The 52,896-nt window shown below is 71.9% G+C and carries 65 protein-coding genes and 1 tRNA gene (2 of these 66 only partly in view); 39 read left to right on the top strand and 27 right to left on the bottom strand.

What is annotated here, in order from left to right; translation table 11 throughout:
* Positions 1-138 carry the end of a PINc/VapC family ATPase gene (locus ACQUQ1_RS12215; RefSeq protein WP_435064578.1) on the top strand. 1,737 nt of this gene lie to the left of the window's left edge, so 138 of the gene's 1,875 nt are visible here — the last part of the coding sequence; its start codon lies beyond the left edge, outside the window; the stop codon is at positions 136-138.
* Between the two features lie 261 nt (positions 139-399).
* Here the strand turns inward: ACQUQ1_RS12215 and ACQUQ1_RS12210 are convergent, their stop codons facing one another.
* A complete protein-coding gene (locus ACQUQ1_RS12210) occupies positions 400-678 on the bottom strand; it encodes a MarR family transcriptional regulator (RefSeq protein ID WP_435064577.1) in 279 nt (92 codons plus the stop codon).
* Positions 679-789: 111 nt separating this feature from the next.
* Here ACQUQ1_RS12210 and ACQUQ1_RS12205 point away from each other — a divergent pair, with 111 nt between their 5' ends.
* The gene (locus ACQUQ1_RS12205) at positions 790-1,101 is read left to right on the top strand and encodes a hypothetical protein (protein ID WP_435064576.1); all 312 of its coding nucleotides are present in this window, start codon (positions 790-792) and stop codon (positions 1,099-1,101) included.
* A 1-nt stretch (position 1,102) separates the two neighbouring features.
* Entirely contained in the window at positions 1,103-2,932 is a 1,830-nt protein-coding gene (locus ACQUQ1_RS12200) for a ribosome biogenesis/translation initiation ATPase RLI (protein ID WP_435064575.1), read from the top strand.
* A 144-nt stretch (positions 2,933-3,076) separates the two neighbouring features.
* Here the strand turns inward: ACQUQ1_RS12200 and ACQUQ1_RS12195 are convergent, their stop codons facing one another.
* On the bottom strand, positions 3,077-3,598 hold the full coding sequence (locus ACQUQ1_RS12195; RefSeq protein WP_435064574.1) for an archaemetzincin family Zn-dependent metalloprotease: 522 nt from the start codon (positions 3,596-3,598) through the stop codon (positions 3,077-3,079).
* A 40-nt stretch (positions 3,599-3,638) separates the two neighbouring features.
* On the opposite strand from ACQUQ1_RS12195, the gene ACQUQ1_RS12190 reads away from it, so the two are divergent.
* From ACQUQ1_RS12190 to npdG, 5 genes are all read left to right on the top strand, one after another.
* The gene (locus ACQUQ1_RS12190; RefSeq protein ID WP_435064573.1) at positions 3,639-4,064 is read left to right on the top strand and encodes a UPF0146 family protein; all 426 of its coding nucleotides are present in this window, start codon (positions 3,639-3,641) and stop codon (positions 4,062-4,064) included.
* Positions 4,065-4,190: 126 nt separating this feature from the next.
* Positions 4,191-5,057, top strand: a complete 867-nt coding sequence (locus tag ACQUQ1_RS12185) for a TIGR01548 family HAD-type hydrolase (protein WP_435064572.1) — start codon at positions 4,191-4,193, stop codon at positions 5,055-5,057.
* A 7-nt stretch (positions 5,058-5,064) separates the two neighbouring features.
* Entirely contained in the window at positions 5,065-5,295 is a 231-nt protein-coding gene (locus ACQUQ1_RS12180; protein ID WP_435064571.1) for a DUF7534 family protein, read from the top strand.
* 55 nt (positions 5,296-5,350) lie between these two features.
* On the top strand, positions 5,351-5,734 hold the full coding sequence (locus ACQUQ1_RS12175; RefSeq protein WP_435064570.1) for a hypothetical protein: 384 nt from the start codon (positions 5,351-5,353) through the stop codon (positions 5,732-5,734).
* A gap of 87 nt (positions 5,735-5,821) precedes the next feature.
* Positions 5,822-6,490: an NADPH-dependent F420 reductase gene (gene npdG / locus ACQUQ1_RS12170; RefSeq protein ID WP_435064569.1), complete on the top strand. Its 669-nt coding sequence runs from the start codon at positions 5,822-5,824 to the stop codon at positions 6,488-6,490.
* A gap of 28 nt (positions 6,491-6,518) precedes the next feature.
* Here npdG and ACQUQ1_RS12165 read toward each other — a convergent pair whose 3' ends face one another.
* Both ACQUQ1_RS12165 and ACQUQ1_RS12160 read right to left on the bottom strand, forming a co-directional pair.
* On the bottom strand, positions 6,519-7,529 hold the full coding sequence (locus ACQUQ1_RS12165) for an NADP-dependent oxidoreductase (RefSeq protein ID WP_435064568.1): 1,011 nt from the start codon (positions 7,527-7,529) through the stop codon (positions 6,519-6,521).
* Positions 7,530-7,660: 131 nt separating this feature from the next.
* Positions 7,661-8,818, bottom strand: a complete 1,158-nt coding sequence (locus ACQUQ1_RS12160; protein WP_435064567.1) for a sensor histidine kinase — start codon at positions 8,816-8,818, stop codon at positions 7,661-7,663.
* A gap of 120 nt (positions 8,819-8,938) precedes the next feature.
* Between ACQUQ1_RS12160 and ubaA the strand changes: the two genes are divergently transcribed.
* The 5 genes from ubaA to ACQUQ1_RS12135 all read left to right on the top strand — a co-directional run bounded on the left by ubaA (position 8,939) and on the right by ACQUQ1_RS12135 (position 12,305).
* Positions 8,939-9,754 carry an SAMP-activating enzyme E1 gene (gene ubaA, locus ACQUQ1_RS12155; protein WP_435064566.1) on the top strand — a complete coding sequence of 272 codons (816 nt, stop codon included), beginning with the start codon at positions 8,939-8,941 and terminating at the stop codon, positions 9,752-9,754.
* Positions 9,755-9,879: 125 nt separating this feature from the next.
* Entirely contained in the window at positions 9,880-10,017 is a 138-nt protein-coding gene (locus ACQUQ1_RS12150) for a hypothetical protein (protein ID WP_435064565.1), read from the top strand.
* Positions 10,014-10,454, top strand: a complete 441-nt coding sequence (locus ACQUQ1_RS12145) for a PaaI family thioesterase (protein ID WP_435064564.1) — start codon at positions 10,014-10,016, stop codon at positions 10,452-10,454. Before ACQUQ1_RS12150 ends, ACQUQ1_RS12145 begins: the two co-directional genes overlap by 4 nt.
* 106 nt (positions 10,455-10,560) lie before the next feature.
* Positions 10,561-11,697, top strand: coding sequence for a citrate synthase (gene citZ / locus ACQUQ1_RS12140; RefSeq protein WP_435064563.1), 1,137 nt, complete (start codon positions 10,561-10,563; stop codon positions 11,695-11,697).
* Between the two features lie 347 nt (positions 11,698-12,044).
* The gene (locus tag ACQUQ1_RS12135; RefSeq protein ID WP_435064562.1) at positions 12,045-12,305 is read left to right on the top strand and encodes a hypothetical protein; all 261 of its coding nucleotides are present in this window, start codon (positions 12,045-12,047) and stop codon (positions 12,303-12,305) included.
* 75 nt (positions 12,306-12,380) lie between these two features.
* On the opposite strand, the gene ACQUQ1_RS12130 is transcribed toward ACQUQ1_RS12135, so the two are convergent.
* Positions 12,381-13,871, bottom strand: coding sequence for an MATE family efflux transporter (locus ACQUQ1_RS12130; RefSeq protein WP_435064561.1), 1,491 nt, complete (start codon positions 13,869-13,871; stop codon positions 12,381-12,383).
* A 119-nt stretch (positions 13,872-13,990) separates the two neighbouring features.
* Positions 13,991-15,376: an MATE family efflux transporter gene (locus ACQUQ1_RS12125; RefSeq protein WP_435064560.1), complete on the bottom strand. Its 1,386-nt coding sequence runs from the start codon at positions 15,374-15,376 to the stop codon at positions 13,991-13,993.
* A gap of 157 nt (positions 15,377-15,533) precedes the next feature.
* On the opposite strand from ACQUQ1_RS12125, the gene ACQUQ1_RS12120 reads away from it, so the two are divergent.
* From ACQUQ1_RS12120 to ACQUQ1_RS12110, 3 genes are all read left to right on the top strand, one after another.
* A complete protein-coding gene (locus tag ACQUQ1_RS12120) occupies positions 15,534-16,049 on the top strand; it encodes a gamma-glutamylcyclotransferase family protein (RefSeq protein WP_435064559.1) in 516 nt (171 codons plus the stop codon).
* Positions 16,050-16,307: 258 nt separating this feature from the next.
* A complete protein-coding gene (gene ilvA / locus ACQUQ1_RS12115; RefSeq protein WP_435064558.1) occupies positions 16,308-17,519 on the top strand; it encodes a threonine ammonia-lyase in 1,212 nt (403 codons plus the stop codon).
* Positions 17,520-17,589: 70 nt separating this feature from the next.
* Entirely contained in the window at positions 17,590-18,171 is a 582-nt protein-coding gene (locus ACQUQ1_RS12110) for a hypothetical protein (protein ID WP_435064557.1), read from the top strand.
* 7 nt (positions 18,172-18,178) lie between these two features.
* Here the strand turns inward: ACQUQ1_RS12110 and ACQUQ1_RS12105 are convergent, their stop codons facing one another.
* Positions 18,179-18,607, bottom strand: a complete 429-nt coding sequence (locus ACQUQ1_RS12105) for a hypothetical protein (protein ID WP_435064556.1) — start codon at positions 18,605-18,607, stop codon at positions 18,179-18,181.
* 87 nt (positions 18,608-18,694) lie between these two features.
* Here ACQUQ1_RS12105 and ACQUQ1_RS12100 point away from each other — a divergent pair, with 87 nt between their 5' ends.
* The 3 genes from ACQUQ1_RS12100 (at position 18,695) to ACQUQ1_RS12090 (ending at position 19,388) form a co-directional block, all read left to right on the top strand.
* A complete protein-coding gene (locus ACQUQ1_RS12100; RefSeq protein WP_435064555.1) occupies positions 18,695-19,075 on the top strand; it encodes a Rid family detoxifying hydrolase in 381 nt (126 codons plus the stop codon).
* Positions 19,076-19,279, top strand: a complete 204-nt coding sequence (locus tag ACQUQ1_RS12095) for a hypothetical protein (RefSeq protein ID WP_435064554.1) — start codon at positions 19,076-19,078, stop codon at positions 19,277-19,279.
* Positions 19,280-19,307: 28 nt separating this feature from the next.
* Positions 19,308-19,388 (top strand) — tRNA-Ser (locus ACQUQ1_RS12090).
* A 594-nt stretch (positions 19,389-19,982) separates the two neighbouring features.
* Here ACQUQ1_RS12090 and ACQUQ1_RS12085 read toward each other — a convergent pair.
* Positions 19,983-20,681 (bottom strand): riboflavin synthase, encoded by a 699-nt coding sequence (locus ACQUQ1_RS12085; protein ID WP_435064553.1) that lies wholly within the window; start codon positions 20,679-20,681, stop codon positions 19,983-19,985.
* Between the two features lie 83 nt (positions 20,682-20,764).
* On the opposite strand from ACQUQ1_RS12085, the gene ACQUQ1_RS12080 reads away from it, so the two are divergent.
* On the top strand, positions 20,765-21,424 hold the full coding sequence (locus ACQUQ1_RS12080) for a DUF502 domain-containing protein (RefSeq protein WP_435064552.1): 660 nt from the start codon (positions 20,765-20,767) through the stop codon (positions 21,422-21,424).
* 131 nt (positions 21,425-21,555) lie between these two features.
* Positions 21,556-21,813 (top strand): DUF7533 family protein, encoded by a 258-nt coding sequence (locus tag ACQUQ1_RS12075; RefSeq protein WP_435064551.1) that lies wholly within the window; start codon positions 21,556-21,558, stop codon positions 21,811-21,813.
* A gap of 51 nt (positions 21,814-21,864) precedes the next feature.
* On the opposite strand, the gene ACQUQ1_RS12070 is transcribed toward ACQUQ1_RS12075, so the two are convergent.
* From ACQUQ1_RS12070 to ACQUQ1_RS12045, 6 genes are all read right to left on the bottom strand, one after another.
* Positions 21,865-23,172 carry a M24 family metallopeptidase gene (locus ACQUQ1_RS12070; RefSeq protein ID WP_435064550.1) on the bottom strand — a complete coding sequence of 436 codons (1,308 nt, stop codon included), beginning with the start codon at positions 23,170-23,172 and terminating at the stop codon, positions 21,865-21,867.
* A complete protein-coding gene (locus tag ACQUQ1_RS12065; protein WP_435064683.1) occupies positions 23,173-25,038 on the bottom strand; it encodes a UvrD-helicase domain-containing protein in 1,866 nt (621 codons plus the stop codon). It lies immediately after the preceding gene.
* Between the two features lie 166 nt (positions 25,039-25,204).
* The gene (locus ACQUQ1_RS12060; RefSeq protein WP_435064549.1) at positions 25,205-25,393 is read right to left on the bottom strand and encodes an HVO_0416 family zinc finger protein; all 189 of its coding nucleotides are present in this window, start codon (positions 25,391-25,393) and stop codon (positions 25,205-25,207) included.
* A gap of 192 nt (positions 25,394-25,585) precedes the next feature.
* Positions 25,586-27,115, bottom strand: a complete 1,530-nt coding sequence (locus ACQUQ1_RS12055) for a carboxypeptidase M32 (protein WP_435064548.1) — start codon at positions 27,113-27,115, stop codon at positions 25,586-25,588.
* 177 nt (positions 27,116-27,292) lie between these two features.
* Positions 27,293-27,907: a hypothetical protein gene (locus tag ACQUQ1_RS12050; RefSeq protein ID WP_435064547.1), complete on the bottom strand. Its 615-nt coding sequence runs from the start codon at positions 27,905-27,907 to the stop codon at positions 27,293-27,295.
* 57 nt (positions 27,908-27,964) lie between these two features.
* Positions 27,965-28,819: a deoxyribonuclease IV gene (locus ACQUQ1_RS12045; RefSeq protein ID WP_435064546.1), complete on the bottom strand. Its 855-nt coding sequence runs from the start codon at positions 28,817-28,819 to the stop codon at positions 27,965-27,967.
* A gap of 156 nt (positions 28,820-28,975) precedes the next feature.
* On the opposite strand from ACQUQ1_RS12045, the gene ACQUQ1_RS12040 reads away from it, so the two are divergent.
* On the top strand, positions 28,976-29,680 hold the full coding sequence (locus ACQUQ1_RS12040) for a DUF4396 domain-containing protein (protein ID WP_435064545.1): 705 nt from the start codon (positions 28,976-28,978) through the stop codon (positions 29,678-29,680).
* Between the two features lie 5 nt (positions 29,681-29,685).
* Here the strand turns inward: ACQUQ1_RS12040 and ACQUQ1_RS12035 are convergent, their stop codons facing one another.
* The gene (locus ACQUQ1_RS12035; protein WP_435064544.1) at positions 29,686-30,546 is read right to left on the bottom strand and encodes a lipoate--protein ligase family protein; all 861 of its coding nucleotides are present in this window, start codon (positions 30,544-30,546) and stop codon (positions 29,686-29,688) included.
* Between the two features lie 140 nt (positions 30,547-30,686).
* Here ACQUQ1_RS12035 and ACQUQ1_RS12030 point away from each other — a divergent pair, with 140 nt between their 5' ends.
* The 4 genes from ACQUQ1_RS12030 to ACQUQ1_RS12015 all read left to right on the top strand — a co-directional run bounded on the left by ACQUQ1_RS12030 (position 30,687) and on the right by ACQUQ1_RS12015 (position 33,635).
* A complete protein-coding gene (locus ACQUQ1_RS12030) occupies positions 30,687-31,595 on the top strand; it encodes a serine/threonine-protein kinase RIO2 (RefSeq protein ID WP_435064543.1) in 909 nt (302 codons plus the stop codon).
* 73 nt (positions 31,596-31,668) lie between these two features.
* A complete protein-coding gene (locus tag ACQUQ1_RS12025) occupies positions 31,669-31,968 on the top strand; it encodes a hypothetical protein (RefSeq protein ID WP_435064542.1) in 300 nt (99 codons plus the stop codon).
* Between the two features lie 133 nt (positions 31,969-32,101).
* On the top strand, positions 32,102-32,692 hold the full coding sequence (locus ACQUQ1_RS12020) for a 50S ribosomal protein L15e (RefSeq protein ID WP_435064541.1): 591 nt from the start codon (positions 32,102-32,104) through the stop codon (positions 32,690-32,692).
* Positions 32,693-32,858: 166 nt separating this feature from the next.
* Positions 32,859-33,635 carry a rhomboid family intramembrane serine protease gene (locus tag ACQUQ1_RS12015; protein ID WP_435064540.1) on the top strand — a complete coding sequence of 259 codons (777 nt, stop codon included), beginning with the start codon at positions 32,859-32,861 and terminating at the stop codon, positions 33,633-33,635.
* On the opposite strand, the gene ACQUQ1_RS12010 is transcribed toward ACQUQ1_RS12015, so the two are convergent.
* Genes ACQUQ1_RS12010 through ACQUQ1_RS12000 form a run of 3 tightly spaced genes read right to left on the bottom strand, consistent with a single transcriptional unit; the run spans position 33,629 to position 35,269 of the window.
* Positions 33,629-34,243 carry a uracil-DNA glycosylase gene (locus ACQUQ1_RS12010; protein WP_435064539.1) on the bottom strand — a complete coding sequence of 205 codons (615 nt, stop codon included), beginning with the start codon at positions 34,241-34,243 and terminating at the stop codon, positions 33,629-33,631. The genes ACQUQ1_RS12015 and ACQUQ1_RS12010 overlap by 7 nt on opposite strands.
* Positions 34,244-34,273: 30 nt before the next feature.
* Positions 34,274-35,071 carry a DUF99 family protein gene (locus ACQUQ1_RS12005; protein WP_435064538.1) on the bottom strand — a complete coding sequence of 266 codons (798 nt, stop codon included), beginning with the start codon at positions 35,069-35,071 and terminating at the stop codon, positions 34,274-34,276.
* 27 nt (positions 35,072-35,098) lie between these two features.
* A complete protein-coding gene (locus tag ACQUQ1_RS12000; protein ID WP_435064537.1) occupies positions 35,099-35,269 on the bottom strand; it encodes a DUF5786 family protein in 171 nt (56 codons plus the stop codon).
* Positions 35,270-35,380: 111 nt separating this feature from the next.
* Here ACQUQ1_RS12000 and ACQUQ1_RS11995 point away from each other — a divergent pair, with 111 nt between their 5' ends.
* Positions 35,381-36,007, top strand: a complete 627-nt coding sequence (locus ACQUQ1_RS11995; RefSeq protein ID WP_435064536.1) for an MBL fold metallo-hydrolase — start codon at positions 35,381-35,383, stop codon at positions 36,005-36,007.
* A gap of 116 nt (positions 36,008-36,123) precedes the next feature.
* Here ACQUQ1_RS11995 and ACQUQ1_RS11990 read toward each other — a convergent pair whose 3' ends face one another.
* Positions 36,124-36,273 carry a 50S ribosomal protein L40e gene (locus tag ACQUQ1_RS11990; protein WP_435064535.1) on the bottom strand — a complete coding sequence of 50 codons (150 nt, stop codon included), beginning with the start codon at positions 36,271-36,273 and terminating at the stop codon, positions 36,124-36,126.
* A gap of 74 nt (positions 36,274-36,347) precedes the next feature.
* The gene (locus tag ACQUQ1_RS11985; RefSeq protein WP_435064534.1) at positions 36,348-36,614 is read right to left on the bottom strand and encodes a thioredoxin family protein; all 267 of its coding nucleotides are present in this window, start codon (positions 36,612-36,614) and stop codon (positions 36,348-36,350) included.
* Between the two features lie 123 nt (positions 36,615-36,737).
* On the opposite strand from ACQUQ1_RS11985, the gene ACQUQ1_RS11980 reads away from it, so the two are divergent.
* The 5 genes from ACQUQ1_RS11980 (at position 36,738) to ACQUQ1_RS11960 (ending at position 39,604) form a co-directional block, all read left to right on the top strand.
* Positions 36,738-36,899 carry a preprotein translocase subunit Sec61beta gene (locus ACQUQ1_RS11980; protein ID WP_073306607.1) on the top strand — a complete coding sequence of 54 codons (162 nt, stop codon included), beginning with the start codon at positions 36,738-36,740 and terminating at the stop codon, positions 36,897-36,899.
* Positions 36,900-37,040: 141 nt separating this feature from the next.
* Positions 37,041-37,664, top strand: coding sequence for a pyridoxal 5'-phosphate synthase glutaminase subunit PdxT (pdxT, locus tag ACQUQ1_RS11975; RefSeq protein ID WP_435064533.1), 624 nt, complete (start codon positions 37,041-37,043; stop codon positions 37,662-37,664).
* 56 nt (positions 37,665-37,720) lie between these two features.
* Entirely contained in the window at positions 37,721-38,011 is a 291-nt protein-coding gene (gene hisE, locus ACQUQ1_RS11970) for a phosphoribosyl-ATP diphosphatase (protein WP_435064682.1), read from the top strand.
* Positions 38,012-38,122: 111 nt separating this feature from the next.
* Entirely contained in the window at positions 38,123-38,944 is an 822-nt protein-coding gene (pheA, locus tag ACQUQ1_RS11965; RefSeq protein WP_435064532.1) for a prephenate dehydratase, read from the top strand.
* Positions 38,945-39,166: 222 nt separating this feature from the next.
* Positions 39,167-39,604, top strand: a complete 438-nt coding sequence (locus ACQUQ1_RS11960) for an Hsp20/alpha crystallin family protein (protein WP_435064531.1) — start codon at positions 39,167-39,169, stop codon at positions 39,602-39,604.
* Positions 39,605-39,665: 61 nt separating this feature from the next.
* Here the strand turns inward: ACQUQ1_RS11960 and hisH are convergent, their stop codons facing one another.
* Positions 39,666-40,310: an imidazole glycerol phosphate synthase subunit HisH gene (hisH, locus tag ACQUQ1_RS11955; protein WP_435064530.1), complete on the bottom strand. Its 645-nt coding sequence runs from the start codon at positions 40,308-40,310 to the stop codon at positions 39,666-39,668.
* Between the two features lie 172 nt (positions 40,311-40,482).
* Between hisH and hsp14 the strand changes: the two genes are divergently transcribed.
* On the top strand, positions 40,483-40,914 hold the full coding sequence (gene hsp14 / locus ACQUQ1_RS11950) for an archaeal heat shock protein Hsp14 (protein WP_435064529.1): 432 nt from the start codon (positions 40,483-40,485) through the stop codon (positions 40,912-40,914).
* Between the two features lie 95 nt (positions 40,915-41,009).
* On the opposite strand, the gene ACQUQ1_RS11945 is transcribed toward hsp14, so the two are convergent.
* Entirely contained in the window at positions 41,010-41,489 is a 480-nt protein-coding gene (locus ACQUQ1_RS11945) for a hypothetical protein (RefSeq protein WP_435064528.1), read from the bottom strand.
* A gap of 2 nt (positions 41,490-41,491) precedes the next feature.
* Between ACQUQ1_RS11945 and ACQUQ1_RS11940 the strand changes: the two genes are divergently transcribed.
* On the top strand, positions 41,492-42,118 hold the full coding sequence (locus ACQUQ1_RS11940) for a hypothetical protein (protein WP_435064527.1): 627 nt from the start codon (positions 41,492-41,494) through the stop codon (positions 42,116-42,118).
* A 23-nt stretch (positions 42,119-42,141) separates the two neighbouring features.
* Here ACQUQ1_RS11940 and leuS read toward each other — a convergent pair whose 3' ends face one another.
* Positions 42,142-44,805 (bottom strand): leucine--tRNA ligase, encoded by a 2,664-nt coding sequence (gene leuS / locus ACQUQ1_RS11935; RefSeq protein ID WP_435064526.1) that lies wholly within the window; start codon positions 44,803-44,805, stop codon positions 42,142-42,144.
* 132 nt (positions 44,806-44,937) lie between these two features.
* Here leuS and ACQUQ1_RS11930 point away from each other — a divergent pair, with 132 nt between their 5' ends.
* Complete coding sequence (locus tag ACQUQ1_RS11930; RefSeq protein WP_435064525.1) at positions 44,938-45,177, top strand: DUF7535 family protein; 240 nt, start codon at positions 44,938-44,940, stop codon at positions 45,175-45,177.
* 26 nt (positions 45,178-45,203) lie between these two features.
* On the opposite strand, the gene ACQUQ1_RS11925 is transcribed toward ACQUQ1_RS11930, so the two are convergent.
* A complete protein-coding gene (locus tag ACQUQ1_RS11925; protein ID WP_435064524.1) occupies positions 45,204-46,196 on the bottom strand; it encodes an ornithine cyclodeaminase family protein in 993 nt (330 codons plus the stop codon).
* A 269-nt stretch (positions 46,197-46,465) separates the two neighbouring features.
* On the opposite strand from ACQUQ1_RS11925, the gene ACQUQ1_RS11920 reads away from it, so the two are divergent.
* A complete protein-coding gene (locus ACQUQ1_RS11920) occupies positions 46,466-46,759 on the top strand; it encodes a hypothetical protein (RefSeq protein ID WP_435064523.1) in 294 nt (97 codons plus the stop codon).
* 224 nt (positions 46,760-46,983) lie between these two features.
* Here ACQUQ1_RS11920 and thsB read toward each other — a convergent pair whose 3' ends face one another.
* The 3 genes from thsB to ACQUQ1_RS11905 all read right to left on the bottom strand — a co-directional run bounded on the left by thsB (position 46,984) and on the right by ACQUQ1_RS11905 (position 49,512).
* Positions 46,984-48,627 (bottom strand): thermosome subunit beta, encoded by a 1,644-nt coding sequence (thsB, locus tag ACQUQ1_RS11915; RefSeq protein WP_435064681.1) that lies wholly within the window; start codon positions 48,625-48,627, stop codon positions 46,984-46,986.
* A gap of 262 nt (positions 48,628-48,889) precedes the next feature.
* Positions 48,890-49,282 (bottom strand): DUF7383 domain-containing protein, encoded by a 393-nt coding sequence (locus ACQUQ1_RS11910; RefSeq protein ID WP_435064522.1) that lies wholly within the window; start codon positions 49,280-49,282, stop codon positions 48,890-48,892.
* 56 nt (positions 49,283-49,338) lie between these two features.
* Positions 49,339-49,512 (bottom strand): hypothetical protein, encoded by a 174-nt coding sequence (locus tag ACQUQ1_RS11905; protein WP_435064521.1) that lies wholly within the window; start codon positions 49,510-49,512, stop codon positions 49,339-49,341.
* 81 nt (positions 49,513-49,593) lie between these two features.
* On the opposite strand from ACQUQ1_RS11905, the gene ACQUQ1_RS11900 reads away from it, so the two are divergent.
* From ACQUQ1_RS11900 to uvrA, 3 genes are all read left to right on the top strand, one after another.
* Positions 49,594-52,053 (top strand): penicillin acylase family protein, encoded by a 2,460-nt coding sequence (locus tag ACQUQ1_RS11900; protein WP_435064520.1) that lies wholly within the window; start codon positions 49,594-49,596, stop codon positions 52,051-52,053.
* On the top strand, positions 52,050-52,373 hold the full coding sequence (locus tag ACQUQ1_RS11895; RefSeq protein WP_435064519.1) for a hypothetical protein: 324 nt from the start codon (positions 52,050-52,052) through the stop codon (positions 52,371-52,373). Before ACQUQ1_RS11900 ends, ACQUQ1_RS11895 begins: the two co-directional genes overlap by 4 nt.
* Positions 52,374-52,627: 254 nt before the next feature.
* On the top strand, positions 52,628-52,896 hold the beginning of the coding sequence (gene uvrA / locus ACQUQ1_RS11890) for an excinuclease ABC subunit UvrA (RefSeq protein WP_435064518.1). It continues 2,755 nt past the right edge of the window; 269 of the gene's 3,024 nt are visible here — the first part of the coding sequence; the start codon lies at positions 52,628-52,630; the stop codon falls past the right edge of the window.

The raw sequence follows: 52,896 nt of genomic DNA, 5'->3' as shown, positions 1-52,896 counted from the left end.
CGCGCGGACGACGAGTACCTGTTCACCGCGACGGTCGGCCGCGGCGGCGACATCCAGGTCTCGCGGGGGAGCGCCATCGCCGAGGAGCTGGAGGACGCCATCGACCGGAAGCAGACGATCACCGTCGTCCCGGCCTGACGGCCGCGCCGTCGCTCGCGCGCCGGCCACGGGGTCCGGGATCGGGGGCTGACACCGGGACCCGCCGCCGTCGCGCGCCGTCGGGACCCGGGGGTTCGCGGGACGGCACGCGGTCGTCGTCACCGCACGCGAGGGCGTGGCCCCGGCATCGGATATGAACCTTCGCGGCCGCCGCTCCGCGCCGGGAGGGATCCGCGTCGCGACCGGGCGTCGGACGCGGACAGAAACAGAGAACCGCGCGTCGGGCGTCGGGCTACCGGCTCACTCCGCGCAGGTGGCTTCCTGGCCGCCGTCGGCCTCGGCCGTCTGCGGGGTGTCGAGCTGGTAGAGGTTCTGTCGGGCGTCGGCGAAGTAGACGTCCTCGTCGACGATTCCGATGTTCTCGAGCCGTTCGAGGGCGTATCGGACGGTGCGGGCGGAGAGCATGGACTCCTCGACGATGCCCTTCTGTGTCAGCGGACCGTTGTACTCCAGGACCTTGAACACGAGCTTCGCACTTGGGGGGAGGTCGTCGAGGGACTCCTCGTCGGTTCCGGCCATCGTTACGATTCGAAACACCGAGACGGCTTAAAGATTGACGGAACTATGTTCGGTGTCGTCCGCGATCCGCCAAGCGAACCCCTTTTGTCGCCGGCTGGCGGACGTTCGCGTATGGCTACGGAAACCGCCTCGGGGCTCTCCGACCACCTGCGCGGGGTGACCGTCACCACCGTCTCGTGTCTGGCGGGGATCGCCGCGGCGCTCGTCTCGGCGACCGTGCTCGGGGTCACCCCCGACGCGGCGACGGACCGGCTCGCCCTGCTGGTGGTCGCGGGCTTCGTCTTCGTACAGATCCCGCTGCTGAAGCTCCTCGGGGTGGAGGTCGAGGAGTTCGGCATCAAGGACAACCTCTACGTGGCGTTCATGACCTTCACGCTCTGGTTCATCTCCTACGGCGTCATCCTCTCGGCGAACGTGGCGTAACATGGCGGACGACAGCATCGCGGTCGTCGACCTCGACCGCTGCCAGCCCGACCGGTGCAACTACGAGTGCGCGAACTTCTGCCCGCCCAACCGCACCGGCAAGGACTGCATCGTCGAGCGCGGCGACCACTACGGCGAGGACGAACCGTACGACGGCGGCCCCGACCAGATCTGGATCTCCGAGGAGATCTGCCTGGGCGAGACGTGCGGCATCTGCGTCGAGAAGTGCCCGTTCGACGCCATCGAGATCATCAACCTCCCCTCCGAGCTGGAGAACGACCCCGTCCACCGCTACGGCGACAACGCCTTCGCGCTGTACGGCCTCCCCGTTCCCGAGCCCGGCAACGTGACGGGCATCCTCGGGCCCAACGGGATCGGGAAGTCGACGGCGGTCAAAATGCTCTCGGGGGAGCTGGTGCCGAACCTCGGCGAGCACGCCTCCGAGGCGAGCTGGGACGCCGTCCTGGAGCGCTTCAAGGGCACCGAGCTGCAGAACTACGTCGAGCGCGTCATCGGCGGCGAGGTCGAGGTGGCCCGCAAGCCGCAGTACGTCGACCAGATCCCCAAGCGGTTCGACGGCAACACCCGCGAGCTGCTGGAGCGCACCGACGAGCGCGGCGCGCTGGACTCGCTGGTCGAGCGCCTCTCTATCGGCCCGGTGATGGACCAGGACATCGACTCCATCTCCGGCGGGGAGCTCCAGCGCGTCGCGCTGGCGGCGACGCTCGCGCGCGACGCGGACTTCTACTTCCTCGACGAGATCACCCCCTACCTGGACATCGGCCAGCGGATGACCGCCGCACGGCTCATCCGCGAGCTGGCCGACGACGGCGAGCGCTCGATGATGGTCGTCGAGCACGACCTCGCGATCCTCGACCTGCTGGCCGACACGCTGCACGTCACCTACGGCGAACCCGGCGCGTACGGCGTCGTCACGGACCCCAAGTCGACGCGCAACGGCATCAACGAGTACCTGAAGGGGTACCTCGACAACGAGAACATGCGCATCCGTCCGGACTCGATCACCTTCGACGCGCACGCGCCCCGGGAGATCACCCGGAGCCAGGTGCTGTTCGAGTACCCGGACCTGCGGAAGTCCTACGGCGAGGGCGAGTTCTCCCTGACCGTCGAGGGCGGCGCCGTCCACGAGTCGGAGGTGCTGGGGATCGTCGGCCCGAACGGGATCGGGAAGTCGACGATGGCGAAACTGTTCGCCGGGAAGCTCGAACCGGACGAGGGCGACCTCGACTTCAGCCTCGACATCGCCTACAAGCCCCAGTACATCGAGATCGACCAGCCGATGCGCGTCGACGCGTTCCTCTCGTCGATCGCCGACGACTTCGGCTCCTCCTACTGGGACACCGAGATCGCCCGCCCGCTCCAGCTCAATCCGATCATGGAGCAGAACCTCACCGACCTCTCGGGCGGGGAGCGCCAGCGCGTCGCCATCGCGGCGTGCCTCTCGGAGGACGCCGACCTCTACCTGCTCGACGAGCCGTCGGCACACCTCGACGTCGAACAGCGCGTACAGGCGACGACCGCAATCCGCCGGTACGCCGAGAACCACGACGCGACGGTGATGGTCATCGACCACGACATCTACATGATCGACCTGCTGTCCGACCGGCTGATGGTGTTCGACGGCGAGCCGGCCGTCGAGGGGCACGCCAGCGAGCCACAGGGGATGCGCGACGGCATGAACGACTTCCTGTCGGATCTCGACATCACGTTCCGCCGCGACGAGCGGACGGGGCGTCCGCGCATCAACAAGCCCGGCTCGCAGCTCGACCGCCAGCAGAAGGGCGAGGGCGAGTACTACTACACGGACTGACGCCGGGCGGCCCCCGGACGCGCCGGCGGCTTTCGACGCGTGTCCGCACGCACGTTCGATCCGAGCAGCGGGCGCTCCGGGGTGATCGTGGCGTCGGGAACGGCGAGCGAACGAGGAGGTCGGAAGGGGCCGGGAGCCGGGCCGTTACAGGTGCTCGCGCGAGCAGGTGCCGCAGAGGTGCTCCTCCTTCACGTCGACCTCGCGCACCGTCGGGGAGAAGGACATCACGCACTTGCTGTTGTCGCAGTGCTCCAGGCCGAGCGTGTGGCCGATCTCGTGGACGATCTCCTTGCGGACGCGGTCGGCGAACACCTCGCCGGCGGGCTTGGAGGAGACGCCGCCGTCCGAGGAGGTCTGCAGGCGGTAGGTGGAGACGACCGAGCCGTTGCCGTTGAGGTACGCGAGCCCGAAGACGTAGTTGCGCCGGCGGTAGTAGAGGTCCTGCGGGGTGAGGCCGATGTTCTTCTCGCCGCTGCCGACCCGGGACACCAGCTCGATGAACTGCTCGGCGCGGTATTGGTTGCGGCTGCGGTCGTACGCGCCCTCGGGGATCGACTGCTCGTCGTGAACCGTCACGTCGCAGTCGTACACCGAGCGCAACCCGGCGGACGCCTCCCGCTTCACCTGGGCGGAGACGTCCCCGATGGGCACGATGTCGACAAGCATGAGCGGGCTTATGGGTGGTGCCACCATAAGTTCCTCGCCCGTGCCAGCCGAACGTCGGCGCGCAGTCGTCCGAAAACTCCGCGGATTCGTCCGGCTCTGCGAGGTCGGAATCGGGACCCGCCCGGCGGTCGCCGCCGCCCTCGCGAGCGACGGCCGCGCCGTGACCGCGACGGACGTGGTCGACCGCGCGACGCCGGAGGGCGTCCGCTTCGTCCGCGACGACGTCGCCGCCGCCGCCGACCGCGACGACCCCGGGGAGCACTACCGCGTCGACTGCGTGTACGCGCTGAACTGTCCGCCCGAACTCCACCGCCCGCTCGTCCGCGTCGCCGCCGGCGTCGACGCCGCCTGCTGTTTCACCACGCTCGGCGGCGACCCGCCCGCCGTCGAGGCCGAGCCCGTCGCCCTCCCCGGCGGCGACACGCTGTTCGTCGCGTGCGACCCGGACGGCGTGCTGACGGGGTGACCCCGCGGCGGACGGCCGCGACCCGCCCGCGGCGTCGACGCCGGCGCCGCCGCGAGGGCGGGCGCGGTCGTCCGCCCGTCGCCCGGAGTCGCAACGCCCATACCCGGGCCGCCCCCCTCCGCTGGTATGCGAGTCGACACGGTCGTGCTTGACGTGGACGGCGTGCTCGTCGACGTGGCCGAGTCCTACCGCCGGGCGGTCGTCGAGAGCGTCGAGCGCCACCACGGCGACACCCTCGCCCGCGAGCACCTCCAGCCGTTCAAGGACGCCGGCGGCTTCAACAACGACTGGGAGCTGACCGACGCGGTCGCGCTGTACGTGCTCGCCCGCGGGCGCGGCCTCGCGGCCGACGTCGACGAGTTCACCGACGCGGTCGCCGACAACGGCACCGGCCTCGCAGGCGCCCGCGCCGCGATCCGCGAGGCGCTCGGCGACGAGGCGGCCGACGGGGTCGAGACCGAGTGGGACCCGGAAGCCCTTCGCGAGACGTTCCAGGCGCTCTACCTCGGGGCGGAGCTGTACCGCGACATCGAGGGCGGCGAGCCGCCGTTCGAGGCGCCGGGGTTCGTCCACGACGAGCCGGTCATCGTCGAGGACTCGACCGTCGAGGCCCTGACCGAGCGCTACCCGGTGTGCGTGCTCACGGGGCGGCCCGCCGCGGAGGCGGACATCGCGCTCGACCGCGCGGGCCTCGACGTGCCCGAGGACCGCCGCTTCACGATGGACGACTGGGCCGAGGGGAAGCCCCACCCCCGCGCGCTCGTCACGCTGGCCGAGCGCACGGACGCCGACGCGGTCGCCTTCGTCGGCGACACCCTCGACGACGTGCGCACGGCCGTCAACGCGGACGACGCGGACGACTCGACCACCTACCACGGGATCGGCGTCCTGACGGGCGGGCTCGCGGGGACGGACGGCCGCGCCAGGTTCGCCGACGCCGGCGCCGCCGCCGTGCTCGACAGCGTGAACGACCTCCCGGACCTCCTGGAGTGAGTCGGGGATGAGCGAGCGCGCGGACGGCGCCGGCTCCGACCGCCGAACCCGAATCGCGCGGGTCGTGCGGTTCCTCACGTTCGTCGCGCTGCTGGACCTGCTGGCGCTCTCGTTCGCCGCGCGGTTCACGCCGCCGGACCCGCTCACGCAGGTCCTGACGGTCGGGCCGATGCTCGTGGTGTCGCCGGTGCTGGCGTACTGGTTCGTGTACGTCTACGGCGTCGCGGATTCGACGTAGCGTCCCGCTGTCCCTCCCCCCGAAGGGATTTGTCGCCCGCCGACGTCGCGCGCACATGGTCGCCCTCGGTCACTCGCTCTCCCGCCGCCGAGCGGCCGCGCTCTCGACGACCGTCGCTCTGGCGTCCGGGGTCGTCGTCGGGACGCGGTTCGCGTGGCCCGGCGAACTCGTCCGTGTCCCGCTTGCCGCCCTCTTCGCGCTGTTCGTCGCCCCCGTCGGCTACGTCGTCGCGCGAACACCGCGGGAGGCGCTGACCCCTCGGGTGCTCGCTCTCGCCGCGCTGCTCGGCGTCGGCCTGCTGGTCGCGTTCGCGACGCTGGTGATCTGGCTCCGGTCGATCCCCGGGATGCAGGGCGTCGGACCGACGGGGCTGCTCCTGTTCGCGGTGCCGGCCCCGTGGCTCGCGGCCGCGGCGACGCTGCGGTACGTCGACGCCTGACTTCCGTCGCCGGGGGCGACACGGTCGACGGTGGCAGACGCGTCCGGTCACGCAACGCTTACTCCCGGCCCGCACCCACGTCCCCCCATGCGAATCGCGATCTTGGGCGGCACCGGCGACATCGGCGAGGGGCTCGCCGTGCGCTGGGGCCGCGACACGGACCACGAACTGCTCGTCGGCTCCCGGGACCCCGAGAAGGCCCGCGCGGCCGCCGAGGACTACGCCGCGGCCGTCGCCGACGCCGGCGGCGACGCCGACCTCAAGGGCTTCGACAACGCGATGGCGGCCGACCGCGCCGACGTGGTCGTGCTCGCGGTGCCGCCGTACCACGTCGCCGACACGGTCGAGGCGGTCGAGGCGAACCTCGACGCCGACGACGTGGTCGTCACGCCCGCCGCGGGGATGAAACGGGAGGACGACGGCTTCCGCTATCACCCGCCGAGCGCGGGCAGCGTCACGGCGCTCGTGCGGGAGGCGGTGCCCGACGAGGTGCCGGTCGTCGGCGCCTTCCACAACCTCGCGGCCGGGCGGCTCTCGGACCTCTCGCTGGAGTTGGGCATCGACACGCTCGTGCTGGCCGACGACGACGAGGCCGCCGCGACCGTCTCGCGGCTGGCCGAGGAGATCGAGGGCCTGCGCGCGCTGTCGGCGGGCGGGCTCTCGAACGCCGCCGAGGTGGAGTCGCTGACGCCGCTTTTGATCAACGTGGCGACGAACAACGACGACCTGCACGACCTGGGCGTCCGGTTCGAGTAGCGGTCGACCGATCTGCGGCCTCCCGTCCCTACTCGCCCGCCTCCGCCACCTTCACGACCTGCTTGCCGACGTTCTCGCCCTCGAACAGCCCGAGGAACGCGTCGGGGGCGTTCTCCAGCCCCTCCGTCACCGTCTCGCGGTACTGCAGGTCGCCGCGGGCGACCAGGTCCGCGAGGTGCTCGGTCGCCTCGCGGAACCGCGGGGCGAAGTCGCGCACGAGCAGGCCCCTGACCGCGGCGCGCGTCTCGATGAGCTTCGAGAGCTTCCGCGGGCCGGTGGGGAGTTCCTCCTCGTTGTAGAGGGCGATCTGCCCGCAGACCGCCACGCGGGCGTCGACGTTCAGCCGCGGCCACACCGCGTCGGTCACGGGCCCGCCCACGTTGTCGTAGTACACGTCGACGCCGTCGGCGACCTCGTCGAGGCGGGCGCCCACGTCCTCGGTCTCGTAGTTGATCCCCGCCGTGAATCCCAACTCCTCGGTGAGCCACGCGACCTTCTCGTCGGAGCCGGCGATGCCCACGACGTTCGCGCCCTGGAGCTCCCCGAGCTGGCCGACGACCGAGCCGACCGCGCCGGCGGCGCCGGAGACGACCATCCAGTCGTCCGCCTTCGGCTCGGCGACCTCGCGGGTGCCGAAGTAAGCGGTCCGGCCGGGCATCCCCAGCACGCCGAGCGCCGTCGAGACCGGTAGGTCGCCGGTGTCGACGGGCGTGAGGTCCGACCCGTTCGCGGTCGCGTACTCGGCCCACGGGAGGTTGCCGACCACGGTATCGCCGGGCTCGAAGCCCGCGCCGTTGGACTCGACGACCTCGCAGACGGCGCCGCCGCGGAGCGGGTCGCCGACCGCCCACGGCTCGGAGTAGGACTCGCCGGCGCGCATCCGGTCGCGCATGTACGGGTCCACAGAGAGGAACAGGACGCGCACGAGCGCCTCGCCGGGCCCCGGTTCCGGGCGGTCGACCTCGCGGAGGTCGAAGGTGTCCTCGTCCGGCACGCCCTCGGGTCGCGTCGCGAGGTGGAAGCGTCGGTTCGCTGGCATGGGCGTGGCGACGGCCGCCGGTCGCCTAACCCTTCGGGAACGCGGGACCGCGTGCCGGCGGTTTCCGCGCCCGGCCGGTCGCGTCGGGCCGTCGCGTCGGACCGTCCCGTCGGACACGCCGCCCGGGGGGGCTACGCGCCGTCGTCCGGCCCGGCCCGGGGACCGTCCGCCGCCGGGAACCACAGCCGGACGGTCGTGCCCGACCCGGGAGCCGACTCAACCTCCATGTCGCCGCCCGACTCGACGGCGATCGTCTGCATGAGGTACAGGCCGAGCCCCCTGCCGTGGCTGGTCGGCCCCTCCTCGGCGGCGTCCAGCGCGTCGACCTCGACGGACGGGATCCCGGTCCCGTCGTCGGCGATCTCGACGCGGTATCCCTCGCCGTCGGCGCGCACGCTCACATCGACCGACAGCGACTCGGGGTCGTTGTGCTCGACGGCGTTCGAGAGCGCCTCCGCCGGCGCGGCGGCCGCGTTCGACGTCGCGACCGCCCACGCCGACTCCGAAAGGTCCGTCGCGACCGAGACCGCCGGCGCCTCCGCGCGGACGGTCGCGACGGCCGACTCGACGTGCGCGACGAGGTCGACCCGAACCCGCTCGTCGCCGTCCATCGTCCGCTGGATTCGGCGGGCGGTCTCGCTGAGGTCGGCCAGCCGCTCGGCGTGCGCCCGCGCGGTTCGCCGGGCCCGGGCCGCCGCGATCGGGTCGGGGTCGGCCGTTCGCTCGATCCATCCGGCGACGACGTTCACCTCGTTCCTGACGTTGTGCCGGAAGATCCGCCCGAGGACGCTCGACTGCTTGCGGAGCCGGTTCGCGCGGGCCGACTCCGCCCGCGCCTCCGCGAGGCGGACCTCGTAGGCGACGTAGTAGTGGGAGACGCCCGCCGCCAGCGCGACCCCGCCGAACCCCGCCATCGCGATCAGGTAGTCGCTCTCGACCGGCGCCGACCCCTCCAGCCACTGGAACAGCTCGATGACGGCGACGAAGACGGCGCCGTAGATGCCGCCCCCGCACAGGATCGCGGCCGACCGCTGCACCTGCGAGGGCGTGGGCTCGTGTCGGGCGAACCGTCGACCGGCGTACGCGATCGCGACCGCGAGCGCGAGCGTCGGCAGCAGTTCGATCGCGACGAGCGTCCCGCCGAGCGGGTCGGTGACGACCCGCGCGACCACGACGGCCAGCGCCATCGCGGCGAAGCCGTAGTGGACCGCGCCCGGCCACGCGGCCAGCGGCCCTCGATCGCCGGCCGCGCCGTCGTCCGGTTCCCCGACGTCGGATCGCCCGAACACGGGTTCAAAAAATCCGCCTTCTCGTGAAAGGATATCGATCCGGCTCGTGCCGGTGGCGTCGGCCGACCGGCCGCTCGGTCCCGCGACAAGTGTTTTACTCGCGCTCGTGCAACTGCGGGTATGACCGGACTCGCGCTCGACTCCACGCAGCTCGACCGCTACTCGCGTCACATCATCCTCGACGAGGTCGGCCCGGCGGGCCAACAGGCGCTGCTGGAGGGCTCGGTGCTCGTCGTCGGCGCGGGCGGGCTGGGGTCGCCGGCGATCCAGTACCTCGCGGCCGCGGGCGTCGGCCGGATCGGCGTCGTCGACGACGACGAGGTGGAGCGGTCGAACCTCCAGCGGCAGGTCGTCCACGCCGACAGCGACGTGGGGCGCCCGAAGGCCGCCTCCGCCGCCGAGTACGTCCGCGACCTCAACCCGGACGTGGACGTGGAGCCCCACGAGACGCGCCTGGACGCCGGCAACGCGGAGGGGTTGATCGCCGACTACGACGTGGTGCTCGACGCCTCCGACAACTTCGGCACGCGCTACCTCGTGAACGACGTGGCGCGCCTGACGGACACGCCGGTCGCCCACGGCTCCATCTACAAGTTCGAGGGGCAGGCGACGACCCTCGTCCCCGAGGGACCGTGCTACCGCTGTCTGTTCCCGGAGGCGCCCGAACCCGGGGAGATACCCGACTGCGCGACGACGGGGGTGCTGGGCGTGCTCCCGGGGACGCTCGGGTGCATCCAGGCGACCGAGGCCGTGAAGCTCCTGCTCGATACCGGGGAGGTGCTTGAGGGGCGCCTGCTGTTCTACGACGCGATGGACATGACTTTCGAGACCGCCCCGTATCGCCGGAACCCCGAGTGTCCGGTGTGCGGCGACGACCCGATCGACTCCATCGAGGGGATCGAGTACGAGGACGGCTGCGGCATCGCCGCAGACTGATCCGCGGCGTCGTCGGGCGGCCGTCCGCCCGCGGCGACTCCGCCGGGGCCGGCCGGGCCGCCCGCGTCCGACGCGTCGCCGCCGGCTTCGGACAGCTTTTGTCGCCGGCCGCCGCACCCGAACGCGTGTCCGACTTCGACCCCGTCTCCGCCTCCCTCCCCGTCGGCGGCGACAGCCCCGCAGTGTTCGTCGAGAGCCCCGCAGTCGGCGGCGTTCGCCCGCTCTCCGGGGCGCCCGCGACACCCGAGGTGACGTGCCGGTGAGCGTCGCCGACCTGCTGAACGGGATGCCGTTCGCCGAGCACCTCGGGATGGAGGTGACGGCGGCGAGCGACGGGCGCGCCGTCGTCGAACTCGCGCTGCGCGAGGAGCACTCCTCGGTCCCGGGTCGGCGGGTCGCCCACGGCGGGGTCACGTACGCGCTGGCGGACACCGCCGCCGGCGCGGCGGTCATCTCGCTGCACCACAAGCCGACGCCGACCGTCGACATGCGGATCGACTACCTCGCGCCCGCGACCGACGACCTCCGGGCGGAGGCGACGGTCGTGCGCGACGGCGGCGGCGTCGCGACCGCGGAGGTGACCGTCGAGGACGCGGCGGGCACGCACGTCGCCGACGCGCGGGGGACGTTCAAGACCGGCGGCGGCGACGACGGCGGCGCGTGGGGCGTCACCCCCGGCGACGACTCGACCCCGGAGTAGCACGGAGCGGCTCCGACCGTTCCGGGTCCGGGGACCGGGTTCGACCGCGTGCGTCGGTTCTTCCCGAAAGATAACGCTTTTCGGCGGTCCCTCGGAACCTCGAGGTATGTCCGACGAACTCAAGCGGGGACTGGAGGGCGTCCTCGTCGCCGAGTCCGACCTCAGTTACATCGACGGCGACGAGGGGAAACTCGTCTATCGCGGCTACGCCATCGAGGACCTCGCAGAGCACGCCTCCTACGAGGAGACGCTGTATCTCCTGTGGAACGGCGAACTGCCGACCGTCACGGAGCTGTCGGCGTTCGAGGAGGCGATGGCGGCCGAGCGGACCCTCGCGGACGACACGCTGGAGACGGTGCGTCGGCTCGCGGAGGCCGACGAGGAGCCGATGGCGGCGCTGCGGACGGCCGCCTCGTCGCTGTCGGCCAACGACCCGGACGCCGACGCCGACCCGACGGACCCGGACGCGAACGTCCGGAAGGCGCGCCGGATCACGGCGAAGCTCCCGACGGCGCTGGCGGCGTTCGTGCGCGTCCGCGACGGCGAGGAGCCCGTGGCCCCCCGGGAGGACCTCGACCACGCCGAGAACTTCCTGTACATGCTCAACGGCGAGGTGCCAGACGAGGTCACCGCCGACGTGTTCGACCAGGCGCTCGTCCTCCACGCCGACCACGGCCTCAACGCCTCCACCTTCTCGGCGACGGTGACGGCCTCCACGCTCGCGGACGTCCACGCCGCGGTCACCTCCGCCGTCGGCACGCTCTCGGGGAGCCTCCACGGCGGCGCGAACGCGAACGTGATGCGGATGCTCCGGGAGATCGACGAGGCCGACGAGGAGCCCGTCGAGTGGGTGAAGCGGGCGCTGGCGGAGGGCCGCCGCGTCGCCGGCTTCGGCCACCGGGTGTACAACGTGAAGGACCCGCGCGCGAAGATCCTCGGCGACCGCTCGGAGGAGCTGGGGGAGGCCGCCGGCGACACGAAGTGGTACGAGATGAGCGTCGCCATCGAGGAGTTCATGGCCGAGGAGAAGGGCCTCGCGCCGAACGTCGACTTCTACTCGGCGACGACGTACTACCAGATGGGGATCCCGATCGACGTCTACACGCCCATCTTCGCCATCTCGCGGGTCGGCGGCTGGACCGCCCACGTGATGGAGCAGTACGAGGACAACCGCCTGATCCGGCCGCGCGCCCGCTACGTCGGCGAGAAAGACGCCGAGTGGGTGCCGATCGAGGAGCGGTAACCGGGTTCCGTACCCCTCGTCCGCGAGCGAACGCGAGCGGACGGCCGACGACCGAGCGGCGGGCGGCGGAGCCGCCCGAAAGCGAGGGAGGAGTGCGTTTGATCCACGTTTTGCCGAGCGAGTGACCGCAGGGAACGAGCGCAGCGCAAAACGTGGGTGTGTGACCGCCTGATTCGGCCGCGCGCCCGCTACGTCGGCGAGAAAGACGCCGAGTGGGTGCCGATCGAGGAGCGGTAACGCGAACGCGGCGGTTCCCGTCGCGCGCCGTTTTTCGAGCCGGATCCGCCGAGCCGAGTGCTCACACGTCGCCGAGCAACGGTTATGTCGTCACGGGTGGTATCTACGGTATGGCCCTGACGATCAGAACCCCCCGAAGCGACGACTACAGCGAGTACGCCGACAAGGTCCGCAGCGAGGCCCGAACCCGCGCCGGCGAGCGCGGCCGGCTCGTCCGCCACGAGGTCGGCGAGCGCATGTTCGACCTGATGACCGAGTACTTCCCCGAGGAGTACGCCGCGCGCCGCCGCAGCGAACTCGCCCGGGCGTTCGGCGTCGGCCTCGCGACCGGCTTCCTCGGGCGCGAACTCGTCCGGTACGCGCGCCGCTGAGGCTCCGCTTCCGCTTCCGCCTCCCGCCTCCCGACGAACGACTCCCGGATTCACGACTTTTCGCGACGCGACGGGCTACCCCTCCGAGCCGACGCTCCCGCGCTCGTCGAGCATGGCTCTCGCCCGCCCGACCCAGTCGGTGCGGACGATCCCCCACGCGGTCACCGCGAGCATGAGCGCGTAGCAGGCGAACTGCCCGGCGTACGCCGCCTCGATCCCCCAGCCGGCCAGCTCGTACAGTCCCCAGGAGACGCCGACGTAGCCGCCGAACATTCCCACCACGCGCGAGGCCAGCGGGACGCGCGTCTCGCCGGCCGCGTCGAGCGACGCCGACGCGACGACGTTCGTGATGCCGAGCACGCCCGCCAGCCCCAGCACCGTGACGAAGGGCGTCGCGGCCGCGGCGACCGCCGGGTCGGCCGCGAGCAGGCGGGCGATCGGTCCGGCCGCGAGGGCGACCCCGCCCCCGAGCACGAGCGCGATCCCGCCGCCGAGGACGACCAGCGCGGTCGCGACCCGGGCGGCCGGGACCCCCGGCTCGTCGGCGGCCGTCGCCGCCGTCGAGGAGCCTTCGGCGTCGTCGCGGGCGTCGCCCCCGCCGCCCTCGACCGCCGCGGCGCGTTCGCCGAGGCGCTGGCCGACGACGATGCTCGCGCCGCGGCCGACGCCGCTGCCGACGGGGGCGAGCACCTGCGTGTACACCCGCCAGGCGAGCTGGTAGCCGGCGTTGGCGGCCGTCCCGAACTGGAGCACCAGCGTGTTGAACGGGAACACCGCGACGGCCGTGACGACGCCGGCCGTGCTCTGCGGGACGCCGACGCGGACGATCTGGCGGGCGATCGTCGGGTCGCGAGGGCGCACGAACGTCACGGGGCCGCGCAGGTGCGTGTAGCCGACGAGCACGAGCGAGCGGACGGTCATGGCGACGAGCGAGGCGGCGCCGATGCCGACGATCCCGAGGCGGGGCGCGCCGAGCAGGCCGAGGCCGAACACGAGCGAGGCCCCGGCGTTGAAGGCGGAGGCGGGCACCGAGACGTACGTCGGCGTGCGGGTGTCGCCGGTCGCCTCCAGCGTCGCGCTCGCCACGGCCGCGAACGCGCCAAGCGGCATCGGCACCGAGACGAGCGCGAGGTAGCGCGCCCCCCGCCGGGCGGCCGCGGCGTCGGCGCCGACGAGCCGGAGCACCTCCGCGCCGAGGGCGACTCCGACGAGCGCGAACGGGAGCGTCACGAGCGCCGCGAGCAGGGCCGCCTGCGTGAACGCCTCGTCGCGGTTGGCCTCGGCGCCCGCGCCGGTGTCCTGGCTCGTGAGGGTCGCCGAGGCGCCGACGACGCCGCCGCTCGCGCGGAACGGGAGCGAGGCGAAGAGGTCGGCGATGCCGAGCCCGACGACCGCCGCCGGCGACAGCGCGGCCGAGACGACCACGTCGGTCGTCCGCATGAGCTGGCCGACGCCGTTGCGGGCGGTCACGGGGACACCGAGGCCGACCGCCCGTCGCCACGTCGGGTACCAGCCGTCCGGGAGGGCGCCGTCGAGCGCGGCCGCGGCGCGGGAGCGGAGGGACACGACGGGCGGCGCGCGGGCGCCGGACTTGTAGCTGTCGGGACGTCGTCACGCCGTCGCACGGGTGGACCGCCGAGCGATCCCTCCGGACGCCGTCGGTCGGGCCCGGCCGACCGCGCGGGCTACCCGGCCTCGGTCTCCCCGCCCTCCGCGCTCCCGCGCTCGGCCATCATCTCGGCGGCGCGGTCGGCCCACCCGGTGTAACGGAAGCCCCAGACGACGACCGCGGTCATGCAGACGTACTGGAGGCCCACTGCGAGGTAGGCGCCGACGACGCCGTAGCCGAGGGCGACGCCGACGACGTACGTCGTCCCGAGCAGGACGCCGAAGGTGCCGAGGAGCCGCCCGACCAGCGGGACGCGCGTCTCGCTGGCGCCCTGGAGCGCACCCGAGAGGACGGTGAAGGCGACGAGGAACGCCGCGGTGGCGCCGTACACGCGGGCGAACGCGACCGCGTGGGGGACCGTCCCCGCGTCGTCGGTGAACACCGAGACGAACGCCGGCGCGGCGGCGACGAGCGCGAGGCCGACGACGCCGACGGTGGCGAGCCCGAGCGCCGTCACCGCGTAGCCGTTGTAGCGGGCGCCGTCGGCGTCGCCGTCGCCCAGCGACTGGCCCACGACGACGCTGGCGGCGACGTTGTAGCCGCGCGACAGCGGCCCGGTCACCTGCTGGTACATCCGGCGGCCGATCTGGAAGCCGGCGTTGACCTCCGTGCCGAACCCGAGCAGGAGCGCGTTGAACGGGAACTCCGCGATCGTCGCCGAGAACCCCTCCAGCACCCGCGGCGCCGACACCCGGAGGAGCTGTCTCGCGATGACCGTGTCCCGGGGCCGGACGAGGCTCGCGTCCGCCCACGAGGTCGCCATCGCGAGCAGCAGCAGCCCCGCCGTGAGCACGTTCGCGGCGGCCGTCGAGACCCCGACGCCGACGACGGCGAGGCGCGGCGCGCCAAGCAGACCCAGCCCGAGGACGAACGACCCCGCGATGTTGAGCGCGTTCGCGAGCACGTTCACGTACATCGGCGTGCGCGTGTCGCCGGTGCCCTGGAGCGAGCGCGCGGCGACGAGCGCGACGTGCCGGGCGGGCGCGGTGGCGAACACGATGGCGAGGTACGTCCCGCCGAGAGCGGCGGTGCGCGCGTCCGCGCCCAGCAGCGCGATGATCGGCTCCCCGAGGAACGCGCCGATCAGGACGAAGGGGACGCCCGCGAGGACCCCCATCAGCACGGCCTGCGTGACCGCCTCGTCGCGGTTCGCGTCGGCGGCGGCGCCGGTGTCTTGGCTGGAGAGCGCGATTGCGCCGCCGCCCAGGCCGAGGCCGATGCGGAGCGGGAAGCGGGCGTACAGGTCCGCGAGGCCGATGGCGACGACCGCCGCGGGGGAGAACTGCGCGGTGACGACGATGTCGGTCGTCCGCATCGCCGTGCGGAACGTCTGCTCGGCCATCACGGGCCACGAGAGCGAGAGCACGCGCCGCCAGACCCCGAGCAGGCGCTCCCGGTCCATACGCGGTCGTCGGGTGGCCCCGGTTTGGCCGTTCCGGAAGCGGAACGGCGGACGGCGCGGCATCGACGGCCGCGGACCGGGGACGCCGCGCCGTCGCCGGCGTCCCCCACGGCCGACCGCCCGAAGGGCCAAGCCCCCGGAGCGTCTGCCCCACGGCATGGACGTCTTCGTGTACGGCACGCTCACCGAACCCGCGCGGGTCCGGGAGGTGCTCGACTCGTTCGCGTTCGTCGGCGGGGCGACCCTGACCGGGCTTCGGGTCGTCGAGGGGACGTACCCGACGCTCGCGCCCCCCGTCGTCGACGGCGACGACGATGACGGCGACAGCGACGACGACGCGACCGCCGGCGGCGACGGGTCGGGCGCCCGAACCGCGACCGACCGCGCCGGCACCGCCGCCGGGGACGCCGCCGTGGGCGGCCGGCTCCTCCGGACCGAGGAGGTGGCGGCGCTCGACAAGTACGAGGGCGTCGACGGCGGCCTCTACACCCGCGTCTCGCTCCCCCTGCGCTCCCCGGCCGGCGACGACGAGGGCGAGGTGGCGGTGTACGTCGGCGACCCCGACAGGCTCGACGCCGACGCCGCCTGGCCGGGGCCGGGACCGTTCCCCGAGCGGGTCCGACGGTGGATCCGCGAGCGCGACGTCGCCGTCCGCCGGCGGCCGGAACGTTGAAGCGCGCGACGTGGAGCCGACGAGCGTCTGACGGGCGATCTTACCCGGCGCTGTCTTGCGGTTTCACTTCCGCTCCGGGTGACTCAGTTTTTTATACTCGGGGGGCCTGGATACCGATGCACGTCACACGCGTGCATTCCCCCCTCTTTCCCCACCGTCGGCCCGTCGAGCCGCCGCCCCGGCCGGGACCCCGGGCGGCGGCCGACAGCCCGACTGCGTGACCACAACCCATACACCGCCCTCCGGCGAACGGCGGGTATGCTCAGCTACGACGACGTGGTCGCCGCCCGCGAACGCGTCGAGGCGGTCGCGGTGCGGACGCCGCTGACGTACTCGCACAGTTTCTCGGAGATGGTCGGGGCGGACGTCCACCTGAAACTGGAGAACACCCAGCGCACGGGCGCGTTCAAGATCCGCGGCGCGATCAACCGCATCGCCTCGCTCACCGACGGGGAGCGCGAGCGGGGCGTCGTCACCGCCAGCGCCGGCAACCACGCGCAGGGCGTCGCGCTGGCGGCCACCCGCGCGGGCGTCGACTCGACCATCGTGATGCCGAAGTACGCCCCCGTTTCGAAGGTGGAGGCGACGCGGCGCTACGGCGGGAACGTCGTGTTGCGCGGCATCGACTACGACGAGGCCCAGGAGCACGCCCACGAGATCGAGCGCGAGGAGGACCGCGTGTACGTCCACGCCTTCGAGGACGAACTGGTGATGGCCGGCCAGGGGACGATCGGCCTGGAGATCGCAGAGCAGTGCCCCGAGGTGGACACGGTCGTCGTCCCGATCGGCGGCGGCGGGCTGATATCCGGCGTCGCGACGGCGCTGAAGGGCGCGCTGGAGGACGTGCGCGTCGTCGGGGTGCAGGCCGCCGGGGCCGACTCCGCGGCCCGCTCGGTCGAGGCGGGCGACCGTGTGGAGCTCGACGCCGTCGACACGATCGCCGACGGGATCGCGGTGCGGGAGGTCGGCGAGCACACCTTCCCGTACATCCGCGAGCGCGTCGACGAGGTGGTGACCGTCTCCGACGAGGAGATCGCCGAGTCCCTCACCCTCCTGCTGGAGCGCTCGAAGACCGTCGTCGAGGGCGCGGGCGCGGTGGCGCTGGCGGCCGTGCTGGAGGAGCGGTTCGACTACGACGAGGACGAGACGATCGTGCCCGCGCTGTGCGGGGGGAACATCGACATGAACACGCTGACGACGGTTATCATGCGCGGGCTCGTCCGCATGGGCCGGTACCTGAAGGTGTCGCTGGAGCTGAAGGACCGCCCCGGCGAGCTGGAGCGCGTCGCGGGCATCATCGCCGACGCGAACGCGAACGTGTACGCGGTGAGCCACGACCGGACCTCCCGCGACATCGCCGTCGACGCCGCGGACCTGGAGGTCGAGATGGAGACCCACGGCCACGAGCACGCCGCGGAGGTCGTGACCGCGCTGGAGGAGGCGGGCTACGAGGTGGAGATCGAGGCGTGAGGGGGACGGAGAGGGGCTGGCCTGAGGCCTGTCGACGTAAATTTAAGCCGTAACAGACACAAGCGGAACTGTGAACAGAATCGGCCCACCGATCGTGGCCGCGCTCGGCGCGGTGGTGGTCCTCGTCAGTCTCGGCGTCGGTATGCCGTCGTGGGTCGGCGTCGGGGTTGCGTACCTGCTCACTGCGGGCGTCGTCCGGCGGCTCCGCGTGGCCGGGCGGACGGCGAACGCGCGTCACGGGGCGGGGATCGCCGTCGGTACGGTCGCGATCGCGGCCGCGGTCGTCGGTATCGAGCTCCCGTCCGACCGGTCGGTCCTCTCGACGGGATTCTGGGACATCGTGTTGAACGACCTCGTGCTCGCGGTGACCGTCGCGGCCGTCGTGGCGGCGAGCCTGACGGACGACCGACGGCGCCGTCTCCTCGCTGGCCTCGTCGTCGTTGCGCTCCTCGCCGTCGTGATCGGGGAGACGATCCTCACGAGTATGCCGTACGACGGGGAGCTCACACTCCTCGATCACCTGCTCGCACAGGTCGCGTACCGCGTTCAGGGTCTCCTCGGCGGGCTGCTGTTGGGACTCCCGCCGGCACTCTTGCTCCGAGGTGTTCCGGCCCGCATCGACCGACTGTTCGCGGCCGAACCCGGCGGCTGACCGACGCTCACACGGACGCGGTCCCGTCCAGCCGACGGCGGGCGCCTGCGACCCCGCTGCCGAGGAGGTAGCCGACGACCCCCACGGGGACGCCGAACAGGAGCGACAGTCCGACGGCGTCGACGAGCGACGGACGGATCGGACCGCCCAGGTGGAACACCGCGAGGGATGCGTAGTAGCCCGCCGCTGGCGCGGTCGCGAGCGGGACCGACGCGAGCAGGCCGCCGTCACGCGCGGCGTTCGCCGCAGCCGCGACCAGCATCGCGGCGAGCACCGGGACGTAGAACCGCACCGGGAGCTCGATCCACGGGGCCAGTCCCGCCGCCGCGAAGGCGGCGAACGAGCACGTCCACAGGAGCGCCGCTGCGGCGACCCCCCGCCTCGTCGCGACCCGGTCGCACCCGAGCAGGCCGCGGCGGACGCAGGTTTTCACCATGTCGAGGACCCCACGGCGACGAAAAATATGCCTTGTGCCGCGACGACTCCGACCCGATTTATGTGTGGGCCGACCGCACGTCCGGGTATGAAGCGCGTGGTCTCTACCGACGAGGCGCCGGCCGCGGTCGGCGCGTACAGCCAGGCGACGACGAACGGCGACCTCCTGTTCACGGCGGGGCAGATCGCCCTCACCCCCGACGGGGAGCTCCGGGACGACGCCCCGATCGCCGAGCAGACCGAGCTCGCGCTCGACAACCTCCTCGCCATCGTCGAGGAGGCGGGCGCGGACGCCTCGGACGTGCTGAAGACGACGGTGTTCCTCGCTGACATCGACGACTTCGAGGAGATGAACGAGACGTACGCCGGCTACTTCGAGGAGGAGCCGCCGGCCCGCTCGGCGGTGCAGGCGGGCGCGCTCCCGAAGGGCGTCGGCGTCGAGATCGAGGCGGTCGTCGACGTGTCGTAGGTGTCCCGGGAGCGGTCGGCCCTGCTGTGGGGACTGGTCGGCCTGTTCGTGGTCCTCGTGGGCGCGCAGGGGCTCGTGTTGCTCGGGGTCTCCCTGCCCCTCGGGGCCGCGGGAGTGCTGGCGCTCGCGGCGGTCGTGGGCGCCCTCGTCGCCGCGGCGTCGTACGTTCTGGAGCATCGACTGACGCGGAAGGGACAGGCTTAAAACTCGCAGCGGGGTACGATCGGTGCGAGCCAGGATGGCCGAGTGGTAAGGCGCACGCCTGGAAAGCGTGTTCCCCTTGGGATCCAGGGTTCAAATCCCTGTCCTGGCGTACTTTTCGGGGCGACACTGCGAACGAACGAAGTGAGTGAGCCGTCCCCCCATGAATACCCGTTCGACGGGATTTGAACACGGAAGTCGCAGCGCCGAGCGACGGACGGTCGAGCGAAGCGAGACCGACGAGCGAGGCGACCGTCTTCAGGAGTTCAAATCCCTGTCCTGACGTCGGTTTCGCGCGAGCATCACACGCGAGCACCGCGTAGTGTTGCAGGAGAGCGGGCGAGTGCGAACGACTCGTCCCGGCCTCCTCTCGTCCTGGCGTTCTCTGACGTCGTGGATCGTTCGCGGTCGGAGTCGGTGCCGACGGTGGGAGCGGCGCGGTGACGACCGCGAAAGCCCCTGCCGCGCTCGTGGGCTGCGACTCGCTGCGCTCCTCGTCGGTCGGTTCCGCCTCCCTCCCTCGGTGCTTTCGTCGTCTCGCCTCACGAGCGCGGCAGCCCCTTTCATTCCCGCCCGCCGGTAACCGCAGCCACACCCTCCCCAGCCGACTCACTCCCTCGCTTCGCTCTGTCGTTCGTCCCTCGCGCGCTTCCGCGCCTGACGGAGCAGGCGCGGCGCGCGCCACCGCAGCCGCGCCACCCGGGCCTCAGTCGTCCGCCGACGGCGCCGACTCCGGCGCCTCCAGCAGCGACTCGGCGTACCCCTCCAGCATCTCCTCGACGTACTTCGCGACCACGTCCACCTCGACGTGGACCGGGTCGCCCACCGACTTCTCCGAGAGCGTCGTCAACTCGTAAGTCGTGGGGATGATCGCCACGTCGAACTCGTCGCCGCGCTTCTCGGCGACCGTGAGCGAGATACCGTCGAGCGCGACAGATCCCTTGTCGACGACGTAGCGCCCGTACCCCTCCGGGATCGAGAAGGTGAAGCGCCAATCCTCGCCTACCCGCTCGATGCCGGTCACCTCGGCGGTCGTGTCGACGTGCCCCTGGACGACGTGGCCGTCGAAGCGGCCGTCGGCCGCGAGCGCGCGCTCGACGTTGACCGCGTCGCCCTCGCGAACCTCGTCGAGGTACGTCTTCGCGACGGTCTCGGCGGCGAGGAACACCGAGAACCAGGGGCGGTCGTCGCCGCCGCCGCCGGCTCCACCCCCGTCGCGGTCGACGTCGCCACCGCTCCCGTCCCCTCCGAACTCCTCGACGGTGAGACAGACGCCGCTGACCGAGATGGACTGCCCGTGGTGGAGGTCGTCGAGGCCGTCGGCGGCGACGCGCAGGCGGAGGCCGTCGGGCGTTTCCTCGCGCCCGATCACCTCGCCTGCGGTCTCTACGATGCCGGTGAACATACTCGAATGAGGTCACCACAACTGGAAAGCGTTCCGATATCGTGACGCGTGGACTTATGACCGCCCCGCCCGCGTCGGTCGGTATGGACGCCATCGGCCGGCTTCGTTCGAGCTTCGTCACGGGACTGTTCCTCGTCCTCCCGCTCGCGGTGACGCTGTTAGTGCTCGACCTGGCCGTCGACCGGCTCAGCGGCACGCTCGCGCCGACCGTCCGCGGGACGGGCCTGGCGGCGCTCGTCGGCAACGAGGCGCTGGCGACGGTGCTCGCGGTCGTGCTCATCGCGTTCGGGGTCACGCTCCTGGGGTTCGTCGCCTCCCACGAGGCGGGGCGGCGGCTGTTCGGCGGGTTCGAGCGCGGGGTGCGCCTCCTGCCGGTCGTCCGCGCGGTCTACTTCGGCGTCAGGCAGGTGAGCGAGTCGCTGGCGTCGCCCGGCGACGGCTTCGACCGCGTCGTCGTCGCGGAGTTCCCCCGCGACGGCACGTGGTCGGTCGGCTTCGTCACCAACCCCGCGCCCCGGAGCGTCCGCCGGGTCGCCGGCGACGAACTGATGACCGTCTTCTTCCCGCACAGCCCGAATCCCACGGCCGGGAAGCTGGCGATGATGCACCCCGACGACTACGCCGAGATCGACATGAGCGTCTCGCGGGGGCTCCGCCTGCTCGTGACCACCGGACTGTCCGTGGACGACCCGGAGAAGCTCCCGGCGCCGGTCGCCGCCAGGGCGAGCCCGGACGAGGCGTGATCGCGGCGGGCCACGCCGCCCTCCCGCCGCCCTCCCGCCGACCGGGCCGCCGCGCCGATCGGGCCCTCCGCCGGCGGATACGACGCCGGCGAGCCGACACCGTTTCAACGACGCCGCGTCTACCACTCCCCGTGTCGCTCGGAATCCTCGATCAGGTCGGCCTCGCGGCGACCCTGATCTTCGCCCTCCCGGTCGCCGTCTACGGGCTCCAGCGGGTCCTCGACGGGAGCACCCTCGCCGGCGTCGGCTTCCTCGTCGTCGCGGCGCTGATGGTGCTGCTCCCGCGACGGCTCACCACCCCCGAGGACGTGCCCGCGAAGGCCGCCGAGACGGCCGTCGGATCGGTCGTGAAGGAGCCCGACGGGTCGGCCGACGACGGCGAGCAGTAGCTCTCGGGAGACCGTCGGGAGGTCGACGGGAGGCCGCCGACCGCGGCGCGGCTACTCCCGCGAGCGCGGGACCAGCGAGAACGGGTACTCCCCGAGGAAGTCGAAGCCGTCGTCGGTGACGACGACGAGGTCCTCCAGCCGGACGCCGCCCTCCTCGGGGTCGTACACGCCCGGCTCGACCGTGACGACGTTCCCGGCCGCGAGTTCCTCGTCCGCCGTCAGCGACGGCCCCTCGTGGAGCGAGACGCCCACGCCGTGGCCGACGCCGTGGGTGAACCCCGTCTCCGCCGAGTCGACGCGGAAGCCGTGGGCGGCGAGTTCGGCGGCGGCCTCCTCGTGGACGGTCGAGGCCGTGACCCCCGCCGCCACCTCCTCCAGGGCCGCCTCCCGGGCGGCCTCGACCGCGAGGTACGCCCGGCGCTCCCACCCGCCGTCCGGGTCGACCGCGAACGTCCGGGTCACGTCGCCGTAGTAGCCGTCGGGACCGCGCGGCGAGACGTCGATCAGGACGGTCTCCCCGGGCCGGATCACGTCGGTCCCGGTGTAGTGGAGGTCAGCGGCGGTGGCGCCGGCGCCGACCACGGTGTTGCCGGCGTCGCGGACGCCGTGGGCCGCGAGCGTCGCGTTCACCTGCCGGCGGAGCCGCTCGGTCGAGAGCACGCCGCCGTTCCAGCGCACCGCGGCGTCGCCGCCGTCCGCCCCGTCGGGGTCCGCGTCGACGGTCGCCTCCGCGAGCACCGTCTCCGCGCGCGCCATCCCCCGGAGCGCCGCGCGCTGGACGCGCCGGAGTCGGTCGAGTTCGGCCTCGGTCTTCGTCTCCCGGGCGCGGGCGACGGCGTCGGTCGAGGTCACCTCGTAGCCGGCGCGCTCCAGGTAGACGGCGGCGTCGTGGGGGATCGACCGCGGGACGAGCACGGTGCCCGCCTCGACGCCGCGGTCGGCCAGCGCCGCGGCCGCGCGGACCCCCGCGGGGTCGCCCTGCCCCTCGGTCCGCACCGCGTCGCCGGCGAACTCCCGGCGGGCCTGGTCGTCGAAGAGAGCGGGCGCACACAGCGTCGTGTGGAGCCCCCCGCCCTCGCCTCCGTCCGCGTCGGCCCCGGCGGTCGCGACGAACGCGTACGCCCTGTCGGGCCCCGCGAAGCGCGTGAGCCACCGGAGGTCGTCGTCGAAGCGGTCGCCGACGGCGACGAAGCCCGCGGCGTCCGCCGCGGCGAGGGCCGCCGCGAGCGGGGCGTAGTCGGTGCCGAGCGCGTCGGGGCCGCCGACTGCGGGGCCGGAGCCGTCGGCGACGCCGCCCCCGCCGCGGTCGCGGCCTCCGTCGTCACGCTCGTCGGCGCCGTCGGCTCCCTCCCTCGCCATCTACGCCTCGACTTCGGGGTCTGGCGCCTCGACCTCCTCGACGATCTCGTCGACGATCTCCTGGGGGTCGCCCTCGCGGATCTCGTTGTGGAGGACGACGGAGATGGGGAGCGTCGGGGCGCCGTTGACGAGGTTCTGCGTCAGGACGAGCCGTTCGCGGGCGCGCGACATCCCGACGTAGAAGACGCGGCGCTCGTTGTCGGTGAGGACCGGGACGGGGTCGGTCGTCTTGGTGAACTCCTCGCCGTCGGCGCCGGTCACGTCGAGGCCCTGCTGGTCGGCCTGGGCGGCCATCTGCTCGACGACCTTCTCGGTGAGGTCGGTGTTGACGAACACGTGGTCGGCCTCGCGACCCTTCGCCGAGTGGATCGTGCCGAGGCGGACCCTGCTGGGGTCCTCGCCCTCGTAGTCGCCCGCGAAGTACGCCTTCACCGACTTCCGCTGGAAGCTCGTGATCTTGCGGGCCATGTCCGCGGCCGACGGGCCGTCGGGCATGAACGGGACGAACTCCTTGACGTCCTCGGGCGACAGCGGGATCTCCGCGAGGTCGTCCTCCTCCGCGGTCTCCTCCACGTCGTCGAGGAAGTCGTACAGCTCGTCGCGGTCGTTGCCGCCGAACGCCGAGTCCTGCAGGATGTCCGCGAGCCGGCGCGCCTGGAGCGCGGTCAGCACCTCGCCGCGCTCGACGGCCTCGACCGCCCGCACGTAGTCGGTGAGGCGGTCGGTCCACATCCGCTGGTCGGTGAGACACGAGAACGGGATGCCCTCGGTGATGAACTCGTCGATGAAGTCGAACATCTGGTAGCGCGCGCGGAACAGCACCATCACCGTCTCGTCGTCGGTCGTCCGGACGGTGTGGCGGACGTTGCGCACCAGGTCGAGCATCGACGGGGAGTCGACCGCCTCGACGGCGCCGCCCTCCTTGCGCGGCCGGAGGTCCTTCTCCTGCCGCTTGTCGATGTGACGGATCTCGGTGTTGACGACGTTGAGGATGTTCGAGGGGAGCCGGTAGGAGTTGGGCAGCACCTCGTCGTTGTCGACCTCGGTGTCCAGGAGCAGCGCCGGGTCGGCGCCCTGCCAGGCGTACACGACCTGGTCGTCGTCGCCGGCGATGAGGCACGACTCCATGTGCGGCTTCCACTCCTCGTACACGTCGTACTGGAGCGTCGTGATGTCCTGGAACTCGTCGATGACGAGGTGGTCGACGCTCGGGAGCAGCGAGCGCTGCTTCACGCGCTCGAGCATGTCCGCGAAGCCGACCAGCCCCTCCTCGCCCTTGTACGCGCGCCACGCCCGGATCGCCTCCGGCACGTCGAGGCGGTCGTCGTCGGAGGGCCACGTCGGGGTGTACTTGTTCCCCTCCTGGGCGTTCGGGTCGATCTCCGGCGGGAGCCGGACCTCCTCGACGTCCCACTGGAACGGCACGTCGTACCAGTCGGCCACGTCGCGCTTGGTGCGCTGGAGCCACTGGGAGGTGGCGATCACCTTGTTGCCCAGCGTCGTCGACCGGGCGGTTCGGCGGCCGCCGCCGGAGTACTCGTCCTCGTACTCGACGCCGTAGTCCTCGCAGAACGCCTCCTTGTCGTCCTCGCCGACCACGTCGCCCCGCGAGAGGTTCAACAGCTCGTACGCCTTCGCGTGCATCGTACAGACGTTCCCCTGCAGGTGCCGGGGGGTGGTGTCGAGGCGCTCGGCGAGGCGCTCGCGCACCTCGGCCGCCGCCGCCCTCGTGTACGAGACGACGAGGATGTCGCGGACCTCCGCCCCCTCGTCGATGAGGCGCTCCACGCGGTCGAGGAGCGCGGTCGTCTTCCCGCTGCCCGGGCCGCCGAACAGTCGGGTAACCGTCGGGTCGCTCATTACCATGTCCTCTCGGTCCCGACTCATAAACGACGTGGCTCGGGACGGCGAACGGACGTGTCCGGGACGCAGAAGGTCGATGGCGGGGCTCGCGCTGCCGTCCGGGGCGGGCGGCCGCGAACGCCCGTCGATCGGTCGTCGGTCTACTCGTCGGTCGCGTCGGTCGGGCGCCTCAGCGGACCGTCTCGGGTCGCCAGCCGCACACCGAGCACTCGACGGCGTCCGTCCCGTGGAGGCCGCCGCAGTCGGGACACTGTTTCTTGTTATACGACTCCTCCCAGGTGGCCGTCTCCACGTCGTGGCCGCGACTGGTCAGGAATTCGTCGAACAGGTCGCCATCGGGGCTCGGTGCCGACGCCATACATGCTATGGTATAGCACACCAGTACATATACCTTCTGGCGAGTCTCTCGGAGTTGAAATCGAGCGATCGCGTCGGGACGAACGGGGTCGACGGCGCGGACCGCCCTGATCGCAGTTCACGGCCGGGCCCCCGACCCCCGGCGGGACCGTCGCGTCGCCGGGTTCGGACCGCGTCGGCGTCGCGACCGGCTTCACAGGTCGTACAGCTCGCCGAACTTCTCCTCGACGTACTCGAGGAAGTACTCGGCGGTGAGCGGCTCGCCGGTCGCCTCCTCGACGAGCTCGTCGGTCGGGTAGCGCCGCCCGTGGCGGTGGACGTGTTCGGTCATCCACTCCCACAGCGGCCGGAGGTTCCCGTTCCGGATCTTCGCGTCCACGTCGTCCAGGTCCTCGCGCATCGCGTGGTCGAGCTGGGCCGCCAGCACCGAGCCGATCGTGTACCCCTGAAACGCCGCGAACCGACTGCTCCAGTGGATGTCCTGCAGGCACCCCTCCGCGTCGGTGTCGGGCGTCACGCCGAGGTACTCGTCCATCCTCTCGTTCCAGACCCGGGGGATCTCCTCGACCCCGATGTCCCCCTCGACGAACGCGCGGTCGATCTCACACCGGAGGACGATGTGGAGGTGGTAGGTGAGCTCGTCCGCCTCGACCCGGATCAGGTTGTCCGGGTAGATCTGGTTGACGGCCTCGTACGCCTCCCGCGCCGTCGCGTCGGTGCCGAGGTGGTCGTTCGCCTCCCCGACGAACCCCTCCCAGAACGGCTCGGTGCGCGCGACGTGGTTCTCCCAGAAGCGCGATTGGCTCTCGTGGACGCCCGAGGACAGCGACGCCCCCAGCGGCTCGCCGAAGCGGCCGTCGGGCAGGCCGAGCTCGTAGCTGGCGTGTCCGAACTCGTGGACGGTCGCGGTAAACGCGTCCATCGGGTCCTCCGGCTTGAAGCGCGTCGTGATCCGCGCGTCGAACTGGTTGCCCGAGGTGAAGGGATGGGCGGACACGTCCAGCCGGCCGCGGTCCGCGGGGTAGTTCAGCAGGTCGAGGACGGCCTCCGAGAGCCCGCGCTGGGTGTCGTCGTCGTACGGCCCCGCCTCGACGAACGGCGAGGCGAGGTCCGCGTCCGAGGCCGCGATCTCCTCGATCAGCGGGACGAGCCCGTCCTTCAGCTCCTCGAATATCTCCTCCAGCCGCGCCAGCGGGAGGTACGGTTCGCCGTCCTCGTACATGACCTCGTAGGCGGGACGGCCGGGATCGATCGCCTCCGCGCGGTCGACGTGGAGGTCGCGAAGCGTCGACAGCGCGGGCGCGAAGCGGCCGAAGTCGTCCTCGGCCTTCGCCTCCTTCCACACCTGCTGGCTGTGCGAACGGTGCTCGGTCAGCTCCTCGACGAGCGACTCGGGGACCGACCGGTTGCGCTCGTGTCGGCGGCGGATCTCGCGGACGTTCGCCGCGCGCTCGGCGTCGAGGTCGGCGTCCTCGGCGGCGTCGAGCGCGTCGGCCATCGCCTCGCCCGTCAGCTTCTCGTGGGTCGTCGCCGACAGCGCCGAGAGCTGCTTCCCGCGGGCGGCCGTGCCGCCCTCGGGCATCGTCACCTGCTGGTCCCAGTAGAGCACGCCGCTGCCGCTCTCGAGGTGCGAGACGCGGGCGTACCGCTCCATGAGGTCGAGATACGCGGCGGGGGCGTCGTCGGTCGCGGTCGAGTCGAGGTCCGTCGCGGGTGCGGCCATGCCCGTGGCTGTGTGTCCCGCGGTATCAAGCTCCGGGTGGCCCGCGCGGCTGGCCGGGTCTCGGCGGGGGACCCTTCGACCGTGGCCGGACCGGTTCCTTTCTCCCGCTCACTTCGGTCAACGCAAACACACGCGAGGGGTCGGCGGACCGGGTTTTCGGCCGTTCGAGGCCACTCGTCACAGCGACCCGACCGATGCGAACACCGAGAGGTCGCCGTCGACGACGACCGTGACCCTCGTGTCGACCTCCGGTCTCCCGGCCCCGCTTAGGACCACGGAGTCGGCGAACACGTACCTCCCGTCCGGGATCGAGCGGCCGTCGGTCGACGGACAGAGCAGTTCGTACGTCCGACGGACGCGTTCTCCGGGGGCGAGAGTGAGGTATTCGAGGGTCTCGGGGAACGCCGTCGGGCTGGGCGGCCCAGGTGTCCGGCTCCCTGCCGGAACGAGGTAGACCGTCTCGCCGTCCGTGGTCGCCTCGAACCCGGTGAACGGGGGCGCGGAGCCGAACCCCAGCGTCACCTGCGAGTCGCCCTCGTTGCGCATCCCGATGCGGATCCGTGGCGGCTCTGTCGCGTCGAGGCCTCGCGAGACGTCGGCCGTGAACGCCAACTCGGACGGGTCGGCGATCGGGTACGTGCGGGGCGTCGGCGTCGAGGACGTGACGTCTGTCGGCGTCGTCTCCGTCGTCTCCGTTCCTGTTGGCGTCCGGGCGTCGGACGCGGGGCGGTCGGAACAGCCGGCTGCGGCGAGGGTACTTCCGACTGCCGCGAGGAGGGCACGTCTGTTCACACTGACGCGTTTCGGCCGCCAAACAATAACTGTCTTGTTCCGAACCCGACCGCGACGTCAGGACTCCCGCAGTTCCTTCACGCGCTGGATGTTCCAGGCGAAGGACTTGCCGTCCTCGGTGGGCGTCTCCAGCACGAGCGGCACGTCGCGCAGGTCGGGGTGGTTGACGAACGCGCGCATCCCCTCCTCGCCGATCAGGCCCTCGCCGATGTGGGCGTGCTCGTCCTTGTTCGTCCCGCACTCGTGTTTCGAGTCGTTGAGGTGGACGCACTCCAGGTGCTCCAGCCCGACGACCTCGTCCAGTTCGGCGACCGTCTCCTCGACGCCCTCGGCCGTCGAGAGGTCGTAGCCCGCGGCGAACGCGTGGGCGGTGTCGAGGCAGACGTCGAGGTCCTGCTCGGAGCGGTCGAGCACCGCCGCGAGGTGCTCGAAGTCGCCGCCGAGCTTCGTGCCCGAGCCGGCGTCGGACTCGACGAGGACGGTGACGCCGTCCGGGATGTCGAGTTCGTCGAGCGCGCTGGCGGCGTTGTCGAGGCCCCGTTCGACGCCCGCGCCGGTGTGGGCGCCGAGGTGGACGTTCACGTACGGGATGCCCAGCTTGTCGGCGGCGTCGACCTCCTCCTGCATGGACTCGACCGACTTCTCGCGGAGGTCGTCCTTCGGCGTGCAGAGGTTCACGAGGTACGACGAGTGGATCACCCACGGGCCGACGCCGTGCTCCTCGCTGGCCTCGCGGAACCGCTCTGCCTCCTCGTCGCCGATGTCCGGGCTCTGCCACACCTGCGGCGAGTGGGTGAAGATCTGGCCGCAGTTGCCGCCGTCGTCGACCAGCGCGTCGACCGCGTTGTACGTGCCGCCGGCGATGGACTCGTGTGCCCCGACGCGCAGCGTCGGGTCGCTGTCTGCGCTCATACCCTCCGGTCGCGAGGCCGGGGGCAAAGCGGCTTCGGAAGCGGCCGTCGCGGCGGGCGTGGACTCGGTACGTCCCGCCGGTCGCGTCGGATACGGGGCCTGCGTCGGCCACGGAGCCTTTCACTCGCGCCCGTGTACCGCCGGGACGACTTCGCCATGCAGGTCGACGTGCTCGTCGAGCGGCTGGAACGCGCGCTGGATCCGGCCCGCGAGGCGCTCGTCCCGGTGCTGTCGGACCCGGTCGTGATGGGCGCGTGGGCGGTCGTCGTCGCCGCCTCCGTGGCCGTGTTGCTGTGGGACCTCCGCGAGCGGAACCGGGCGCTCCCGTCGCTGATGAAGGCCGTCTGGACGCTCACGGTCCTCTACTCCGGGCCGTTCGGCCTGGTGGTGTACTGGTACGCTGGGCGGACGCAGATCCCCCGCGACTCGCTGTGGCGGCGCGGCTTCCGCTCGACCGCCCACTGCTACTCGGGCTGTGGCGCCGGCGAGGTGACGGGGGTCCTGCTCGCGCAGGGCCTGCTCGGGCTCGCGGTCGGGTGGGTCGCCGCCGCGACGTTCGGGTTCGCGTACCTGTTCGGCTTCTCGCTCACGGTCGGGCCCCTGTTGCAGGAGGGGGTCGGCCTGCGCGAGGCGGTGGCGGACGCGTTCTACAGCGAGACGCCGTCGATCACCGTGATGGAGGTGACGGCCATCGGAACGGACCTCCTGCTCGCGGCGGACGCGCACGTCGGCGACCTCCTCTTCTGGGGCGCGCTCGCGTTCTCGCTTTCGGTCGGCTACCTCGCGGCGTACCCGGTGAACGCGGCGCTCGTCCGCGCCGGCGTCAAGGAGGGGATGAAGAACCCGGCGGAGATGGGGTAGCCCGCCTACCGCTCGCCGGGCCGCTCGCGCACCCACCCGTCGTCCCGGTACTTCTCCTCGGCGATCTCCTCGGCGCGGTCGAGTTCCGCGTCGGTCCAGGCGCCCTCCTCGGCGTCGGCCCACGCCGCCAGCGCGTCCTCGAAGGCGGCGACCGACTCCGCGCGGGTCGCGTCCGCGTAGTCCGCGATCCCGCCGACGCGCTCGGCGAACTCGGCCTCCGACACGCCGTGGTCGCGGAAGACGGCGAGGTGCTCGCGCGGCTTCGCCTCGAACGTGACCGAGCCGTGCTGGATGACGCTCTCCTCGCGCCGGTACTGGGCGTTGCCCGAGAGCTTCCGGCCGGCGCCGCCGTCGGCGCACACGTCGTGTGCGGGGTGGAGCGCGCGGAGGTAGCACGCCGGGGGGTAGATCGCCGGGCGCTCCTCGTCGGCGTAGCCGGCATCGACGCCGAGCGCCCGGAACGCCGAGAGGACCGGCTCACACAGCAGGTGGTAGGCGTCGAGGAGCTTCCCCGGGAGTTCCGCCGCGGGGGCGGTGATGGAGTAGGAGATGTCGCCGTCGTGGTCGTGGTAGATGCCGCCGCCGCCGGTCTGGCGACGGGTCACCTCCACCCCCGTGTCGGCGCAGTGGTCCCAGTCGACGGTCCCCGGGTCCTGCGCGTATCCCATCGAGAGGCACGACGGCTCCCAGCGGTACACCCGAACCGTTCGGGGGCCGCCCGCGGCGGCCGTCTCGGCGGCAACCTCGTCCAGCGCCATGTTCAGCGCCCCCGGCCGGGACTCCTCGCGGATCAGCCGCCACTCGCGGTCGGCGAGGGGACCGCGCCCGACCCCGTCCGCGTCGCCGTCGGCGTCCGGATCGTTCATACCCGCGATCGGTCGCCGCGCGTGAAAGAGCCGCCGGTCGGCGCCGCCGGTACCCCCGACGGACGACGGGCGCCCGGCCGAGCCATGGGCGTCGCGTCGCCGCGAACCCCTTTTCACTCCCCGCCGCCGACGGACGGGTAATGGTCGGGAACGTCGCGGGGACGATGGCCGAACTCGAGCCCGAGGACTTCTATCTCCTCTCGGGGGTCGAGCAGGGCATGCGCTTCTCCGAGTGGGTGAACGTCGAGAAGCTCCCCGAGTACGCGGGGCTCTCCGAGGAGAACGTGGACTACCGGATCGACCGCTGCGCCGACCGGGAGCTGATCCGGCGCAAGACGATCCAGTACGAGGGGTACCAGCTCACCTTCGAGGGGTACGACGCGCTCGCGCTCCACACCTTCGCCGAGCGCGAGACCATCTCGGGGATGGGGGCGTCGCTCGGGGTCGGCAAGGAGAGCGACGTGTACGAGGTGGAGTCGTACCGCCCGCTCGCGCTGAAGTTCCACCGCGAGGGGTACACCAACTTCCGGGAGGTGAACAAGGAGCGCGACTACACCGCCGACAACCACCACGTCTCCTGGCAGTACACCGCCCGCAAGGCCGCCGAGCGCGAGTACGGCGCGCTGGAGGACCTCTACCCCCAGGTGTCGGTCCCGCAGCCGATCGACCACAACCGCCACGCCATCGTGATGGAGAAGCTGCCGGGCGTGGAGCTGGCGAACGCGAAGCTCCGCTCCGATCAGGTGGTCGGCGTGCTGGACCTGATCCTCCGCGAGATGGACCGAGCTTACCGGGCCGGATACGTCCACGCCGACATGTCCGAGTACAACGTCGCCATCAGCGACGACGGGATCGTGATCTTCGACTGGCCCCAGTCGGTCGAGACGGACCACGAGAACGCCGACGAGCTGCTGGAGCGCGACGTGGAGAACGTCGTCGGCTACTTCGCGCGGAAGTACCCGAACGAGACGCCCGATGTGGACCCCGCCGCCGTCGCCGCCGCCATCGCGGACGGCGAGTTCGAGTCCGTGCGCGGTCGAACGCAGTAAGGCAGCAGGTCCCCGCCCGCCGACCGGCCCCGACCGATAGCGTTAGCACCGTCGCCGTCGTGTCGACGGGGCGATGAACGAACTGATCGCGGCGGCGCTGGCGGTCGCCGCGCTGGCGTCCCCGCTCGCCCTCGACCGGTTCCCCTCCCCGATCGCCCGGCCGCTGGCCGCCACGGCCGGAACGCTCGCGGTCGCCTACGGCGGCCGGGAGGTGCTGCGCGCGCTCGGCGGGGGCTACTACTGCTGCTCGCACGCCTACTACGCGCTCGCCGGCGCCGTTCTCGTGTTCCTCGGGTGGGTCGCGCTCGTCCCCGCCCTGGGCGCCGGTCCGGGGCTCGCGCCCCGCGGCGACGACACGAAACGTAGCCCTTAACAGCGCGAGCGAAGAAGTGCGGGTAACTCGCCGGCAGGTGGGCCGCCGGCGGGCACCCGGTACGCCGGGACGAGATGTGGCCGCTCGGGGGACCCCGACGCGGCTGAATCGCAAGCGCCCGCGGAGACCACCAATGGCACGAAGCTTCTACTCCCACATCAAGGAAGCCTGGCGGAACCAGGACGAGGGCAAGCTCGCGGAACTGCAGTGGCAGCGCAAACAGGAGTGGCGCGAGCAGGGCGCCATCGTCCGCATCGACCGGCCGACGCGCCTCGACAAGGCGCGCGAGCTCGGCTACAAGGCCAAGCAGGGCGTCGTGATGGCGCGCGTCTCCGTCCGCAAGGGCGGCGCGCGCAAGCGGCGCTTCAAGGCCGGCCGCCGCTCGAAGCGCCAGGGCGTCAACCGCATCGGCCGCCGGAAGTCCATCCAGCGCATCGGCGAGGAGCGCGTCTCGCGGAAGTTCCCGAACCTCCGCGTGCTCGCCTCCTACCCGGTGGGCCAGGACGGATCCCAGAAGTGGTTCGAGACGATCCTCGTGGACCCGGAGCACCCCGCGATCGAGAACGACGAGGAGCTCAATTGGATCTGCGACGACTCCCAGAAGGGGCGCGCGTTCCGCGGCCTCACGAACGCCGGGTCGTCGAACCGCGGCCTGAACCAGCGCGGCAAGGGCACCGAGAAGACCCGGCCGTCGGTGTCGAGCGGCGACCGCGGCGGAAAGTAGCGTACCGTCCCCGACGACGACCGCATTGCGGTTTTTGACGCTCGTTCTATCCCCGGGAGCGAACGTGCTGCCCCGCCCCGTCACAGCACCGGCCAGTTCACCGCGGACACCCCTACCGACTCCGGTCGAGGAACCCCTAAGAGCGTCGCACCCCGAGTCGGGGCTGATGGAACCGGAGGGGGTCCCCGAGTCGACCGACGACTGGAAGGCGTTCGCCGCGGCGCTGGCGCGCCAGTACCGGTCGGCCAGGACGCACACGACGCTGACGCTGGTGGTGCTCACGTCGGCGGTGTTCCTCGTGCAGGTCGCCGGGACGTACCTCACGGGCGCGCCGTCGGTGCGGGCGCTGACGGCGTTCCTGTACCTCGACGGCGGCGATCCGGTGTACCTCCTCTCGCTGTTCCTCCACCGCGGGGCCCCGCACTTCCTCTCGAACGTGCTGGTGTTGCTGGTGCTCGCGCCCCAGGAGCGCCACTTCTCGCCGCGGGGGTACTGGGCCTTCGTCGCGACGGGCGCCGTCGTCACGCTCGGGGTCGGCTACGCGGTGCTGCTGGCGTACAGCCCCGAGCCGAACGTCGCCTTCTACGGCATCAGCGGGCTCGGGTACGCGCTCGGCGGCTTCGCGCTCGTCCGCGGGCTCAGGTACCGCGACCGGCTCCCGGCGCCGGACGTCGTCGCCGCGGTCGTGGGGCTCTCGTCCGTCGTCGAGGTCGCGGCGAACCTCCTCGTGAACCTCCCGCACGCGCCCGTCGCCGTCAACGGCGGGCACCTCTCGGGGCTCGTCCTCGGCCTCCTCGTGGGCGCGGTCTGGCGGCCGTGGCGGGCCGCCCCCGCGGACGGCGACGGACACGCCGGCGACGACGACCGGCCCGACGACGTCGAGGGGGCCGGCGACGACGGGGGGCCGGCCGACGACGGGCGGCGGGGGGACGGCGCTCAGTAGTCGCCGAGCCGCGACTGCCCGTTCCCGCTCCCGTCGCCGTCGGCGAGCCCCGCCAGGTCCGCGGCGCGTCGGATCGTCTCCTCGAAGGCGTCCGCCTGGCTCCGGTCGTACAGCGTCGCCGCGGGGTGGAGACACACGAGCAGGCGGACGTTCGCGTCGCCGACGCGGGTGTCGAACACCTCGCCGGCCTCCTTCGTGACGGCGACCGAACGCCCGAGGAGGTGCTGCGAGGGCACCTTCCCGAGCGTGACGACGAGTTCGGGGTCGAGGCGCGCGAGCTCCTCGGCGAGGTAGCCCCGGCAGTTGTCCAGTTCCTCGGCGGTCGGGTCGCGGTTGTCCGGGGGACGGCACTTCACGCAGTTGGTGATCCGCACGTCCGAGCGCGCGAGGCCGGCGTCCCGGAGCGCGTCGTCGAGTACGCTCCCCGAGCGGCCGACGAACGGCTCGCCCTCCTCGTCCTCGGTGGCGCCGGGCGCCTCGCCCACGAACACGAGGTCGGCGTCCGTCGGGCCCACGCCGTTGACGATCCGCGAGCGCGACTCGACGAGCGCCGGACAGCGCTCGCAGTCGGTCGCACACAGGTCCGCGTCGAGCGACTGCTCGGCCATACTCGTGGGCGGCCCGCCGCGGAGGTAAACCTACCCGTCCGCGTCGCCGGCGGGGTCGCGTCCGTCGGCGTCGTCGGGGGCGGGGTCGTCGAGGTAGGATCGGCCCGCCCGCGCCGCGAGCTTCGCCACCCGCAGCGGCTCCGGGCGGCGGCGGCCCGCGGGCGTGTGGCCGCGGACGATCCGCCGGGCCTCGTCGTCGTCGACGCCGACGGCGCGGACCCACAGCGCGGGGTCGCCGCGGCCGTCGTCGTCCGCGTTCGCGTTCTCCTCTGCGTTCGGGTCCGCGTCTGCGTTCGGGTCCGCGTCTGCGTTCGGGTCCGCGTCGCCGTCGTCACCGGCGCCGGAGGCCGGGTCGCCGTCGTCCGGGGCGCCCCCGCCCCCGTTCCCGCCGTCGCCGTCGAGCCACACGGGGACCCGCTCGGGGAGCGACTCGTAGACGGCGAGGCGGCGCGCGAGCGCCTCGCCGGAGAAGTGCTCGCGGAGGGGGTCACCGAGCCCCTCGCTGGCCTCGAAGGAGACGGCGAGCACGGGGCGGTCGGCCGCCTCCCGGACGGCCCCGAGGTCGACGATGTTGAACCACGCGGGGGCGACGCCCGCGAGCAGGAGGTGGCGGACGTCCTCGCGGCCGAGTCGGTCGAGACAGTCGACGACGGCGGCCGTCGCGTCCGTCCCGCCCACGGTACACGTCGAAAACGAGAGCCCGTCGACCGCCCGGTCGACCCGGACGACCGCGCCCGCGACGGTCGCGCGCCGGGGGTCGCCGTCGCCGTCGCCGCCGCGGTCGCTCGCGGAGACTGCGACCCCGAGCGCGCGCGTCCCGGGCTTCACGTCGGATCCCGGTCCGGAGCCGGCGCGTCAGTCCTTGATCTCCTCGAGCTTCTCGAGGAGCTCGTCGTTCGAGGCTTCGAACTCGAACTCGACGTCGCCGTCGTGGTCAGCCTCGCCGCCGCCCACGGTGTCCTCGTCGAGATCCGAATCGAGCTGCTGGTTCTCCTGTTCGGATTCGTCGTAGCTCCCGAAGCCCATGCCGGTTGCAAATAACGAGTTCTGACTGAAATATGTGCGGGTCGGTTCGACCCCCGACACGTCGCTGCCGCGGCAGGACGGCTTTTCACCGCGGGACACCACGCCGCACACATGGACGCGGTCAACGTCACGGCGGACGCCGAGGAGTTCACCTGCAACGCCTACCTCGTCGACGGCGCGGTGCCGACGCTCGTCGACGCGGGGACGATGCCGGGGGTCGTCGACGTGCTCCGGGAGCACACCGACGACCTCGACCGGGTCGTCCTGACCCACCAGCACCACGACCACGTCGGGGAACTCGACGCCGTCCTCGACGCCTTCGACGCCGACCTGTACGCGTACGGCGACCACCCCCGACGCGACCACGCGATCGAGGACGGCGACGAGGTCGCCGTCGGCGACGAGACGGCCGAGGTCGTGTACACGCCGGGACACGCCGCCGACCACGTCTCGCTGGTCGCGGAGACGGCGCTGTTCTCCGGCGACGTGGTCGTGTACAACGACGGCGCCTTCGACGACGGCTCCTTCGGCCGGACGGACATGTCCGGACAGTCGCGCGAGCGACTCATCGAGAGCCTGCGCGACCTGCTCGACCGGCTCCCCGACTCGGTCGAGTCGATGTACGCGGGGCACGGCGACCCGTTCCACGCCGACCCCGGCGGCGAGTCGGTGCGCGACGTGATCGAGCGGGCGCTCGAACGCGCCGAGCGGCGGGAGCCGAAGTATCCCGACGAGTGAGCGGGCGGGCCCCGGGCGACCCGCCCCTCCGCGTCGGCCGGCGCTGCCGCTCGGAGAGCGAATTCCGTTCGTGAAGAGGACGGGACGTTTCCCGGGGGTCGACCCGGCTCGCGACGTTATGCGGTGCGCGGTTCCTTCGCCTTCGGGCGGAGGTTCCCGTAGCCGCACTTGCGGCAGTTGTCCGCGCGCTGGGGGTTCCGCGCGTTACACCGCATGCAGATGAGCTTGTTGAGCGTGCGGCGCTCGGCCGCGTCGAATTGTGCCATACGTGTGCGAAGCGGCGCCGTCCCTGTTAACGGTTGCGAGTCGGGTCCGCGGCGACGGCGCGACGTGTCCCGGCCTACGCGCCCGCCTGCGCCAGCGCCTCCTCGAGGTCCTCGCGCTGGGTGACGCCGACGAACCGGTCGACGACGCCGTCGTCGTTCTCGACGATGAGGGTCGGGAGCGAGCGCACCTGGTACTGGTTCGCGACCTCCTGCTCCTCCTCGACGTCCACCTTCTCGAAGCTCACGTCGGGGTAGTCGTCCTCCAGTTCCTCGAGGATCGGGTCCTGGGTCTTACAGGGGCCACACCAGTCCGCGTAGAAGTCTTTGAGTCGAACGCTCATACCGACCGCCCGTTTTGACGGGCCGCGCATAAGGATTACTCACTCGGCGGTTCGATCGCCCGCGGCCGGCGCCGGGCGACCGGGGTCGAAAGGCTTAGGCGGCCGACTCGCATGGGTGCGCACATGAGCAGCGGCCAGAACAGCGGCGGCCTGATGTCCAGCGCGGGGCTCGTCCGCTACTTCGACGCGGAGGACCGCAACGCGATCCGGATCGACCCGAAGACCGTCGTCGCCTTCGGGCTCCTGTTCGGCATCCTCGTGTTGATCCTCGGGTTCGCCTTCTGAGGCCGACGCGGCTGCCGACCGCCGGCGCCCCGTCCGGCCGGTCGTGACCCGACCGCCCGACCCCGACCCGGTCCGAGCGGAGGGCGCCGCCCGACCCGGCCGAACGACAGCTTTTCACCCGCCGCCCGCCGACCGTTCGACATGAACGTGGGCGTCATCGCCGTCCAGGGCGACGTCTCCGAGCACGCCGACGCGATCCGTCGCGCCGCCGCGACCCACGGCGTCGACGCGTCGGTCACGGAGGTCCGCGACGCCGGGATCGTCCCCGACTGCGACGTGTTGCTGATGCCGGGCGGGGAGTCGACGACCATCTCCCGCCTGCTGCGCGAGGAGGGCATCGACGGGGAGATCCGCGCGCACGTCGCGGCCGGCAAGCCCCTGCTCGCGACGTGCGCGGGGCTCATCGTCGCCGCCCGCGACGCCAAGGACGACCGGGTGGCGACGCTGGACGTCCTCGACGTGAGCGTCGACCGCAACGCCTTCGGCCGGCAGGCGGACTCCTTCGAGGCGCCGCTCGACGTCGAGGGGCTGGACGAGCCGTTCCCGGCGGTGTTCATCCGCGCGCCCGTCATCGACGAGGTCGGCGAGGGCGTCGCGGTGCTCGCGGAGTGGGACGGCGACCCCGTCGCCGTCAAGCAGGGCCCGGTGATCGCCACCTCCTTCCACCCCGAACTGACCGCGGACTCCCGGATCCACGACCTCGCGTTCTTCGGGCAGGACCACGCCGACCCGGACGCCGGCGACGGCGAGGAGGCCCGCGCGTGAGCGACCCGGAGACGCCGGAGGCCGAGGCCGAGGCCGAGACGGGAACGGAGTCGGACGTGGCGGACGCGGAGACGCTCGACGCGCTGTTCGCCACCATCGAGGACCGCAAGGAGCGGCTCCCCGAGGGGTCGTACACGGCGTCGCTGTTCACCCACGAGAAGGGCGAGAACGCCGTGCTGGAGAAGATCGGCGAGGAGACCACCGAGACCATCCTCGCGGCGAAGGACGACGACACCGAGGAGCTGACCGCCGAGGCGGCGGACCTGGTCTACCACCTGCTCGTGCTGTTCGCGCAGAAGGACCTCGACGTCTCGGACCTCCGGGCGGAACTGCGCGACCGGTTCTGACCCGCGGGGCGGCGCCACGGACCGGCCCCTGCCGGCGCCGCCGCCCGGGTCCGGCGGGGTAGTTCTGTCACACCCGGAGTTCTTATCGGGGACGGCGGCGGAGGGCGGTGTGTGAACGCAGTCACCCTGGGCCCCGCGGGGACGTACTCCCACCGCGCCGCGCGGGCCGTCGCCGACGACGTCGCCTTCCGCGAGTCGGTCACCGCCATCGTCGAGGCGGTGGCCGACGGGACGTACGACCGCGGGGTCGTCCCCGTCGAGAACAGCATCGAGGGGAGCGTCACCGAGAGCCTCGACGCGCTCACGGAGGCCGAGGTGGCGGTCGTCCGCGAGATCGTCACGCCGATCCGCCACGCGCTGCTCGCGCAGGCGGAGACGTTCGACGTGGTCGCCTCCCACTCGCAGGCGCTCGCGCAGTGTCGCGACTACCTGGAGCGCGAGTACCCCGACGTCAGCCAGGAGGCCGTCGCCTCCACGGCCCGCGGCGTCGAGCGCGCCCGCGAGGACCCGACGGTCGCCGGGATCGGCCACCCCGCGAACGCCGCCGGCGCCGACGGCGGCGTCGACCTCCGCGTGCTCGCGGAGGACATCCAGGACCGCTCCTCGAACGCGACGCGGTTCCTCGTCGTCGCGCCCGAGGCCGAGCGGACCGAGGCCGGCGGCAAGAGTTCCGTCGTGGTGTACCCCGGCGCGAACTACCCGGGGCTGCTGCTGGAGATCCTGGAGGCGTTCGCCGAGCGCGACGTGAACCTCTCGCGCATCGAGTCCCGCCCGAGCGGCGAGCGCCTCGGCGACTACCTGTTCCACATCGACTTCGAGGCCGGGATGTACGAGGAGCGCGCCCGCGCGGCCGTCGACGACGTGGAGGAGATCGTCGACGACGGCTGGGTCCGCGTCCTGGGCTCCTACGACACCGAACACGTCGTCTCGTAGCGTCGGCTCCCGGCGGTCTCTGTCCCGCTCTCGACGGTCATGATGGCTTACAGGCGACGCCTCGTCCCGCCGCTCCCCGACGCCGGCGTCGCACACCCGCGTCCCGCCGGGGACCGTTCCTACCGCACGGCGTCCGTGGTCCCGTCATCCGGCTTCAACGCTCGGGTATTCCGACCCTGTGCCGGCGACAGGTTCAAGCCGTCCACCGGTCTATCACCTGATATGACGGGGCGGACGCCGTTCGACGACATCACCGACCTGATCGAACAGCTGGGCGAGGAACTCGACGAGGTCGGCACGACGCTGGAGGGGCACGCCCGCGGCGACGTGCCGGTCGACCTGCTGGAGCGCGACGACGAGTTCGTCGTCACGGCCGACCTCCCGGGGTTCGACGGCGACGAAATCGAGATCACCGTCTCCGATCGGACCCTGACGTTGCGCGCGGAATCCGACGAGGAGGAGACGAGCGCCGAGGCGACGCCGGAGGGGCAGTACCACCGCCGCGAGCGCCGTCGACGCTCGGTGACGCGGCGGGTGCGGCTCCCCGGCGAGGTGAACGAGACGGAGGCGACGGCCTCCTACGAGAACGGGGTGTTGACCGTGACGTTGCCGAAGCGGGAGCCCGACTCGGGCGACGGGACGCGGATCGACGTGGAGTGAACGGCCGGGCGAAGGGGATAGCGAACCCGGTCGGCGGGGCGGGCGACGCGGGCCGGCGCCGTCAGTCCGCCGTCGCGATCTCGCCGGCGTGGTACGCCTCGGCGTAGTCGACGAAGTTGCTCAGTATCTGCAGGCCGGTCTCGCCGCTCTTCTCGGGGTGGAACTGCGTCCCCATGACGTTGCCGGCCTCGTTGGCGGCGATGGCGGCGAAGCGCCGTCCGTACTCGCAGGAGGCGATGGTGCGGTCGGTCACGTCCGCGCAGTAGGAGTGGACGAAGTACGCGTAGTCGCCCTCGTCGATCCCGTCCATCAGCGGGTGGTCGCGCTCGGGCGTGAGCTCGTTCCACCCCATGTGGGGCACCTTCACCGAGTCGGGGAGGCGCTCGACGCGTCCCTCGATGAGCCCGAGCCCCTCGACCGTCTCCCCCTCGGCGGCGCCCTCGGTGCTCTCGTCGTACATGAGCTGGAGGCCGACGCAGACGCCGAGGACCGGCGTGTCCTCGGCCTTCTCGACCAGCAAGTCGTGGAACGGCTCGGAGTTGGCGACGCACTCGCGGAACGCGCCCACGCCCGGCAGCACGAGCGCCTCGGCGTCCCGGATCGCGTCGGGGTCGTCGGAGACCACCACGTCGGCGCCCGCGCGTTCGAGGCCGCGGCGGAGGCTCCGGAGGTTCCCCACGCCGTAGTCGATGACGGTGACGTTCATACCGGACGTGCGGGACGGGCGGTGAAAACGGTTGCCCGTCGGCGCCCACGCCCGCGGACCCGCCGTCCCCGCCCGGGACAGGATTCTCGGGCGTGAAGCGGGTTATCACGCGTCCAGCGGTGTTTAATACCTGACGCGACGTTCTATGCATCGGTGATATTCCGTGAGTAACATGACTCCCTTCGACGACATGAACCGGATGTTCGACCGTATGTCCCGCAACTTCGGCCGGATGGACTGGGGCGACCTCGACGGCGTGCGACGCTCGGGCATCGACGTCGACGTGGCCGAGTACGACGACGAGATCGCGGTGATGGCCGACCTCCCCGGCTTCGCCAAGGAGGACATCGACCTGACCGTCCGCGACGGCGTCCTCACGATCCGCGCCGAGCGCGAGATCAGCAGCGACGAGGGCGACGACGCCGGCGCGTACCTGCGCCGCGAGCGCCGCGCCGAGTCGATGCGCCGGTCGATCACCCTCCCCGCCGAGGTCCGCGAGGACGAGGCGAGCGCGACCTACGCCAACGGCGTGCTCACCGTCACCCTCCCCAAGGTCCACGCGGACGAGGGAGAGGACGACGGACACCACATCGACGTGAACTGATCCGGTAGGGAGACCGACCTGCCGATTCCGTCCGTTCTCGTACCCCCCTCCGTTTCTCGTACCCCCTTCCGTCCGTTCTGTACCCGACAACGCCGTCAGCGTTCGGCCGTCACTTCCCGCCCGATCAGGTCGGCGGCTTCCTCGACTGACTCCCGCCATCCTTCGGGGAGGGAGCCGCCGCGTTTCGGCGGGTCGACGTCGAGCGTGACCGCGGCGAACGTCGCCGCCGGCACCGTCTCGGCGACGCGCTCGCCGACGAACGCGGCGTTGCGCCGCTTCGTGCTCACGCCGCCCGACGCCAGGTCGTAGTAACGGCTGAACAGTTGGACCACGTGGACGGCGTCGAACGACGACGCCAGATCCGTCCCCGCGAGTTCGCGGAACAGTTTCACGGTGTTGTTCGCGGGGTCGGCGCGGCGCCACTCCAGTTCGACGAGCACGAGCGCGTCGCCCACGCCCGCCACATCGACGGGTGTGTCGCCGACGGCGTGTTCCTCGTGCCACTCGTACCCGGCGAGGGACCGCGCGAGGCGTTCGCACAGGCTGCGCTGTACCCGAGTCGCCGCCTCGCCCATGGGTGGGACTCTCGCGGCCCGAGCTTGAATCCGGCGCCGGCGACGGGCACGGCGATGCGGGTCGAACGGAGTCCGTCGACCACCGCCCCCTCGCCGCAGTCGACGCCGACTTGGTCGCCGCCCCCGTTCGACGGACCGTGTCCGACTCCACGCCGTCGACGGAGCCCACGCCCGGAACTCCCCGCGACCGCGCGGTCGCCGCCGCCGCGTGGGGGCTCGCCGCGGTCCACCTCGGCGTGTCCCTGTCGGGCGTCCTCGCCTTCCTCGACGCGCCGGGCTGGCCCGCCGGTATCGCCGGGCCGTTCGACGGCGGTCTCCTGGCGGCCGTCGTCGCGCTCGCGGGCCTCGCGGGCGCGTGGCGCGGCGGCGCGGCGGCGACTCCCGTTGCCCGCGCCCGCCGGGTCGAGGTCGCCGGCGGCCTGATCGTCCTCCCCGGCGCGTGGGTCGCCCTGCTCGCGGCGTTCGCTCCGCGGACCGTGTTCGTCCACCTCCCCTTCACTCTGCTCCCGCTCGTCGGCAACCTCCTGCCGGCGCTGGCGGTGATCGCGGTCGTGTACGGCCTCGGCCCGTTCGCCGCCGGTCCCGACGCGCGACGCGACGTGGACCTCGACTGGAACGAGCGGGAGTGAGACGGGGACGGTCGAACGAGCCGCTACTCGACGATGTCGATCGCGGGACGACCCGGCTCCGCCTTGCCCGCCACGTCGTCGTCGGCCTCCTCGGCGCGCAGCACGCGGACGGGCGCGTCGAACTCGCGCTCGACGAGCCAGGCGGCCGCCTCCAGCGCCTCGCGCTCCCGCTCGGGCGACAGCGCCGGCCGCAGCGCCTCGCGCTCGGCCTGCAGGTCCTTCGCGTAGTCGGAGGCGTCCGAGCCGTGCCGCTGGATCTCCGGGTTCCGCATCAGCTCCCCGACCAGGTTGTCGGCGTCGCTGTCGACGGCGATCTCCAGCGCCTCGTGCTTCCACTCCGGGGCGACGACGACGTCGACGCGCTCGGGGTCCTCGATGTTCGCCACGTCGACGATGTTGCGCACGTCCTCGCGGGTGTTCTCGACCAGCTGACGGCGCATCTCGACGGTCCCGGTGTCGGCGTCGGCGGTCGGCCACTCGGCGTCGACCAGCAGCTCGTCGTCGTCGGTCAGCTCGGCGTGCAGCTCCTCGGTCAGGTGCGGGGCGACCGGCGCCAGCAGCTTCAGCGCGACGCGCAGGCCGCGCTCGAAGGTGGGGGCGTGGACCTCGTCGACGTACTCGCGGTAGCCGCGCAGCGTGGCGACCAGCGACTGCGCCTCGCGCGTGGCCAGATCGAAGCCCAGGTCGTCGAACTCCTCGGTGGCGACCGCGACGGCGGCGTCGACCTCGTCGGCGACGTACCGCGCGGTCGCGTCCGGCTCGCCCGCGCGCCGGTCGACCGAGCCGCCCGCGAACGAGCGCACCGTCTCGGCCAGCCGGCCCAGGAACCGGTGGGTCGACTTCACGCCCTCCTCGGACCAGTCGAAGGCGGTGTCGGGGCGGGCCGCCTGCATCATGAACAGCCGGGCCGTGTCGGCGCCGTACTCGTCGACGATGCGCTGGGGGGAGACGACGTTCCCCTTCGACTTCGACATCTTCTCGCCGTCCAGCTGGACCATCCCCTGGCCCAGCAGGTTCGTGAACGGCTCGCGGTGCGCCAGCATGTCCATATCCGCGATGGCCTTCGTGACGAACCGGGCGTACAGCAGGTGCATCACCGCGTGCTCCAGGCCGCCGACGTACTGGTCGACGGGCATCCAGTCGTTCGCCCGCTCGACGTCGAACGGCGCGTCCGCCAGGTCCGGCGAGACGTACCGCAGGAAGTACCACGAGGAGTCGACGAAGGTGTCCATCGTGTCCGTCTCGCGGACCGCGTCGGCGCCGCAGTCGGGACAGGTCGTGTGCTTCCACTCGTGGGCCTCGTCCAGGGGGTTGCCCGTGGTGTTCACGAACTCCGGTAACTCGACGGGCAGGTCCTCCTCGGGCACCAGCACCGGGCCGCAGTCGTCGCAGTGGACGACCGGGATCGGCGTCCCCCAGTAGCGCTGGCGGGAGATGAGCCAGTCGCGCAGGCGGTACTGCGTGTGGAAGTCGGCGGAGTCGATGTCCTCGGTCAGCGCCTCGCGCGCCTCCGCGCTCGTCAGGCCGTCGTACTCGCCGCTGTTGACCAGCACGCCGTCCTCGGTGTAGGCGCCCTCGCTCACGTCCGGGGCCTCGGGCTCCTCGCCGTCCTCGGGCTCGGGCGCGACGACGGGCACGATGTCGACGCCCATGCGCTCGGCGAACGCGTGGTCGCGCTCGTCGTGGCCGGGGACGCCCATCAGCGCGCCCGTACCCACGTCCGAGAGGACGAAGTCGGCGACGAAGACGGGCACCTCCTCGCCGGTCGCGAGATTCGTCGCCGTCAGCCCCGTCTCGACCCCCTTCGGCTCGTCGCCGTCGGGGTCGGCCTCGTGGTGGACGAACTCGTGGACGGCGTCGTCCTCGGCGGCCAGCTCCTCCGAGATGGGGTGGTCCGGCGCCAGCGCGAAGAACGTCGCGCCGTAGACGGTGTCCAGGCGGGTGGTGAACGCCTCGACCGGCCCGTGATCTTCCACGACGAACTCGACGGTGGAGCCCTCCTGTTTCCCGATCCAGTTGCGCTGCATCTCGCGGACGCTGTCGGGCCACCCCTCCAGGTCGTCGATGGCCGAGAGCAGCTCCTCGGCGTACTCGGTGATCCCCAGCGTCCACTGGTCCAGCTCGCGCTGCTCGACCAGCGAGTCACAGCGCCAGCAGCGCTCCTCCTCGCCCTCGACCTGCTCGTCCGCCAGGACGGTCTCGCAGGAGGGACACCAGTTCACGTCGGCGGCGCGGCGCTCGACCAGTCCCTCCTCGTGGAACTGCTCGAACAGCCACTGGTTCCAGCGGTAGTACTCCGGCTCGCAGGTGGTGACCTCGCGGTCCCAGTCGTAGCCGAAGCCCATCGCCTCCATCTGCCCGCGCATCGTCTCGATACAGTCCATCGTCCAGTCGCGCGGGTTCGAGTCGCGCTCCTTGGCGGCGTTCTCGGCGGGCAGCCCGAACGAGTCCCACCCCATCGGGTGGAGCACGTCGTCGCCGCGCATGCGCCGGTAGCGGGCGTACGCGTCGGTGATCGTGTAGTTCCGGACGTGGCCCATGTGGAGCTTCCCCGACGGGTACGGGAACATCCCCAGCACGTACGTCGGGTCCTCGGCGTCGTCCGGCGTCCGGTAGGCGTCGGCCTCGGCCCACGCCTCCTGCCAGCGTCGTTCGACCGCCGCGTGGTCGTATCCCTCCTCGGACATTTGCTACCTGTCCGTTCGGCCGCTTCCGCCCCTATACCTTTCCATCGAACACGGCGGTAGTTGCCAGCACGGCACACGCCCGGGGCCGGAGCCGGCACAAGGCGTATCCTGTCAGCCTGCGAATGTAGGAGTATGAGTACCGAGATCGACACGCAGGACGGGGGCGACGACCCCGGGCTGGTGACGAAGGCGTACCGGACGGTGACCCCCGGATACACCTCCCACGGGGACGACGAGATGAACGCGATCGGCTGGGCGGTGTTCCTCGGGATGCTGGTGTTGCTGTTCCCGCTGCTCCCGTTCGTCGTCGTCGTCTGGGGGGTGAGTAAGGTGATCGAGGCGGTCACCGGAGACACGGGGTCCCAGGAGTAGCCGGCGACCGGGGGGATCGAGGGGGGTTACTCCGCGAGCCCGAGCAGGTCGAACGCGTAGCCGTTGTCGCGCTCGTCGGCGTGCTCGTAGACGATGTGGGCGGCCGCGACGTCTTGGATGGCGAGGCCCGTCGAGTCGAAGACGGTGATGCCGTCCGACGCGACCCGGCCGTCCTTCTCGCCGACGACGATCTCGCCGATCTCGGCGTAGATGTCGTCGTCGCCGAGGACGCCCGCCGCGTACGGGACGTTGATCTCCCCGGAGTGGGTGGTCTGTTCGTGGTCGTCGATGACGAGCTTCGCGTCGAGCAGCACCTCGTCGGCGAGCTCGTGTTTCCCCTCGGCGTCGGCGCCCATCGCGTTGACGTGGGTGTGCTCGCCCACCGCCTCGCGCGAGACGATCGGGTCCTCCACGGGCGTCACCGTCGAGAGCACGTCGCAGGCGGCCGCCTCCTCGACGGAGCCGGCGCGCACCTCGAACCGGTCCTCGAAGGCGTCGACGAACCGGGCGACGCGCTCCTCCGAGAGGTCGGAGATCACGACCTCACGGATGTCGCGGACGGACGCGATCGCCTCCAGTTGGGTGTACGACTGGGCGCCCGCCCCGACGATGCCCAGCGAGGTCGCGTCCGGGACCGCGAGGTGGTCGGTCGCGACCGCGGCCGCGGCGCCCGTGCGCTTCATCGTGAGCTCCGTCCCGTCGAGTATCGCCAGCGGGAACGCGTTCTTCGGGTCCGAGTAGATCATCGTCCCCATCACCGTCGGGAGGCCGTACTCCTCCTCGTTGTCGGTGTGGACGTTCACCCACTTGACGCCCGCCGCGTCCCACTCGCCGGCGTCCAGGTAGGCGGGCATCGACCGGAAGTCGCCGTTGTACCACGGGAGGTCGATGTAGCTCTTGGGCGGCATCTGCGCGTCGCCGCGGTGGTAGGCGGCGAACGCTTCCTCGATGGCCGGGACCAGCTCGGACATGTCGGCGTTGTCGTGCACGTCGTCGCCGTCGAGCAGCAGCGTCCTCATGGTCGCAAGAATTGCGCGGTCCGGTTAGAAGCCTCCGGTCCGTCGTCGCGGACCGGAAGCCGGGAGTCGGTCCGGTCGGCCGGGAGCCCGGTGTAAGCGCGCGCCGGATACCTCCAGGGCGGTCCGTGCGGCGCCCGCCCGGGTCGCCCTCGCGACGGCGTGTCCGTGATTAACTCGCCTTAATCGGGCTTATCGGGCGCCGAAACGCCCGAATTCCGGTTTCGCGTCGGCACCCCTCTTTACCCCGGAGGCCACACGAACGAGTGCAGATGACCCGAACCAAACTCGCCGCGATCGCGCTCGCGGTACTGCTCGCAGTGACCGGCGTCGCCGCCGCGGCCCCGGGGAACGCCCCCGCGGACGCGGGCGACAGTGACTCCCAGGCCGGCCCGCCGACCGACCTGCCCGGCCCTGTGCCGGACTTCGTGGGCGACATCCACGACACGATCCGGTCGTTCCTCGACGGGGGCGTCGACAACCTCGGCGAGGCCGTCTCCGGCATCGTCGGCGGCGAGACCGCGGAGGGCGGCGACGACGCCTCCGGCACCGCGACGCCCGCGTAACGTCACGCGATCGACCCGCTGACCGACGGTCCTCACGCGCCTCCGTTTTCGCGCGCCCGAACCGACCAGCGGCGCGTGCGGGCCGACGGCGTGTGCCGGTCTCCGCGCATCGCGGCCCGAGGGACGATGCCGTCGCTCGGCGGTCGGGGCGTCGAAAGAAGTCGAGGGATCGGTCGTGCGGCGGTGCGTGTCGGGCGGGCGGGGTAGGCAGTTCTACCGCGAGCTCACATCGCGCCGCCCATGCCGCCCATGCCGCCCATGCCGCCCATGCCGCCGCCGGGGGCGCCGCCCTCCTCGTCGTCGTTGCCGCCGGTGGACAGGTCGCCCGCGGCGATGATGTCGTCGATCTTGAGGACGAGGTTCGCGGCCTCGGTGGCACTGGAGACCGCCTGCTCCTTCGCGTGGGCCGTCTCGACGACGCCCGCGTCGAAGGTGTCCTCGATGTCGCCGGAGAAGACGTTCAGGCCGGCGCGCTCCTCGCCGCTCTCGTGGGCGGCTCGGAGGTCGACCAGCGTGTCGATGGAGTCGAGCCCGGCGTTCTCGGCGAGCACGCGCGGGACCAGTTCCAGCGAGTCGGCGAACGCCTCGACGGCGAGCTGCTCGCGGCCCTCGACGGAGTCCGCGTAGTCGCGCAGGCGCCGCGCGAGCTCGACCTCGATGGCGCCGCCGCCGGCGACGATGCGGCCGTCGGAGACGGCCGTGGAGACGACGTCGAGCGCGTCCTGGACGCCGCGCTCCAGCTCGTCGACCACGTGCTCGGTGGAGCCGCGCAGCAGGAGCGTGACGCCGTGGGCGTCGTCGCCACCCTCGACGTAGAACAGCTCGTCGGCGTCGTCACGCGACACCGAGCCGTGGCCGAGGTCCTCGGCGGTGGCGGAGTCGAGGTCCGAGACGATGCTCCCGCCGAGGATGTTCTTCAGGAAGGCCAGGTCGGACTTCTTCACGCGGCGGGCCGCCAGGATCCCCTCCTTCGCGAGGTAGTGCTGGGCGAGGTCGTCGACGCCCTTCTGGCAGAAGACGACGTTCGCGCCCGTGTCCTTGATCTGCTGGACCTTCTGCTTGAGCTGGTCCTCCTCCTGGTCGAGGAACTGCTGGAGCTGGTCGGGGGAGTCGATGGACACCTGCGTGTCGACGTCGGCCTCCTCGACCTCGATCGGGTCGTTGAGCAGGAGGATCTCCGCGTCCTCGACCGCCGAGGGCATGTCGTCGTGGAGCGGGTCCTTGTCGACGACGGCGCCCTGCAGGAGCTCGGACTCGCCGGCCGAGCGGCCGGTCTGGGTCTCCATCGCGACGTTCTCCAGGTCGACCACGTGGGAGCCGTCGTCGGCCTCCACGGTGACCTGGCGGACCGCGCGGTAGACGAGGTCCGCGAGGACCTCCTTCTCGAGCTCGGCGCCCTTGCCGGTCATGGAGGTCTCGGCGACCTTCTTCACCAGCTCCTCGTCGTCGGGGTCGATCGTCTCGGCGACGTTGTCGACCTCGGCGCGGGCCTGCTCGCTGGCGAGGTGGAAGCCCTTGATGATCGCCGTCGGGTGGATCTCCTGTTCGAGGAGGTCCTCGGCGTTCTTGAGGAGCTCGCCCGCGATCGCGACGGCCGTCGTCGTCCCGTCGCCGGCCTCGTCCTCCTGGGTCTCGGCGACCTCGACGATCATCTCGGCCGTCGGGTTGTCGATGTCCATCTCCTTCAGGATGGTGACGCCGTCGTTCGTGATGGTCACGTCGCCCATCGAGTCGACGAGCATCTTGTCCATCCCTTTGGGGCCGAGCGTCGAGCGCACGGCCTCGGCTACGGCGCGCGCCGCGGAGATGTTGTATTCCTGCGCGTCCTTGTCCTTCACCCGCTGGGAGTCCTCACCCATGATGATCATGGGCTGACCCTGCATTCGTCGCTGGCTCATGTACGGGAGTGAGTGTGGTTGTGATTCTATATAAATCTATGGGTTCGATGTGCTCGCGGTTCCGTCGGTCAACGAACGACGGTTCGGAGAAAACCGCGGTACATAGCCACTGTGATCCGTGTCAACTGGTGACAAATCCCGGGGGAAATGTGACCCTTCTCAGGGAACCCAACCGGCGATTTAAGTATTGCCTTCGGCTCGGTCGTCCGCCGGGAGTCGGCAGCGGGTCCCGTTAGCCGTCGACGGGCTCCTTCCAGTGGACGCGAACCGTACCGACGGCGAAGGCGTCCTCGGTGTCGGCGTCGCGGGCGATCGCGAGCGTGTTCGTCCCCTCGCGGAGCTCGGCACCGGAGACGGTGTCCGTCCACAGTTGCCACCCGTCGTTCGGCGGGAAGTCGAAGCCGGTGAGCGCGTCGCCGTTGACCAGCACCTCGTGGCCGTACTCGGCCACGTCGAACGCCTGGATCTCGAGGTACGCCTCGCGCGGGTCGTCCGTGGACACCTCGAACTCGAAGTCGTCGGTCCGATCGCCCGCGTCGTCGGCCCAGTCGAGCGCCAGCTCCTCGCCCTCCGGGGCGAGCTGTGCGCCGACGTAGACCGTGGCGTACGTCGCGCGTTCGGTCATCGAGCCCGGCTTCGGGGCCGGGTAGGAAAAAGACGGCTTTTCGGGCGCGTTCGCCGCTACTCGGCCTCCTGCGGCGGCGCGGACAACAGCTCCGAACCCGGTTCCTCGGGCGGGTACTCCGGCAGGGTGTCGTCGTCGAGCGTCTCGATCTCCCGTTCGGCGAGCTGCTCCTCCAGCTGCTCGCGCTTCTTGCGACCCTGACGTTCACGTCCGCGCTTCGTGTCTGGCATTGACAACCGTGACAACATCTCCCACGGTTATGAATCTTTCCGCACCTGTACGTTTATGATGTATCGGCCGTGCCGTGACGTGTGAACGAACGTTCAGGTCCCCCGACGAGGCGGTCGCTGCTCGCGGCGGTCGCCGGAGGGGCCGCGGCCGGGGGCTTCCTCGGGCCGGTCCGCGGCTACCTCTCGGCGTTCGCTCCGCTGTCCGGCGGCGCATGGGGGGCCGCCCGGGACGACCCCCCGGCGCGGGTCACGTCGCCGCACGGCGGTGCGACCCTCCGCTACGACGACGAGGCGGTCCCCCGAATCGAGGCCGACGACGAGGCGGCGCTCTACTACGCCGTCGGCTACGCGCACGGGGCCGACCGGCTGTTCCAGATGGACCTCCAGCGTCGGCAGATGCGCGGCCGACTCTCGGCGGTCGTCGGCGACGTGACGCTCGACTCCGACCGCTTCCACGTCGCCATGGACTTCGCGGCGGCCGCCGACGCGACGTGGGACCTCGTCGCCGACACCGAGGCCGGCCCGCTCGTTGAGGCGTACTGCGACGGCGTGAACGCCGCCCGAGCGGACCTCCCGCGGCCGGTCGAGTTCGAACTGCTCGGCTACGAGCCGGTTCCGTGGACGCCCGCGGACGTGCTGCTCGCGGAGAAACAGATCTCGTGGGCGCTCACGGGGAGCTTCCGGACGCTGCGCGCGGAGACGCTCCGGGCTGAACTCGGGGATGACGCCGCGGCGACGCTCCTCCCCGACCGGCTCGACCACGACGCCGCGATCCTGGGTCACGAGGGAGCGACCGACGACTGGCCCGTCCCGGACGGCGACGCGGCGGTCGCGCCGCGGGAAGCCCCCGGCGGTTCCGACGACGGCCCGGACGGCACCCGCGCCGCGGTCGCGACCGATCCGGGCCTCGACGCGTGGCTCGCGGGCGTCGAGCCGCCCGCGTGGATCGGATCCAACTCCTGGGCGGTCGCCGGCGAACACACCGAGAGCGGGGCGCCGATCCTGGCGAACGACCCGCATCTCACGCTGATGGCGCCGCCGGTGTGGTACGAACAGGCGCTTCGCCACCCGGAGTACCGGGTCCGGGGCGTGACGTTTCCCGGCGTCCCATTCGTCGTCATCGGGGAGAACGACCGCGGCGCATGGGGGTTCACGAACGCCGGCGCCGACGTGATCGACTTCTACGGGTACGAGACGCGCGCCGACGGCACCGAGTACCGATACGGCGACGAGTGGCGTCCGTTCGAGTCCGAGACGCGAACGATCGCGGTCGCGGACGCGCCCGACCGCGAGGTCGAGGTCCGCAGGTCCGTCCACGGCCCGGTGCTCGGCGCCGACGCCGGCGGCGCCGGGTTCCGGAGCGAGGTCGGCGTCGCGTGGACCGGCCTCTCGGCGACCCGGACGACGAACGCGATCCTCGCTCTGAACCGCTCGCGCGGCGCCGGCGACGTCGACGACGCGCTCCGCGAGTTCGACGAGCCGACGCAGTGTCTCGTCTACGCCGACCGCGACGGCGAAGTGCGATACCGCGTCACCGGGAAGGTGCCGATCCGGCGGACGGACGGCGAGGCGGTCCGCGGCGACCGCGTGTTCGACGGCTCCGCTCGCGAGGGCGAGTGGGCGGGGTACACGCCCTACGGCGAGTCGTCGTGGGAGGGATTCATCCCGTACGAGGAGATGCCCCACGACGACGCCCCCGCCTACGTCGGCACGGCGAACCAGCGGATCGTCGACGACGCGGAGTACCCGTACTACCTCGCCGAGTCGTACGGTACGCCGTTCCGCGGGATCCGGCTGTGGGACCGTCTCGACGCGCTCGTCGACCGCGGCGACGTGACGCCCGCGGATATGCGTGACCTCCAGCGCGACGTCCGGGACGGCCGACTCGACCGCTTCCGGCCGGTGCTGGAGGAAGCTAGAACCGACCTCTCCGGCGACGCCCGCGTGGACCTGGACGCCGTCCTCGACTGGGACGGCGTTGCGACGCGCGACGCCCGCACACCGCTTCTGTTCGTCCACTTCCTCGATGCCTACGAGGAACGGTTCGTCGCCGACGCGCTCTCCGGACTCGACGGCCGGCGCGACCCGGCGGCGTACGCGCCGAACCAGTGGGTGCTGGCGACGCTCGGCGACGGGTGGTTCGACGGAAGCCGGGCGAGCGCCGCGGCCGACGCGTTCGAGACGGCTCGCGACCGGATCGACGACGAGGGCTGGGCAGTCTACGGCGACTACAACCGCACCGCGATCGACCACCCGTTCGACCAGCCGTTCCTCAACTACCCGCGGTACCCGACCGACGGCTCGGCGGCGACGCTGTTCAACGTCCGGGTAGAGTCCGGCGCCGGGTCCAGTTGGCGGCAGGTGTGCCCGCAGGACGGCACGACCTCTCGGTGTATCCTCCCCGGCGGCAACGACGGCAACGTCTACGCGTCGAGCTACGACGACCAACTGCGTCGCTGGGCGGACGGCGAGTACAAGCCGATGGATCGCGCGACGCGCGGCGACCTCGCGGTGCGGTTCGCCGGAGGTGACGGCGAGTGACGCGCTCCGACCGGGCCACTCGCTGGACGGCGACGGTGCTCGCGGCCGTCGCGGGCGTCGGTCTGGCGTCGGCCCACTGGCTCGGCCTGCTCGGCGGTGCGGCGCTGGTCGCGCTCCCGCAGCGGACGGCGCTCCGCGGCGTCACGGCCGGCGTCGCCTTCGGCGTGCTCGCGCTGGTCGTCGGCGCGGCGGAACTGGCGCTCGCGGGTCCGGCCGCGCTGGACGCGGCGCTCGGGATGACCGCGCCGCTCGGCGTGGCGGTCGCCGTCGCCCTCCTCGGCGGCGCGATCGGCGGACTCGTCCGTGGCGTGGTGGGCTGACAGGCGGTCCTCGCGCCGCGGGTCGGGCCGGGTCGCCCGCGCCTCCGTCGGGAGTGGACCGCACAGCCGCCACGGCCCCCGACGGCCCCGTTCAGGTCACGGGGCCGATGGTCCCGTCCCGGTATTTGAACCCTCGCCGACGGCGTCCGGAACCCGATGACGCGCCCGTTAAGTGGTTCCGACCCCAGGTCGGTCGTAATGACTGGCAGAGCCGTGGTTCCCCGACGGAGCGCGTCCGACAGGGGTGACGCGTAGTGCCGAAGGAGTTCATCGAGGTCCGCGGCGCCGAGGAGAACAACCTCAAGGACCTCGACGTGGAGATCCCCCGCGAGCAGTTCAACGTCGTCACCGGCCTCTCGGGGTCGGGGAAGTCGTCGCTCGCGTTCGACACCGTCTACGCCGAGGGACAGCGGCGCTACATCGAGTCGCTGTCGGCGTACGCCCGGAACTTCCTCGGGCAGATGGACAAGCCGCAGGTCGAGAGCGTCGAGGGCCTCTCGCCGGCGATCTCGATCGACCAGAA

It is taken from the genome of Halobaculum sp. EA56 (assembly GCF_051195075.1).
Taxonomy (GTDB): domain Archaea; phylum Halobacteriota; class Halobacteria; order Halobacteriales; family Haloferacaceae; genus Halobaculum.
Note: the sequence above shows the minus strand (reverse complement) of the source record. Positions and strands in the feature narration are given on the sequence as shown.

Bases quoted from the DNA above. Each gene is read 5' to 3' on its own strand.
- leuS (WP_435064526.1), bottom strand. From the start codon at position 44,805: ATGTCCGAGGAGGGATACGACCACGCGGCGGTCGAACGACGCTGGCAG.
- ACQUQ1_RS11985 (WP_435064534.1), bottom strand. From the start codon at position 36,614: ATGAGCGTTCGACTCAAAGACTTCTACGCGGACTGGTGTGGCCCCTGT.
- ACQUQ1_RS11910 (WP_435064522.1), bottom strand. From the start codon at position 49,282: ATGACCGAACGCGCGACGTACGCCACGGTCTACGTCGGCGCACAGCTC.
- ACQUQ1_RS12080 (WP_435064552.1), top strand. From the start codon at position 20,765: ATGGACGCCATCGGCCGGCTTCGTTCGAGCTTCGTCACGGGACTGTTC.
- ACQUQ1_RS12205 (WP_435064576.1), top strand. From the start codon at position 790: ATGGCTACGGAAACCGCCTCGGGGCTCTCCGACCACCTGCGCGGGGTG.
- hisH (WP_435064530.1), bottom strand. From the start codon at position 40,310: ATGAACGTCACCGTCATCGACTACGGCGTGGGGAACCTCCGGAGCCTC.
- ACQUQ1_RS12195 (WP_435064574.1), bottom strand. From the start codon at position 3,598: ATGCTTGTCGACATCGTGCCCATCGGGGACGTCTCCGCCCAGGTGAAG.
- ACQUQ1_RS12065 (WP_435064683.1), bottom strand. From the start codon at position 25,038: ATGGTAATGAGCGACCCGACGGTTACCCGACTGTTCGGCGGCCCGGGC.
- ACQUQ1_RS12010 (WP_435064539.1), bottom strand. From the start codon at position 34,243: ATGGCCGAGCAGTCGCTCGACGCGGACCTGTGTGCGACCGACTGCGAG.
- ACQUQ1_RS12165 (WP_435064568.1), bottom strand. From the start codon at position 7,529: ATGCCAGCGAACCGACGCTTCCACCTCGCGACGCGACCCGAGGGCGTG.
- ACQUQ1_RS12020 (WP_435064541.1), top strand. From the start codon at position 32,102: ATGGCACGAAGCTTCTACTCCCACATCAAGGAAGCCTGGCGGAACCAG.
- citZ (WP_435064563.1), top strand. From the start codon at position 10,561: ATGTCCGACGAACTCAAGCGGGGACTGGAGGGCGTCCTCGTCGCCGAG.
- thsB (WP_435064681.1), bottom strand. From the start codon at position 48,627: ATGATCATCATGGGTGAGGACTCCCAGCGGGTGAAGGACAAGGACGCG.
- ilvA (WP_435064558.1), top strand. From the start codon at position 16,308: ATGCTCAGCTACGACGACGTGGTCGCCGCCCGCGAACGCGTCGAGGCG.
- ACQUQ1_RS12135 (WP_435064562.1), top strand. From the start codon at position 12,045: ATGGCCCTGACGATCAGAACCCCCCGAAGCGACGACTACAGCGAGTAC.
- ACQUQ1_RS12035 (WP_435064544.1), bottom strand. From the start codon at position 30,546: ATGAACGATCCGGACGCCGACGGCGACGCGGACGGGGTCGGGCGCGGT.
- ACQUQ1_RS12180 (WP_435064571.1), top strand. From the start codon at position 5,065: ATGAGCGAGCGCGCGGACGGCGCCGGCTCCGACCGCCGAACCCGAATC.
- ACQUQ1_RS11945 (WP_435064528.1), bottom strand. From the start codon at position 41,489: ATGGGCGAGGCGGCGACTCGGGTACAGCGCAGCCTGTGCGAACGCCTC.
- ACQUQ1_RS12030 (WP_435064543.1), top strand. From the start codon at position 30,687: ATGGTCGGGAACGTCGCGGGGACGATGGCCGAACTCGAGCCCGAGGAC.
- ACQUQ1_RS12100 (WP_435064555.1), top strand. From the start codon at position 18,695: ATGAAGCGCGTGGTCTCTACCGACGAGGCGCCGGCCGCGGTCGGCGCG.
- ACQUQ1_RS11905 (WP_435064521.1), bottom strand. From the start codon at position 49,512: ATGCCAGACACGAAGCGCGGACGTGAACGTCAGGGTCGCAAGAAGCGC.
- hsp14 (WP_435064529.1), top strand. From the start codon at position 40,483: ATGACTCCCTTCGACGACATGAACCGGATGTTCGACCGTATGTCCCGC.
- ACQUQ1_RS12105 (WP_435064556.1), bottom strand. From the start codon at position 18,607: ATGGTGAAAACCTGCGTCCGCCGCGGCCTGCTCGGGTGCGACCGGGTC.
- ACQUQ1_RS11930 (WP_435064525.1), top strand. From the start codon at position 44,938: ATGAGTACCGAGATCGACACGCAGGACGGGGGCGACGACCCCGGGCTG.
- ACQUQ1_RS12085 (WP_435064553.1), bottom strand. From the start codon at position 20,681: ATGTTCACCGGCATCGTAGAGACCGCAGGCGAGGTGATCGGGCGCGAG.
- ACQUQ1_RS12060 (WP_435064549.1), bottom strand. From the start codon at position 25,393: ATGGCGTCGGCACCGAGCCCCGATGGCGACCTGTTCGACGAATTCCTG.
- ACQUQ1_RS12015 (WP_435064540.1), top strand. From the start codon at position 32,859: ATGGAACCGGAGGGGGTCCCCGAGTCGACCGACGACTGGAAGGCGTTC.
- npdG (WP_435064569.1), top strand. From the start codon at position 5,822: ATGCGAATCGCGATCTTGGGCGGCACCGGCGACATCGGCGAGGGGCTC.
- ACQUQ1_RS12120 (WP_435064559.1), top strand. From the start codon at position 15,534: ATGGACGTCTTCGTGTACGGCACGCTCACCGAACCCGCGCGGGTCCGG.
- ACQUQ1_RS11925 (WP_435064524.1), bottom strand. From the start codon at position 46,196: ATGAGGACGCTGCTGCTCGACGGCGACGACGTGCACGACAACGCCGAC.
- ACQUQ1_RS12070 (WP_435064550.1), bottom strand. From the start codon at position 23,172: ATGGCGAGGGAGGGAGCCGACGGCGCCGACGAGCGTGACGACGGAGGC.
- ubaA (WP_435064566.1), top strand. From the start codon at position 8,939: ATGACCGGACTCGCGCTCGACTCCACGCAGCTCGACCGCTACTCGCGT.
- ACQUQ1_RS12055 (WP_435064548.1), bottom strand. From the start codon at position 27,115: ATGGCCGCACCCGCGACGGACCTCGACTCGACCGCGACCGACGACGCC.
- ACQUQ1_RS12175 (WP_435064570.1), top strand. From the start codon at position 5,351: ATGGTCGCCCTCGGTCACTCGCTCTCCCGCCGCCGAGCGGCCGCGCTC.
- ACQUQ1_RS12000 (WP_435064537.1), bottom strand. From the start codon at position 35,269: ATGGGCTTCGGGAGCTACGACGAATCCGAACAGGAGAACCAGCAGCTC.
- ACQUQ1_RS11980 (WP_073306607.1), top strand. From the start codon at position 36,738: ATGAGCAGCGGCCAGAACAGCGGCGGCCTGATGTCCAGCGCGGGGCTC.
- ACQUQ1_RS12185 (WP_435064572.1), top strand. From the start codon at position 4,191: ATGCGAGTCGACACGGTCGTGCTTGACGTGGACGGCGTGCTCGTCGAC.
- ACQUQ1_RS11960 (WP_435064531.1), top strand. From the start codon at position 39,167: ATGACGGGGCGGACGCCGTTCGACGACATCACCGACCTGATCGAACAG.
- ACQUQ1_RS12200 (WP_435064575.1), top strand. From the start codon at position 1,103: ATGGCGGACGACAGCATCGCGGTCGTCGACCTCGACCGCTGCCAGCCC.
- ACQUQ1_RS12125 (WP_435064560.1), bottom strand. From the start codon at position 15,376: ATGGACCGGGAGCGCCTGCTCGGGGTCTGGCGGCGCGTGCTCTCGCTC.
- ACQUQ1_RS12040 (WP_435064545.1), top strand. From the start codon at position 28,976: ATGCAGGTCGACGTGCTCGTCGAGCGGCTGGAACGCGCGCTGGATCCG.
- ACQUQ1_RS12045 (WP_435064546.1), bottom strand. From the start codon at position 28,819: ATGAGCGCAGACAGCGACCCGACGCTGCGCGTCGGGGCACACGAGTCC.
- ACQUQ1_RS11990 (WP_435064535.1), bottom strand. From the start codon at position 36,273: ATGGCACAATTCGACGCGGCCGAGCGCCGCACGCTCAACAAGCTCATC.
- ACQUQ1_RS11920 (WP_435064523.1), top strand. From the start codon at position 46,466: ATGACCCGAACCAAACTCGCCGCGATCGCGCTCGCGGTACTGCTCGCA.
- pdxT (WP_435064533.1), top strand. From the start codon at position 37,041: ATGAACGTGGGCGTCATCGCCGTCCAGGGCGACGTCTCCGAGCACGCC.
- ACQUQ1_RS11995 (WP_435064536.1), top strand. From the start codon at position 35,381: ATGGACGCGGTCAACGTCACGGCGGACGCCGAGGAGTTCACCTGCAAC.
- ACQUQ1_RS12025 (WP_435064542.1), top strand. From the start codon at position 31,669: ATGAACGAACTGATCGCGGCGGCGCTGGCGGTCGCCGCGCTGGCGTCC.
- ACQUQ1_RS12210 (WP_435064577.1), bottom strand. From the start codon at position 678: ATGGCCGGAACCGACGAGGAGTCCCTCGACGACCTCCCCCCAAGTGCG.